Origin of the sequence: Streptomyces sp. NPDC046939, from assembly GCF_040644575.1 — a bacterium.
Taxonomy (GTDB): domain Bacteria; phylum Actinomycetota; class Actinomycetes; order Streptomycetales; family Streptomycetaceae; genus Streptomyces.
Genome location: NZ_JBEYWV010000001.1, coordinates 388719 through 444086 on the forward strand (window position 1 = coordinate 388719; position 55368 = coordinate 444086).

Sequence of the window (55368 nt, forward strand, 5' to 3'; positions counted from 1 at the left end):
GCGGTCCGCGACCGCTGAGCAGGGGCGTCGCCGCAGCCGCCGAACGGCTGCTCGACACCGTGACGGTCGCCGCGGACGGACACGGCGTCGTCTTCGCCCAGCGGACCTCCGCGCAGGGGAGCCCCGACGAGACGGCGGCCGCCTGCCGCCTGGCCCTGCGGACCGTCGACGGCGTCGACCTCGGCGAGGTCCTGCGGCTCCAGAACCGGAACCTCCTCGCGGCGTTGGAGGAGTCCCGCAGCCAGCAGGAGGAACTCACGCGCCTGAACGCCGAGTTGGAGGAGACCAACAGCGGCGTCGTCGCCATGTACTCCGAGCTCGCCCGCGAACTGGAGGAGACCAACAGCGGGGTCGTCGCCCTCTACGCCGAACTGGAGGACAAGTCACGCCAGTTGCGCGAGGCGTCGGAGTCCAAGACGCGGTTCTGGGCCAACGTCAGCCACGAACTGCGCTCCCCGGTCAACTCCGTCATCGCCCTGACCCGGCTGCTGCTCGCCCCCGAATCGGACCGGCTCACCGACGAGCAGCGCCAGCAGATCACGATGATCTCCGCCTCCGGCACGACCATGCTGGCGCTCGTCGAGGAACTCCTCGACGTGGCCAAGGCGGAGTCCGGCCGCCTCGACCCGCACTGGGCACCCGTCGACCTGCGTACGCTGCTGCACCTGCTGCGGGGCACCATGCAGGGCATGACCCGCGCGGGCGTCACCCTGCGCATCGCGGACCCGCACCTGCCCGTGCAGTTGATCAGCGACGAGGTCATCCTCACCCGGGTCCTGCGCAACATCCTGTCCAACGCGCTGAAGTTCACCGAGAACGGCGAGGTGGACCTGGAGGTCGCCGCCGAGCGGCGCGACGACGCGGACTGGTTCGTGCTGAGCGTGCGCGACACCGGGGTGGGCATCCCGCAGGACCAGGTGGAGAGAGTCTTCGAGGAGTTCTACCAGGTGCGGGGGCAGCACCAGCGCGGTCGCGCCGGTACGGGCCTCGGGCTGCCCTACGCCCGACGGCTGACCAGCATCCTCGGCGGCCGGCTCACCCTCACCAGCCGCCCCGGCCACGGCACCCGGGTGACGGTCGAGCTGCCCGCCCGGCCACCCGTCACCGAGCCCGCCGCCGACGCGCCCGCGGCGCCCCGCCCCCGCCACGCCTTCGCCTCCGCCGTCGTCATCGACGACGACCCCGCCTCCCTGACCGCGCTGCGCCCCGTCCTGCGGGAACTCGCCGCACAGCACACCGAGATCAGCGACAGCCGCCACGCCATGGACACCATCAGGCGACTGCGCCCCGACGCCGTCCTCATCGACCTGATGATGCCCGCACCCGACGGCTACGCGCTCCTCGCCGCACTCGACGCCGACCCCGCCACCGCACACCTGCCCGTCGTCGTCCTCACCTCCGCCGACCCGCACGAGATCGACCACACACGGCTGCGCGGCCGGACGATCCTGTCCAAAGCACACCTCACCGCCGCCGCCCTGACCGCCGCCCTCGCCCCCACCGGGGAAGGCAGCGGAGAAGCGCCGTCGCCCGACAAGGACGCCGATCAGCCATGACGCACACCGCACCCGACGGCGGGCCCGCACTCGTCCTGGTCGTCGACGACAACCCCATCGCCCGCTACGTCCTCGGCACCACCCTGCGCCGGGCCGGACACGACATCATCGAGGCCGAGGACGGCACCACCGCGCTCGAACTGCTCCGCACGGCACCCGTCGTCCCGGAAGCCGCCATCATCGACGTACAACTGCCCGACCTGACCGGCTTCGAGGTGTGCGAACGCATCAAGTCGCACCCCCGCACCGCGGGCGTCCCCGTGCTCCACATCTCCGCGACCGCCGTCAGCGCCACCGACCGCACCCAGGGCCTCAACCGCGGCGCCGACGCCTACCTCACCGAACCCATCGCCCCCGACGAACTCATCGCCACCCTCTCGGCCACCCTGCGCTACACCCGCGCCCGCCGCCGCGCCGAGACCCTCGCCGAGCGGCTCCACCAACTCCACGGCACCACCCTCGCCCTCTACAGTGCCCCCGACACACCCGCCCTCGCCCGCGCCGCCGCCGTCGGCGCCGCCACCGTCCTCAGCCGTCCGGCCACCGTGATGCTCACCGCGCCCGACGGCACCGTGCACACCTCGCGACACCCGCTCACCTCCGCCGAGCCGGACGCACACGTGCTCGCCGAGGCGTCGGCGCTGCTGAGCGGAGGCGGCGTCCACGTCGCCCCCCACACCTCTTCCGTCGACGGCCGCCGCTACCTCCTCGCCGCGGCCCGCACCAAAGGCGCACGCCCGCCCACCTGCATCGTCGTCCCACACCCCGCCGCCCCGTCCGACGCCGACACGGTGGAGACACCCGGCACCGAACACTCCTCCCAGGACGACGAGGAACTCCTCGGCCAAGTCACCCACACCACCGCCCTCGCCCTGGAGACCCTGCGCACCTACAGCGAGGAACACACCCTCGCCCTCACCCTCCAGCGCAGCTTCCTGCCCGAGGCGCTCCCCGACACACCCCACGCCCGGCTCGCCGTCCGCTACCTGCCCGCCAGCGAACACACCGAGATCGGCGGCGACTTCTACGAGGTCCTCACCACCCCGGGCGGTCTCATCACCGCCATCGGCGACGTGGCCGGGCACTCACTCGAAGCCGCGATGATCATGGGGCAGCTCCGGCACGCCCTGCGGGCCTACGCCCTCGAAGGGCACCCGCCGCACGTCATCCTGCAACTCCTCGACACCCTCCTCACCACCGTCGCGCCCGGCGTCACCGCCACCCTGTGCATCACGCTGCTGGAGACCGACACCGACTCCGGCACGCGGACCCTCCACATCGCCAACGCCGGACACCTGCCGCCCCTGCACCTCCGCCCGGCCGCCGCACCCGCCTACCACCACGAACACGGCCCGCTCCTCGGCCTCAGACTTCCCCAGCCGCCCGCGAGCACCCTCGCCCTGCACCCCGGCGACCTGCTCATCCTCACCACCGACGGCCTCATCGAGCACCCCAGCGAACACCTCGACGTGTCCCTCGACCGCCTGGCCGCCATCGCCGCCAAGGGCCCCGAAGCCCCCGAGGACATGTGCAACCACCTGCTCACCCACCTGCCGCCGACCGGGCGTGACGACGTCGCGCTCATCACCCTCGCGACCCGCGAACCCCGCGCCGCGAAGTGATCCGCTCAGCCGACGCGCCCGGCCTGGCGGGCGGCGCCGGTCAGCGCAGACGCTGGGCGATGTCCGCCAGGTGACGGCCCTGGTAGCGGGCGGCCTCAAGCGTCGCCTCGTCGGGGGTCTCACCGCCGCCGCTCGCCCAGCTCGTGCCGTACGGGTTGCCGCCCGCGGCGAACAGGAGCGGGTCGGTGTAGCCCGGCGGGACGATGAGGCAACCCCAGTGGTACAGCACGTTGTTCAGCGACAGGATGGTCGACTCCTGGCCGCCGTGCCGGTTCATCGCGGAGGTGAAAGTGGTGGCGGGCTTGTTGTGGAAGACACCCGCCTGCCACTGGCCGCCGGTCAGGTCGATGAACTGCTTGAGCTGCGACGCGACGTTGCCGAACCGGGTGGGGCTGCCGAACGCGTACGCCGTCGCCCACTCCAGGTCCTCCAGGGTCGCCTCCTCCACCTCGTTCTTCGTGGAGTCCACGTGCGCGCGCCACGCGGGGTTGGCGTCGATGGCCGTGTCCGGCGCGAGCTCGTGCACCCGGCGCAGACGGACCTCGGCGTTCGCCGCGGTGGCGCCCTCCGCCACCGCCCGGGCCAACTGATGGACGTTTCCGGTCGCGCTGTAATAGATCACGGCAACGCGCACACTCATGAACGGGCTCCTGACTCGAACGGGGACGGGAACCTCACCTTTGCCGCAATCCAGACAACCCGAAAGCGACACGCCGCCGAACCCCTCACGCATCCGCCGATTCGGCGCTGACCCTGCGGGACACCGGGCGCCTCTCCGCTCTGGGCAGAGCCACTGCACGGCCCCCATGGCAGAGAACATGTCGGTACGCCGACTCGACCTGGGCTACTTCATCCGCCCGGCCCCCGAGACGTGCGGCCCGCGACCGAGGGTCGAACCCGTACTCGCCTACCTGGTCCGACACGAGAAGGGCCTGATCCTCTTCGACACGGGCATCGGCGACGCCGACCCGGCCACGGAGGCGCATTACCGGCCACGACGGCGTCCGCTGCCAGAAGCGCTGGCCGCGGCCGGAGTTACCCTCGGCGACATCTCCCTGGTGGTGAACTGCCACCTCCACTTCGACCATTGCGGCGGGAACCCCCTTCTGGCGGGGAAGCCGATCCTCGTCCAGGAGACGGAGCTGGCTGCCGCCCGCCGCGGCGACTACACCATCGACGAGCTGATCGACTTCCCCGGCGCCTCCTACGACGTGCTCAGGGGTGAGGCCGAGATCCGGCAGGACGTGTGGGTCGTGCCGACGCCAGGGCACACCCCGGGACACCAGTCACTGGTCCTGCGGCGGAGCGACGGCACCGTGGTCCTGGCCGGTCAGGCGTACGACTTCGCCTCGCAGTTCGCGTCGGACCAACTGGCCCACCAGGCGGCGCTCGACGGGGTGGGGCAACCGTTGCCCGGCCACGCCCCCTGGCTGGAGCGACTCCTCGACTTCGACCCGCGGCGCGTGCTCTTCGCTCACGACTGCTCCGTCTGGGAACCCGCTCGGCAGGACTGATGCGCGGGGAGTCGGGCATACGCACGGGACACGTGGAACGACAGGCGGTTCGAGGGCCATGAGGCTGTTGACGGTGACGACGTTCACGGGCCGGGCGCCACTGATGCGCCCGGCGGTGACGTGGTCGCCGTCGCCCTCAACGACAAGAAGAGGCGACTTCATGAGTACGGTCCCGGCGCGGCGCGGCGGTGGTCAGGGCGGCACCAGCGGCCTCTATGACGTCCTGGAGCTGATCCTCGACCGGGGCCTGGTGATCGACGCCTGCATCCGCGTGTCCGTCATCGGCATCGAACTGCTCACGATCGACATCCGGATCGTCGTGGCCAGCGTCGACACGTATCTGCGCTTCGCGGAAGCCTGCAACCGGCTCGACCTGGAATCGGGCCCGCGTCGCAGCGTGGGCCTGCCGGACCTGATCGGCGCGCAGGGCAAGAGCGGGTCCGGTGCGGGGGCGGGCAAGTGATGTGCTGACGAAGGGCCCGCTTAGTGCAGTTCCTCGGCCAGTCCGACGATGATGCCCGCCGGGCCGCGCACGTAGCAGAGCAGGTAGATGTCCTCGAACCGGGCGATCTCGCCGAGGAGTTCGGCGCCGTGGGGGCGCAGGCGGGCGACGGTGTCCTCGATGTCGTCGACGGCGAACATGACGCGGTGGGTGCCGATGATGTTGTGGGGTTTGTCGCGCGGCCCGTCGCCGACCGGCGCGGGGTTGAGGTACCGCGCCAGTTCGAGCCGGCCGTGACCGTCGGGGCTGCGGAGCATCGCGATGTCGCAGCGGACGCCGTCGAGCCCGGTGCATTGGTCGGCGAAGCGGCCCTCGACCTGCGTCCGGCCCTCCAGCTCCAGGCCGAGCTCCGAGAAGAACGCGATGGCGGCGTCCATGTCCTCGACGACGATGCCGACGTTGTCCATCCGCTGAACCGCCATGCCGCTCACTCCTTGATGATGCGTAGCCGCTGCTGCCCCTGGGACGGAACCACCGTCCCGCTTTCGACATCGCGCCGTCCGCTGGTCCGCTGGTCCGCTGAGAACAAGAGCATCCTCCACCGGCACCACCTCCACTCCGCGTCCTGTGTGCGGTCGCGGGCATTAGACTGCCGTTGTGTCCGCCACCGCACAGAGCCCGTCCGCCGCCTTCGACGTGGTCTGCATGACCGCGTCGCTGGGTGGCGTGAGTGCGTACCTCGAAATTCTGTCGGCGCTGCCGGAGTCCTTCCCCGCCGCGCTGGTGCTGGTGCAGCACCGGCCGGTGCGCGAGCGGGACACGCTGGCGAAGGTGCTGGACTACCGCTCCGCGCTGCCGGTGCGGCTGCTGCGGGAGCAGGACCGGCTGGTGCCCGGCTCCGTCCACGTGGTGCCGGCGGGCCGCTGGGCGGCGTTCACCCCGGACGGCGCGGTGACGCTGCACCCGGCGGACGGCCACTGCGCGGGGGACCCGACGTTCACCTCCGCCGCTGCCGCCTTCGGCCCGCGCCTGCTGGCCGCGGTCCTGACCGGCCGCATGCACGACGGAGCCCTGGGCGTACGTCACGTCCGGGGCGCGGGCGGGCGCGCGCTCGCCCAGGACCTGACGACCTCGGAGGCGCCCGGCATGCCGAGCGCGGCGATGGCCACCGGGTGCATAGACTTCGTACTGCCCCTGCCGGTGCTGGCCCACGCGCTGGTCAGCCTGGTGATGGTGCCCGGCGCGGCGAGCATGATGCGGGTGTCGTTGCCGCCCTGGGCCGCGGCGATCCCCCCGGCATACGCCACCTGAGCCAGGACGAGAGGCAGATCTTCATGACGAGCGACGGGGCCGACCCGTACGACCCGCGGGGCAACCGGATCCTCGCCGCCCTACCGAAGAACGCGCGGGACCACCTGCGTCCTCGCCTCGAACCCTTCGATCTGAAGCCCGGGACCATTCTGTACCGGCCGGGCGAGCGCATCGAGGCCGTGTACTTCCCCGTGATCGGGGTCTGCTCCATCGTCACCGATCTGGAGGGCCCCACCGTCGAGGTCGCCACCGTCGGCGACGAGGGGATGGTCGGCCTCCCCGTCTTCCTCGGCGTCGCCACGGCCGCCGAACGCTCGCTCTGCCAGGTCGAGGGCCGCGCCCTGCGCATGGACGCCGATCAGTTCCGCCACGAGATCGCCGTCCTCGACGGCCCGCTGCAACACGTGATGCAGCGCTTCACCCAGTCGATGTTCACCCAGTTGGCGCGCAACGCGGGCTGCATCCGGGGCCACCGTACGCACGAGCGTTGCGCCCGCTGGCTGTTGATGACGGCCGACCGCATGCACAGCGACCGGTTCGACCTCACGCAGAAGTTCCTGGCCCAGATGCTTGCGGTGCGCAGGTCCTCGGTCAGCGAGGTGGCCGGTGCCCTCGCCGCCGACGGCTGCATCCACTACAGCCGGGGCACCATCACCATCCTGGACCGTGACCGCCTCCTGACCCACGCCTGTACCTGCTACCGGGTCATCCGCGAAGCCCTCGACGCCACGCTCCCCCCGCACGGACAGGCACCCTGACGGCATCCCGCGGCCGTCCGAAAACCTCGGTGACCCTCCACGGGCCGGTGCAGACTCCTTGCGACCGAGCGCGAGGTGGGGGTTGCGGGCATGACACAGTCGACGGCGGGACGCGTGGGGGCGACGGACCGGAGCGATGCTCTCGCACAGGCGTTCCGGCGCCTCAGTGAGGCCGAGCCGGAGAATCAGGCCGGGACCGACGACGTATCGTCGCTGTACCCGCTGTACGAAGGAGTCGCCGCCGCTCTGAGCGAGTCGGTGGAGGCGCTGCGCGCTCTCGACACCGTGCCGAGCGGCAAGCGGCACCCCGCCGTCGTCCTCGCCGCGCTGCACTACCTCGCCCTCGCGGGCCGCGCCCCGGTGCTCGCCGCCGCGTACGCCGCCGGGGACGGTGACGCCGCCGCGCGGGCGGCGATCGACACCGTACGGGAGAAGACCGACGAGCTGGCGGCCGTGGCGGTGCGCCACCGGTTGCGGCCCGACGAGACCGGGCGGTGCCCCGTGCTGTATCCGGCCATCGCCGAGGTGGCGCGCCGGGCGGGCGCGGACGCGGTCGGGCTGATCGACGTCAACTGCTCGGCCGGGCTCAACCTCAACGTCGACCGCGTCGCCCTCACGTACGACAACGACGGCCGGACCCTCGGGGACCCTTCGTCGCCCGTACGGATGGCGGCGTCCGTCGTGGGGGAGCGGCCCGTCCCGGCGCGGGCGGTCCCCGAGGTCGTCGCCCGCGTCGGCCTCGACCGCGATCCGCTCGACGTGACCGACGCGGACGACGCCCGATGGCTGCGGGCCTGCCTGCGCCCGGGGCAACGGGAGCGGGCGGCCAGGCTCGAACGGGAGATGGCGCTGGCGGCGACGGCCCCGCCGTTGCTCCTGCGCGGTGACGCCGTGACCGCGCTGCCCGACGCCGTCGCCCCTGTGCCCGATGGCGCGCTGCCGGTGGCCCTGACGACGTGGGCGCTCTCGCGCCACTCCCGGGAGAAGCGGCAGCGCTTCCTGCACCGCCTCCAAGAGGCGGCGGCGCACCGGCCGGTGGCGTGGGTGTCGGTGGAGGGCGTCGGGGTCGCGCCGACGGTACCGACGTTCGGGGACCGGCCGGCCTCCGGGCACAGCGTCATCGGCGTCGCGCTGTTCGACGGCCCTCACCGGCGGGTCGAGGCCGTCGGCCGCTGCTGGTCGCGGGGCCGCCTCCTGTCATGGCTCGCGGAACGCTGAGACGACAGTCCGACAAAGCGCTGCAGAACCGATCAGTCGCTAGCCTGACGGGCCCACAATGCGACTTTGCCGCCACCCGTATGCCGCACATCTTTCGGCCTACAGGATCGGTTGTGCGCAATATGACGACAGTGCGGCGGCAGATCCCTTCGGAACGTCCGGCAACGAATGCACACGTTGACGTGGGTACACAGGTCGATACAACACATGTGATCCGTATGGGCAGTTGGTATTTCACGCCACCGTGCGGGGCCGAGGCGCATGCGACCCTGCGCGACCACTTCCACTCCGTGGACCTGCGGTACTCCGCCGAGCCCGTACAGGATCTCCTGGTCCGGCTCGCACGCATCGAGACCTCTTATATGGCCGCGGTCGGTCTGCGGCCCGATCAGGACACTCCGGTGTACGGCGGCCCCTGGCAGTACCGCCGTGCATGAGATGTCCGGTCGCCACCGCCGCACCCAGCCCTTCATCCCCGGCCCCGCGGGCGACAGCCCCGCGGAGCCTTCCGTCGACTACCAGCAGCAGTGGGAGACGCCGCTGCCTCCGCTCCACTCGGTGGGCCCGCACTGGGATCCGACCGAGGAACTCGCCTATCTGCTGGGCGAGGCCATCGACGAAGAGACCCGGGCGTCGGACCCGGAAGCGGACAGCGTCCCGCCGTTCCTCCAGGACGAGGCCCCGCTCACCCCCGAGCCGGAGGAGCCCGAGGCCCCCACGGCTCCGGCGTCCGAGGAAACGGCCACCGAGGCGGAAGCGGCGCACCCTTCCCCGCCCGTCCGCCGCCACCGCTCCTACTCCCACGCCCGCAAACGGCCCTCCGGCGGTCTGCTCCGTCTGACCAGCATGGTCATCGCGGCGCTCGCCGCCGTCACCGTGTCCGTGGTGTGCGTCTTCGGCGGCATGGTCAGCTACCACCCGCTGCGCCAGCTCGCCGTGCACCGCACCGCCACCTACACGGTCAACGCCTGGCCGCTGTTGATCTACGGGCCCTGGATCGTCGCCTCGCTCTCGGTCCTGCGGGCCGGTCTGCACCGGCGCCGTGCCGCCCACTCCTGGGCGGTCGTCCTGCTCTTCTCGGTCGTCGCCATGGTGCTGTGCGTCGCGCAGGCCGCGCACCGCCCCCTGGACGCGGCCACCGCCGCGCTCCCCGCCCTCGCCGCGCTGGTCTGCTTCCAGCAGCTCATGCGCCAGATCACCCTCAGCCGCCCACCCCGCCAGAGCCACCCACGCCACCGCATCCGCACGAACAAACCCACCCGGAAACGGCCGGACCTGCGGTGAGACGCACACCTGCCGCAACCGGGCACCCCCTCGTCGACGTGTTCCCTTTGGATCATGTCGGGCGGGACTGGGTGGCAAGGTGGGGGCAGTGGGGAGCACACCGGATGACCGGAGCACCGGTGCGGGGGCAGGGGACAGCGGCTCCCTGACAAGCGGCACACTTCAGCGGCCGGTGGCGGCGAAGGGCGCCCCCAGCCTGATGAGGTCCAGCGCCCTGATGGCGGCGGGCACGATCGTGTCGCGCGTCACCGGGTTCCTGCGCACGCTCGTGATGGCCGCCGCGATCGGTGTGGGCGTGCTCAACGACACCTACCAGGTCGCCAACGTCCTGCCCACGATGATTTACGTGCTGGTGGGCGGCGGCGCGCTGAACGCGGTGTTCGTACCGCAGTTGGTGCGCGCCATGCGCAACGACGACGACGGGGGCGAGGCGTACGCCAACCGGCTGCTCACCCTTGTCGTCGTCGCACTGGCCGGTGTCACCGTCGTCTGTGTGCTGGCGGCGCCGCTGCTCGTGCATCTGATGTCGCCGGACATCGCCTCCGACCCCCGGCGGATGGCCGTCACCGTGGCCTTCGCCCGCTACTGCCTGCCGACCATGTTCTTCATGGGCGCACACGTCGTGCTGGGCCAGATCCTCAACGCCCGGGGCCGGTTCGGGGCGATGATGTGGACCCCGGTCCTGAACAACGTCGTGATCATCGCCGCGTTCACCGGCTTCATCTGGGCGTTCGGCGGCTTCACCACGTCCGGGGTGAGCCCCGCGACCATCACCCCCGAAGGCGTGCGGCTGCTCGGTCTCGGCACGCTGCTGGGCCTCGCCGTGCAGGCCCTCGCCATGCTGCCCTCGCTGCGCGCCGCGGGGTTCAGGATCCGCCCGCGCCTCGACTTCCGCGGGCACGGCCTGGGCAGGGCGATGGGGCTGGCCAAGTGGACCCTGCTGTTCGTCCTGGTCAACCAGATCGGCATGGTCGTCGTCACGCAACTCGCCACCAAGGCGGGCGCGCTCGCCGAACGGTCCGGGCACACCGGCTCGGGCATCACCGCGTACAACTACGCGCTCCTGCTGTGGCAGATGCCGCAGGCCATCATCACCGTGTCGGTCATGACCGCCGTCCTTCCCCGGATCTCCCTCTCGGCCCAGAACGGCGACGTCGCCGCCGTCCGCGACGACATCTCCCACGGCCTGCGGACCTCGGCCGTCGCGATCGTCCCCTGCGCCTTCGCCTTCCTCGCCCTGGGGGTGCCGATGGCCATGCTGCTCTACTCCAGCTCGGGGCCCGTCGGTGCCAGGGGCATCGGCCATGTCCTGATGGCGTTCGGGCTCGGTCTCGTCCCGTACTCGGTGCAGTACGTAATCCTGCGGGGCTTCTACGCGTTCGAGGACACCCGGACACCCTTCTACAACACCGTTGTCGTCGCCCTGGTGAACACCGTCGCCGCCTGGCTGTGCTTCACGACGCTTCCGGCGCGCTGGGTCGTGGCGGGGATGGCGGCCTCGTACGGAGTCGCCTTCGCCGTGGGTGTGGGGGTGGCCTGGCGCCGGTTGCGCGGGCGGCTGGGCGGTGACCTGGACGGCGCGCGTGTCCTGCGCACCTATCTGCGCCTGGTGGGCGCGGCGGCCCCCGCGGCGCTCGCCGGAGGAGGCGCCGCCCTCGCCGTGACCGAGCGCGTGGGCGACAGCGCGCCGGGCGCACTGGCGGCGCTGCTCGTCGGCGGCACCATCCTGACTGGCATCTTCCTGGCTCTCGCCCACCTCCTGCGCGTGGAAGAGCTCACCACGCTGCTCAGGGCGGTGCGTCCGGGCCGAGCGGGGCGTTGAGCGCGGGGCCAGGTCGAGGTGGTGCCCAGGGCCGGGTGCCTCCGTCGTCCGGTGTCTCACACCGCACACACACGGCCCACCCGTCCCTGAATTCCCCGCCGCGCCGCGCATGCGGAAATCGAGAAGCCGCTTGGCCGCACTCGAATTCCCGTATCTGCCCTATCGCCGCAATCGAATATCCGTACGCCACTCACAAGCGTTGCCGCCCGGCCCCTTCACCGGCCGATGATTCGGTCTTCATGGCCCTTCCACTGCCGTACTTCCGCCAACTACCCTCGGTGCAGCGTCATGTCACGGCGCTTTCAGGAGGGGCGGGGCGGGGGGATGACCGACTCCGGGAACTATGCGGCGCGTGCTGCCGCGCTTCGCGAAACCGCGAAGTGGGTGGCCGCGATCTTCGCCGGTGCGGGCGTGATCCTCTTCTCGGGGCTTTCCTTCACGAATATCGAGAAGGTCGCCGCTTCCGACTACTGGCCGGTGCCCGTCCTGCTGGCGGCGATTCCCGTGTGCGCGGCGACGGTCGCCGTGCACGCCGCCGCGCGGATGATCAGCAAGGGGCCGCCTGATCTGCGGTCCCTGCTGCCCCGACTGGCGCGGGGCGAAGGTTCCCAGGCCGTCGGCGGCGAGGTTCCGGTGCCGGGCGGCACCGAGACGTACGACGAGCCGTTGCGAAGCAAGGTCGAGAAATACTCGCCGGCCACAGTCGCCACTTTCGGCAGCATAGAAGCCTTCGAAAATCATGTCGTCGAGGCGCGGAAGCGAATCCGGACGGCCCAGAAGGCGTACGACGCCCGGCGTACTCCGGACAATCTACGAGAACTCGATGCCGGGCGCGGAACCCTCGCGGGTTTGCAGGAAGGCGTCCGGGACTTGCTTCTCTGCGCGGAATTCATCCAGACCGAGGAGGAGTACGCACGGATACGGAAGCGGCTGCTCGTGGCGACGATCACCGCTGTTCTCGCGGCAGCGCTCTCCGGAGTGGCCGCCGCGAAGATGACACCGGCGCCGACGGACCGGGCGGGCGCGGCAGCGATCACCCACCCGCTCGGCGTCCGCGTCTATCTCCAGGGCAGTCACGGGCACCCCGTGTGCCCGGTCCAGGACGGGCAGGAGGCGACGGCCATCGGGGGGACCCTGGCCGCGCCGCTGCTCGTACTGCCCGCGACCGCACCGGCGCGTGAGGCGCCTTCCCGCTGCCACCGCCCATGGCGCTGGGAACCCGCGAGCGACGCGGTGGTGATCGTCCCACAGGGCACCGACGGGGGGAACGAATGACCTGCAGGACAATGATCGACGAAGCCATCGCCGCCTACGAGCTGCGCGGCTTTCCGTACGCACGGCGTGAACTCGACCCGATGAAGGACGACCAGGACCTGCGGCTGTGGTGTCCGGTCGACGGATGGCAGACCGCCGAGCACGTGGGCGACTTCGTCGCGGAGCGGGCCGTCGCCAGGCAGCCCGCGCTCGTGGTGATCGCCGGGGGAAGCGGGACGGGACGCACGTCCCTGGCGAACTACCTGATCCACCGGTGGGCCGCGGGCCGCGCGAGCGCACCGGACAACGGCTTCGACCCGGCCAAGCTGATCGTGGCCAACGGCCGGATGGACGACTACTCGGCCGAGGCGCAGCTGTACGACTGGGTCCTCGGGCTCTATCCGCTGGCCTACACGAAGGGCTACGAGCCCAACGAGTCCACCGAGGAAGTCTTCGACATGCTCACGGAGTCGAAGCCCGCCGCGATGGCGGCGGCGCTGCAGAAGGCGCTGCTCAAGCTCACGGGCGATCTGGCCTCGAAGGGCTGGGCGCTCGCGGGGATCCTCGAGGACGTCAAGAAGCAGGAGCTCCTGGCGCTGGCCAACAGGAGTCTGCGGTACGTGGACTCGCTGCTGATCACGACAGTCGAGGACACCGCCGGAAACTTCGACGCGGTCCTGAACAACGTCGGGGCGGCCCTGGACGCCAACGCCTCACAACTCGTACGCCTGGGGGAGCTCGACGGCCCGGAGGCGCGCGAGGTCATCGTCCGGCGCTGGGAGACCTACGCCGAAGGGGCGCTCCCGTTCGACGAACAAGCGGTGGAGGACGCCTTCGGCAAGAAGCGCCGCCCGGTGGCACGCGTCCTCGTCCTGATGGAGCTGCTGCTGACGGGCAAGGTCGACGTGGACCAGCCGGTGCGCTGGCCGGACTCGCGGCTGAAGTTCAGCAACGATGAAGTGATCAGAAGAATCCCGTACCTGGACGAGCTGCTGCTCGCGGGCAGGTGACCCATGCCTCCGGACCGCAACCCCTTCCCGCTGCACGCCACCATGACCCTGGACGCCCTGGCGGCGTACCGGCTCGACGACTTCCCGACCTCGCTGTCCCGGATTCCGCTGGAGCGTCTGCTGTCGATCCAGCGCCGGTACGTGCAGGACCCGGCGGCCGGCCGGGCGGTGGCGCTGCACGGACCGCACGGCAGCGGCAAGACCCACACCCTCCTCGTGGCGCTGGCCACGGCACATGCAGGCGGGCCGCCGGTCAAGCCCTGCATCGTCCTCTACGTCCGCGCCGACGGCCCCGATCCACTCCTGCTGTACCGCAAACTGATGTCCCGTTGGACGCTCTCCGAGCTGACCGAACTCGCCGAACAGGCCTTCGCCGGATACGCCATGGACGAGTTCATCGCCTCCCGCACACCCGAGGGCGGCGAGACGGCGGACACCAGACGGCTGCGCGACAACCCGCACCTGGTCAGGCAGGCCATCAGGGACAACGAGCTGTCCTACACCGCCGTCGCGGACCGCGTGGAGCACGACATCAGGCGCATCCAGGGCCGCTACGGCGCCTTCGAGCGGGTCCTGCGCAGTCTGTCCAACCCGGCGCTGCGGCAGGCGGCCCACCGCTGGCTCCTCGCGGAGGACGTCAGCGACGAGGAGCGGATCCGGCTCGGCGTGCCGGGCGCCATCGACCAGCCGTCCGACATCCGCAAGGCCATTCACGTCCTCGCCACCCTCGCCCGGCGGGCGGGCCGCCCGTTCACCCTGGCGATGGACCAGATGGAGGCGTTCCTGCGGACGAGCGACGGACGCATCGACGGCACCAACGCCGGACTGCTCCGCGGAGTGGTGGAGGACCTGGTCCAGGAGAACGCCTTCATGGTCGCCGCGGTCGCGGAGCAGGTGTGGCAGGAGATGCCCCTCGACCTGCGCCAGCGCTTCGGGCCCTCGGAGATCTGCATGCCGGAGCTGTCCGTGGTCGAGGCGGAGGACGTACTCGCCGCCTACCTCGCCCCCTGGCCACCGGAGCCGGGGCAGCCCCGCACGTTTCCCTTCCTGCCCGACGCCGTGCGGCAGCTCCTCGCCGAGAGCGGCGGCAACATCCGGCGCTTCCTCCAGGCCAGCCAGGTCGTCTTCGGGACATGGCAGCCGGACTCCCCGGCCATCGACGCGACCGCGGTCCGTACGGGACTGAACTCGGCGGGCGGCGACCGGGCCCCCGACGAGTGCGCGGTGCGCCGCGCAGTCGAGGAGACCCTGCAGAAGTTCAACCGGCCCTTCCGCACCGACTACGTCGTCGACGGCCAGGCCATCGAGTTCGCCGTCCTCAGCGGGGACCGCGTCGTCCTGGCCGTCGAGGTCATCGAGGCCGTCTTCGGACAGGACGAGGCGATCCGGGCGGCCCACAAGATGGAGAAGATCCACGCACTGCGCAGGCACCGGCCCGCCATCGTCCTCGTCGTGGTCGGCTACTCCTCACCCGACGTACGCAACAAGCTGCGCGAAGCCGCAGGCCACGTCCTCACCGCCAGCAGCCGGGGGTTCGCCGCCGAGCTGGAGCAGGCGCTGATGGAAGCGGCACCCGAGGCCGAACACCTCGACCTCGACGTCCTCGACGAACGCCTGGAGCGCCTGCGCCAGGAGACGGTGACGCTCATCCAGCAGCGCAGCGTGGACGAACACCTCGTGGCGACCCGCTTCCAGCAGATCACCACTCAGCGCTCGGTGTCCCAGTGGAAGGAGCAGTTGCAGCGCTTCCGCCTGCTGTGGCTGCAAGAACGCGAACACCTCGAACAGGAGGTCAACCGGCGGCAGGCGCAGCGCAGGCAGAACGAAGTGGCGGAGATCGTCCAACTCCACGACGACCACGTCAGGAGGCTGGCCGCACGCTCACGTCTCCGGCGCGATCAAGAACTCGCGATGCTGATCAGCGCCACACTCCTGCTGTTCGCCTTCGCCACGTACATCGCCCTGGTCCTTTCGGTGCCCTCCTCCCTACCGGTCGTCGCGGCGGTCATCGGCATCGTCGTGCTGCCGGTCCCGGTGATCCTGCGCCGCCGCCAGCAGGACGTGCCGGCGGGGGAGCGCGTACGCAGCATGGACGACCTCAACAGACTCGCCCGCCACGAGGCCACACCCGATGTGTTCGGACGCGACGCCTTCGACCGCTTCAGCGCGATCGTGAGCCGCCACATCGGATCGGTCGACGCCGAGGCGCTGCTGCGCGCGGCACACCACGAACCCTCCGCGCTGATCCGGCGCGCGCTCATCACCGAGGCGGTCGTCCGCGCCCCCGAGCTGATGGGTCAGGCCGTCGCGTCGGGCGCGTACCCCGCGGACCTCAGCGGCGCGGTGGAGGCGTGCCCCGACAGCGGAGGGCTGTGGGAGGCGCCGACCAGTCTGCGGGTCCTGGCGCTCCTGCGCCTCAAGAGTCTGCGGGACCACGAACGGCCGCCGAGTCCGCCGCCGTTCGCGCAGCGCACCTGGCTCGAACAGTTCACCGCGGCCATCGCCACGGCGGTCACCCCGGTCCCGCCCTCCATGAGCCGCCTGGTCCTCGCCTATGAGAGGGACGACGACGAACTGCTCGCCGACGCGATCCGCGACGTCACCGAACGGGATCTGCGGCAGGCGACCAGCGTGTTGCTGTCGGCCGGTGACGAAGGGCTCGTCGGCTACTACTGGCTCGACTCCAGGGACACCGTCCACGACCTCTACGTGTTCCTGCGCAAAGCCCTGTACTTCCTGGCGGGAGGCGTCGAGCGCCCGCCGTCGGGTGACGCGCCCGTGAGCTGACCGGTCGGCCGGGCCGGGCCGCGCACGCTCGCCGGCGTGCACGGCCCGGCCCGGCGCCTGTCGGGTCAGTCGTCGGGTCAGTCCTTGCCGAGCAGGGCGGCCATCCGGGACATCTCGGAGGTCTGCGAGGTGATGACGGAGTCCGCCATCTTCCTGGCGTCGGGGGAGGCGCCTCGCGCCTTCTCCGTCCTCGCCATCTCCACCGCGCCCTTGTGGTGCTCGATCATCATCTTGAGGAAAGCGGTGTCGAACGCCTTGCCGGACGCTTTCTTCAGGCTGTCCATGTCCGAGGACGTCATCATGCCGCTCATGTCACCGTGCATGGAGTGGTCCATGGCTCCCTCGGAGGGCACGGGCTCACCCCAGGAGGTGAGCCAGCCGGACAGGGTCCTGATCTCCGGGGCCTGCGCCTTCTTGATCTCGGCGGCCATCTTCTTGACCTCGGTGGACCCGGCCCGCGAGGGGGCCAGGTCGGCCATCTCGACGGCCTGGCGGTGGTGCGGGACCATCCCGGTGGCGAAGGTGACGTCAGCGGCGTTGTGCCGACTCTGGGCGGCCGACGGGGATGCGGACGCCGAGGACGACGAGGACGACGAGCCGTGCCCGGCGTGACCGGTGGAGGCGTCGTCGCCCGATCCGCACGCGGCGAGTACGAGGGCGGCGGCGCCCGCGACGGCGCCGAGGGCCGAGCGGCGGACGAGGTTCTTGCTCATGATGGTGCGACTCCTTGATGCGCGGCCCTGCTGCGGGCCCGCGTCGAGGCGGAAAGGGGGAACGGCCGGAGCGCGGCACCGCGGCCACCCGGCTGTGCCGGGGCGCGGGGTGCCGTGCGGGCCGTCCTATATCCGCAGGAGTTGCAGTTCGGCCAGGTCGGGTGGCGCCCGCCCGCTCGCGGGAGTCCCGGCCGCACCGGCGGACAGCACCGGCACCACGGGCGGGAGACCGGGAGTGGAGGCCGGCGGGGGAGGGGCGTAGGGGCCGACGACCCCGGCCGCCGCACAGGTCGCGTCCGCGTGATGCGCGTGCCCCGACCCGGATCCGTCGGCGCCGTGCGCACAGGGTCCGGCCGCCGCCTGGGCGGCCCGCTCGTGCGGCATCGCCGCGCCATGACCACCGCCGGCCTGCGCGGCACGCATCGGCGTCGGGCCGGGGGCCAGCCCGTGCATCGCCAGCACACCGGCCAGGACCGCGAGCACCAGCAGCACGACACCGCGCCCGGCGGGGCGGTGGCTCGGCGACTGGAGGGCGCGGGACATGCGGCCATCGTACGGTCCGGGATCGCGCGCGACGGAACCCACCCGCCGGGGGCCGCCTGTTTGCCGGACCGGCAACTTCATGTGCTGTTCCGCGCGCATCCATGCATCATCGGCAGCACGCGGTGCACAGCGCGGCGGACCGGGACGGCAGGGTGCGGCACGGCACCCTCGGCAACAGGAGGCGTCGGATGGCGGGACACCACGAACACGGCGGCACGCAGGGAGAACAGGCGGCCAAGGACATGTTCGAACCGGCGGCCTGGGACGAGCGCTACGCCGGTCAGGACCGCTTCTGGAGCGGCGAGCCCAACCCGCAACTGGTCGTCGCCGCCGCCGAACACGCCCCCGGGACCGCGCTGGACGTCGGCTGCGGCGAGGGCGGCGACGTCGTCTGGCTGGCCGGACAGGGATGGCGCGTGACCGGGGCCGACTTCTCCGCCGAGGGGCTCGCCCGAGCCGCCCGCCACGCCGAGCGGGCGGGCGTCGCCGACCGGGTCGACTGGTGGCAGGTCGACGCCCGCACCTTCGACGCCGAGGGCCGCTCCTACGACCTGGTCACCAGCCACTACCTGCACGCGCCCGACGGCGGCATGGTGGAGGTGGTCCGCCGCCTCGCCACGGCCGTCGCGCCCGGCGGGCTGCTCCTCGTCGTCGGCCACGCGCCGTCCCATGCCTTCACCCAGCACAGCGAGAGCCACCGCAAGGCGATGTTCCTGGCCGAGGAGCTGCTGCCCGGCCTGCCCGACGACTTCGAGCCCGTGACGGTCGAACAGCGTCTCCGCACGCTGAAGCGGGACACCGGGCCGGTCGAGGCGGAGGACTCCGTCCTGCTGGCGCGCCGCGTGTAGCACCACGAAGGCGCCTGGCCCGGGCCTCACCCGGCAGGCGCCTTCGCGTCGAGCATGTGTCACTTGTTCTTGAACACCGCCTTCTGGACGTCGTCCGGTCCGTCGAAGCGGTCCGCCGAGACGTCGTCGAGCTTCGACACGACGGAGTCGTCGGCGCCGTTCTTCTGGGCCAGCGAGACCAGGTCGTCCTTGCTGGTGGGGTACTCGGCGCCTTTGAGCGCCTTCTGCAGGTCGATGGGGCTCAGCTCGGCCATGGTGGTCTCCTTGTTTCCGCGGGGTGGGTCGGGTTGTCCGATGGTGGGTGTGCCGGGTGTGAACTAGGGACGGCTCTCGCTCACAGCAGCCGCGATCTCGGTGACGTTCGTGTAGGTGGCGCCGTCCGGCAGGTTTCGCACGGCGTCCAGCACGGTGTCCGGAGCGTGGTTGGCCTGGAGGGCGTCCAGGAGCGTCTGCCGGTCGGCCGGGAAGGTGGCTCGTTCGAGGTGGCGTGCGAGTTCCAGGCGCAGGGACTCCGTGTCGGCTTCCCGCTGGGCCTCCTCGCGCTCACCGCCCGGTGGGGTGACGGGCCCGCCGGGATCGACCTGGATGTCGTCGTCCGCCGGGGGCTCGGGGTCGTTGCCCTCCTCGACATGTGTGTGCTGGCCGGACCGGAGGTAGCCCTCCAGCTCGTGCTTCATCTCGTCGTCCTTGCGGGGGCCGACCTGATTGCTGCCTCGCTCCATGTGTGCACACCTCGGTTCGTCCGAATGGTTCGCTGTTCCGCGCCGGTCGCGGGGGCTCGGGTGGGCTAGTACGTCCAGCGCAGCAGTGCGCCGATGCCGCCGACCGGAATGTCACCGGTGCCCGCGCCTGCCGGGGCTCCCGCCTGCTCCGCGCCGCTCGTGCCGTCCGCGTTCGACCGGCCCGCGTCGTCGGACAGGGAGGGCTCGTCGTCGGGGAGAGGGAGGACGAGTACGTTCGCCCCCGTGACGGCGGCCGAGCGCAGCAGTGCGTCGTCCGCGCGTACCGAGTACGGGTCGCTCTCCCCCAAAGTGTGCGCATCGCTGCGTCGTACCGCCACTTGGTCGGGCCCGGGGCCGACCCAGGTCTCGCGGGCGAGATCAGGGCCGTCGGGCCGGAGCAGCAGCGTGTCGATGCGGTGCTCGCGGGCGGCCTCGACGACGGCCGGGACGCCCTCGACGGCGCCCTCGGGACGGTCGTCCTTGCCCGAGCGTCCGGCGCGGAAGCGGTCGAGGGCCGCCTCGACGCGGCGGTGATTGAACTCGCGGCGGGCACGTTCGACGGCCTCCTCCAGCGCTGAGGAGTCGGAGCCCGGGGCGCGGCCGCCGTGCTCGGTCTCGACCGTCACCTCGCGCACGGCTTCCGGGAGCTTCTCGTGGACCGCGGGGCGCTCGCGCTCGTCGCCCACGAGGACCACCAGCTCGGCGCCGGACTCCTCGAACGCCGCGGCCAGCGCCTCGGCGATCTCGGCGGCGTTCTGCTCCCAGGTGTTCTCCACCTTCAACTGGAAGTGCCGCTCGGACCAGTCGGACGTGGAGGTGCGGTGGACCGGCCACTGCTGCCCCTCGACACCTCCCACGTCCCGCGGTCCGCCAGGGCCGCGCCGCTCGAAGTCGGCGCCGGTGCGGTCGACGTACGCCACGAGGCAGACGGGGTCCTGCCCGCACAGTTCGACCAGTGGCAGCAGCCGGGGCAGCGGGGCCCAGGTGGCGCTCTGGCCCTGCGGGGCGCGGGAGAGGCGGTGGCTCAGCACCACCTCGCCGCCGGTGGCGAAGAGGGCACGGCCCGTCGGGTACTCCGCGACAGGCGTGCCGGTCAGCGTCTCCTCGACCGCCTGGACGGTCACCTGGTCGGCGCCCTGCTCCTGGAGGGTCCGGCAGACCTCGCGCACGGACAGCTCCCGCCGCTTGGCCCCGGACTCGTCGTTCTGGCCGAGGTCGAAGTAGACCGTGGCCCAGGGACCTGAGCGGTCGAAGAGCGGCCCCAAGAATGACAAATGCATGCTTCCTCCTCGGTCATGCCGGTTCAACCCGTTTCATGGTTGTACGGGCCCTGGGTACCCGGGGTGCCGCGAGGGAATCATCGAGAAGCCACCCTCGGAGGAATGCGCGTCGACACCGGTCGGCGTGTGCGTCCGACAAGATGCGGCAGGCACGTCAGTGCGGCAGGCTGGAGCCCTCGCATCCGCGGACCGGGGCACGGCCGGTTACGTTACGCGGATGCTGCATCTGCGTGTGATCACCCCGGAAGAGACGACGGACGCCGTGCTGCGTCTGATCGAGAGCACGGTCGGCACCGCGCACCTGGTGCTGCTGCCGAAGGCGGCCCGGGACCCGGCCGGGGACGTCGTCCTGTGCGACGTGGCCCGGGAGGCGGCCGACGAACTCATCGAGGGGCTCCAGGGGTTGGGGCTCGACCGGACGGGATCGATCGCCGTCGACGACATCGACCTGTCCCTGTCGCACCGCGCGGAAGAGGCGGAGAAGGCCGCGCCCGGCGAGGGCGCCGACGCCGTGCTGTGGGAACACCTGGAAGACACCACCCATGACGAGTCGACGCTCACCGTCACCTACGTGGCGTTCCTCGTCATCGCCACGATGATCGCGGCGTGCGGCGTCGTCCTGGACAACGCCATCCTGATCGTGGGTGCCATGGCCGTCGGACCGGAGTTCGGCCCGCTCGCCGGGGTCTGCACGGCCCTGGTCCAGCGCGCACCGCGCCTCGCCCTGCGCTCGCTGGTCGCGCTCCTCGTGGGCTTCGCGGCGGCGATGGTGCTGACGGTGGGCTTCAGCGCCTTCATGGACGCGGTCGGCCTGTTCACCAAGGAGCAGTTGGAGGCGGAGCGCCCCAACACCGGTTTCGTGTACGCGCCGGACTGGTTCTCGTTCGTGGTCGCCGTGCTCGCGGGCGCGGCCGGCATGTTGTCCCTCACCTCCGCGAAGTCGGGTGCGCTGGTGGGGGTGGCCATCTCCGTGACGACCGTGCCCGCGGCGGCGAACGCCGCGGTGGCGCTCAGCTACGGCGACATGACGCAGACGCGGGGTTCGACGCAACAGCTCCTGCTGAACCTGCTGGGCATCGTCCTGGCGGGCACGCTGACCCTCCTCGTGCAGAAGTTCTTGTGGAGCAGGAAACGAGTCCGCCACGGATGACCTGGGGTTCTCCCCACCCCGTAGAGGCCCGGTGGCCGTACCCCGGACAGGCCCGCTGACCGGATGGATCAGTTCCTCTTCGCGGCGGAGGCTGAGCGTGCAACGAAACGCCCCTCCGATCGGAGAACCAGTGTCGAACCTGAAGTCCTCACGCCGCAGCACCGTGGCGCGTACCGCCGCGGTGGCCCTGGCGGGAGCCGTGTGCGCCGCCATGATGTCCGGCAGCGCCCAAGCCATCGTCAACGGGAAGGACTCCACCGAGCGTTACAGCGCGATGGTGTCGATCCCGGTGACGGGTGCGGACGATCCCACCTTCAAGGGCGTCTGCGGAGGCTCGCTCATCGACGGGAAGTGGGTGCTCACGGCCGCGCACTGCGTGGACCCGACACTGGTCACCGTCGACGGCACCGTCCGCGTCGGCAGCGAGTGGCGGAACTCCGGGGGCACGGTCCGGTCCGTCACCAAGACGATCACCCACCCGGGATACAAGAACGGCGACAACCTCGGCCCGAACCGCAACGACGTCGCGCTGATCCGCCTCGACCGCCCTGTCGCCGAGAAGCCGATCCGCATCGCCGACAAGCCGGGGCGCCCGGGCACCGCGACCCGGCTCCTCGGATTCGGCACCGTCAAGGACGTCCCCGACACCGACGGGTGGGTCTTCCCCGAGCGGCTCCAGGAGCTCGACGCCCGTAGGGGAGCGGTCTCCGCCTGCGCGCCGGGCTACGCGAGCAGCACCCGCCTCTGCACGATCAGCCAGGTGCCCCACGCCATGGCCTGCAACGGCGACTCGGGCGGCCCCCAGCTCCAGCGGGGCCGCGACGGACGCTGGGAACTCATCGGCGTCACCTCGGGCCCCGGCGCTCCTGGCGTACGTTGCAGCGAGGGGCCCGGGCTGTACACCAGCGCGCCCGCCTACGCGGACTGGATCAAGAAGACGATCAAGCGCAACGGTTGATCCGGAGGCAGGACGCCGCCGTACCGGTGCGCGCACATCCCGTGAGGCAGGCCGTGAGAGGGTTCGTGCACACGAGTTCTCAAGAAGGCTGGGTCGGCGGGAAGGGGTGCGGGGATGGGGGAGCGGGCGCAGCAGCCGACCGGTTCGGCGTCCGTCATCTCGGCGAGTGACGCGCTCCGGGACGTCGCCGGACTCGGCGGATTCTTCGCCCTGCCGACCACGGCCGACGCCGGGGCGCTGTCCTTCCCGGACGGCTTCGCCGCGCGGGCTCGCGAGGTGAACCGCCGGTACGCGACGAACGAGGCGCGCGTCGGATGGTCCATCGCCCACCTCGGGCTCGCCGCGCGGCTGTGGTCACCGGTACTGGCCTGCACGGTCATACATGGCATCGTGCTCGATCTGAGCGGCGGCCTGGAGTGGGCCGACGGCACCTCGGGGATCCGGCTACGGGGGCCTGCCGCGGGGCGCCCGGTCGGTCAACTGCCCGATGTTGGCAGGGCGGTGTACGAGCAGGTGTCCGGCCCGCTCGCGGCGCTGGAGGACACGTTCGAGGTGAAGGTCGCAATGCGGCTCCTCGACGGCAACGTAGCCTCCGCGCTCGTGGGATCCGCGGCCGTACTACTGCGAGCGCGCCCCGAGGTGCGCCCGGCGCTGATGCCTCTGACCCACGCCCTGCTGACCACCGGACGCCTCAGCGGCACGGGCGACGTCACCGGCCCCGACCTCACCTTCCGGCGCCGCAGTTGCTGCCTCTTCTACCGGGCGCCCGGCGGCGGGAAGTGCGGCGACTGCTGCCTGCTGGACGACTGACGGGGTGCCGTCACGCACACCGATGGCGTTCGATCGCCCCGCTGACGAACCGTCGCAGGTGGGAGCGGGTCTCGGCAAGACGCTCCAGCCAGGGTTCGTGCCCCGCACCGTCGATCCGGGTCAGCGGAACACCGAGGCGTGAGGCGAGCGAGGCGAGGGCGGACAGGGGGCGGGGGTCGTCGGCGCCGCCGAGGATCTCCGCCTGCGCGGGCAGGCTGGCGCGCAACTCGCCGAGGCGCCGGTCGAGCGGGTCGGCACGCCCTTCCGCACCGAGTTCACGGTTCATCGTCCAATTGACCGGACGCCGACGCCGGGCATCCCGCGCGGCCCACTCCCACGCGCGTCCGGGGTCGGCGTGATCCGTGAACCAGGACAGCGTCAGCAGCTCGACCTCCTGCGCCTCTGTGCGCCACGACAGACCTTCCAACTCGCGCAGCCGGGCTTGCTGAACCGGCGTCATGCGCCGCGCCCGTTCCGTGTGTTGAGCAGGGCGGCGACGTCGGTCAGGTAGTTCGGGAGGCCGGGGCCGCCGTGGAGCAGGATTACGGGCGGGGTGCCTTGCGTTCGGTGCGTGGCGTTCTCCGTCCGTACCCAGTGGATGCGGGCGGTGTCGGTCAAGGTCGCGTGCGCGTGCGTCAGCGAAGGAGCCACCGCGCAGAAGATACCGGCGACGCGCGAGACGCTGCATTATTGCACATATATTGCAACTGGTAAATTAGTGCATTAGGAGGTTGTCGTGGGTGGGCCAGTGGTGCTGGGGATCGAGTCGTCCTGTGACGAGACCGGCGCGGGCATCGTGCGGGACGGGAAGCTCCTGGCCCATGTGGTGGCGTCGAGCATGGACGAGCACGCGCGGTTCGGCGGCGTGGTGCCCGAGATCGCCTCCCGCGCGCACCTCGAAGCGTTCAGGCCGGTCGTGCGGCAGGCGCTCGCCCAAGCCGGGCTGCGCTTGGCGGAGATCGACGCGGTGGCCGTCACCACCGGGCCGGGGCTCTCCGGCGCCCTCCAGGTCGGGCTGGCCGGTGCGAAGTCCCTGGCGTACGCGGCGGGAGTCCCGCTGTACGGGGTCCATCACCTGGCGGGACACGTCGCCGCCGACACCCTGGAGCACGGGCCGCTGCCCGAGCCGTGCATGGTCCTGATCGTCTCGGGCGGCCACACCTCCCTGCTCCTCGTACGCGACCTGGTGCGCGAGCCGATCCTGCACCTGGGCGACACGCTCGACGACGCCGCCGGGGAGTGCTTCGACAAGGTGGCCCGCATCCTGAGCCTGCCCTATCCGGGCGGGCCCGCCATCGACCGGGCCGCCCGGGACGGCGACCCGGCGTCGGTGTCGTTTCCGCGCCCGCTGACAAGGCCGGGTGACGACCCGTACGCGTTCTCCTTCTCGGGCCTGAAGACGGCCGCCGCACGCTGGGCGGAGCGCTACCGGTCGCGCGGAGAGGAGCCGCCGGTCGCCGACGGCGCGGCGGCGCTGCAGGAGGCCGTCGCGGATGTGTTGACCCGCAAGGCGGTGCAGGCGTGCCGGGACCATGACGTGCGGACGCTGATCGTGGTCGGGGGCGTGGCGGCGAACTCGCGCGTGCGGGCGCTCGCCGAGGAGCGCTGCCGGGACGCGGGCATCGAGTTGCGGGTGCCGCCGATGACGTTGTGCACCGACAACGGCGCGATGATCGCGGCCGTCGGCGACCTGCTTCTGCGCGGTGGCGCGGAGCCCGCGCCGCTCGATGTGTCGATCGACCCGTCGGCGCCTCTCACGTACGCCTCGCTCTGCCCGTTGCCGACGGTTGGGGCCCAGGCCGCCTGACGTCGTGTCACCGGAGCCGACACGGGCTCGGCCTGCTTGTTGTCCAGGCCGTGCCGGACCTATACAGGCGACATGTGTGCACACATATCGGCCCCGGACGACGACCTGCACGGCAAGACGGTGCTGCTGACCGGGGCCACACAAGGAATGGGCCGCCATCTCGCCCGCCTGCTGGCGACCCGCGGCGCGACACTGCTGCTCCACGGGCGCGATCGGGCGAGACTTGCCGAGGTCGCCGCCGACATCGAGGCTCGGGCGCCGGACAGCGACGTGCGTACGTACCAGGGTGACCTGGCCGATCTCGAACAAGTGCGTACGCTGGCCGACGCCGTGCTCGCCGCCGAGCCGCGGCTGGACGTCCTCGTCAACAACGCCGCGCTGGGAGGCGGCAGCGACCCGAGCGTGCGCGAGACGAGCCGACAGGGCCACGAACTGCGGTTCGCCGTCAACCACTTGGCGCCGTACGTCCTCACGCGCCGCCTCCTGCCGCTCCTGACGACCTCGGCGCCCTCACGGGTGGTCAATGTGGCATCGGCGGGGCAGGCACCCGTCGACTTCGACGACGTGATGCTGGAGCGCGCCTACGACGGTGTGAACGCCTACTGCCGCAGCAAACTGGCCCTGATCATGGCCACCTTCGACCTGGCGGCCGAGAGCGCACCGCACAAGATCACCGTCAACGCGCTGCACCCCGCCCACCTCATGGACACGCCGATGGTGCGGGGGAGCGGTTTCACGCCTGCCGCGAGTCCGGACGACGGTGCCAGGGCGGTGTCGCGCCTGGTCGCCGACCCCGCGCTGGACGCCGTCACCGGGCGGTACTTCGACCAGTTCGAGGAGGACCGCGCACACGCCCAGGCGTACGACGCGGGGGCTCGCGCGCGGCTCGCGGCGCTGACGGCGGAGCTGACCGCGCCGTTCCTCGGTCAGGAGCCGGTCCGGTGCGGGACGCGGCCGAGGAGTTCGGCGAGGCCCTGACGGGTGGTGGCGACCACGACGCGGTCCTGGGGGCGCAGGACGTACCCGGCGGGCAGGTTCCGGATCAGGCCGGTGGAGCGGGCGCCGGTGTCGTCGCACGCGCGGGCCGCCGCGAGGTCCGGGCGGCGGTGTCCAGCGCGAGGACGCGCCAGTGGCCGGGGCGGAAGGACTCGGCGATGGTGCGGCCCTCCAGATGCGGATGGCCGGCGACCTCCAGCGCGGCGAAGAGCAGGACGCTGCGCTCGACGGGTATGGCGCCGAGGATCTGCCGCCCCATCATCGCCCCCGCGAAAGCGGGCGCCGCGAGGGTGGAGACGCTGCGGCTGCGGGTGAGGGCGCGGGGGTGGGCGGCGCGCAGAGTGCGGTAGACGGCGGCGGCGAACGCGTCGTCGTACAGGCGGAGCACCACACGCAGGTCCGGCTTGAGGACCCGCGCCGACAGGGCCGCCTCGAGGTTGGTGGCGTCGATGCTGGTGAGCGCGAGCAGGGCGTGCGCGCGGTGGATCTTGGCCGCGGCGGACCGGGAGGGCCTGTCCCGTCGCCCTGGTTCCAGGCGGTTGGGCCTCGGCTGCCCGCGCGGTCTGACGCCCTGTTCTGTGGCCACCTGCGGGCCGGGGCGTGCCGGAGGGTGTTGTTTCGCGCCCGCGCCGACACCATGCCGTCCAGCGTGGGCTGGCCCCCAGCTCACCCCCTGCCCCGCCGCACTCAGCCCACCTCGGCCGGGACGGAAATATGGGCGGTCAGGAAGCGGGCCGCTCGGTCGAGGGCCGCGTCTGCTTCGTCGAGGATTCCGTAGTGGTGCTGGTAGACGTGGGGGAGGCCCGGGCCGATCTCCAGGGTGGTGTCGACGTCGGCGGTGCCCGCGCGGGCGGCCAGGCGGATCGCGTCGTCGAGCAGGACCTCGTTCGCGCCGACCTGCACGAGCAGGGGCGGGAGACCGGAGAGGTCGGCGAGGACCGGGCTGGCCAGCGGGTGGCGCCGGTCGCCGGCAGGGACGTAGAGGTCGGCGTAGGCGCGCACGTCGGCCTCGGTGAAGATCGGGTCGGCGTCCTCCTTGGTCCGCATGCTCGCCCCGGAGAGGGTGAGGTCGACCCAGGGGGAGAAGACGACCACAGCGGCGGGCTGCGGCAGCCCGGCCTCGCGGGCGGCGAGGAGCGTGGCGATGCTGAGGCCGCCGCCGGCCGAGTCACCGGCCACGACGAGTTCGCGCGGGTCGGTGCCGTTCGCCAGCAGTTCGCGATAGGCGGCGAGCCCGTCGTCGACCGCTGCGGGGAAGGGGTGTTCGGGCGCCAGCCGGTAGTCCACGGAGGTCGCGCGCAGCCCGGCGCGGGCGGCGAGATCACCGACCAGCCCGACGTGGGTGGCCGGTGAGCCGATGACGTAGCCACCGCCGTGGAGGTAGAGCAGGTGGCCGCGCGCGGCTGCCCCGGCCGGTTCGAGTTCCAGGGCGGGGCGGCCGCCGAGAACGGTGTCGCGGGTGGTGACGCCGTCGGGTGCCGGTCGCGTCATGGCGGCGGCGAAGGCGGCGCGCTGTTCGGCGGGGGTGAGGGGGGTGTCGCTGCGGGGCGCGGAGCGGAGCACGGTGTCGAGGGCTCGGCGCTGCTGACGGGACATGCGGACCTCCATGGGCTCGGGATGCGAAGATGGATTCCCAGGAATCCATCTGCTCGCATTCAACCGCCTTCCGAGGAAGAGGATTCCCAGGAATCTAACGGAGGCTCTGTGATCCACATCACGCCGCTCTTCACCGACCTGGTGCGCGTGGAGACCCGGCTCTACAACGCGGTCAGCGCCCGCTTGCGCGCCGAACGCGGCCTCGGTCTGGGCGAGTTCGAGTTCCTGCAGATCATCGACGCGATCCCGGGCTGCCGCGTCCTCGACATCGTCAACGACGTGGCGATCACGGTGGGGGCCGTCAGCAAGGCGGTGGACCGGCTGGTCGCCGCGGGCTGGTGCACCCGCGTCCCGCACCCGCAGGACCGCCGCTCCTCCGTGCTGGAGCTGACGCCCGAGGGCAGGGAGGCGCTCACCGCCGCCCGGCCCGTGGTGGCGGCCACGCTCACCTCGCTCACCGAGGGCATCCCCGCCGACGACCTCGAACGCCTCGCCTCCACCCTGGCGACGCTCCGCGCGAACCTGGAGGCGGACGGGCAGGGGCAGCAGAAATGACGGACGCGTATCCATCGCCCAGCCCCCTTGAACGCCTCACGCGGCTCGTCCCGCCGCCCGCCACCCGTCAGCCACCGGTCGACTGGGTGCGCGTGGAGGCGACTCTGGGCATCTCTCTCCCCAGCGACTACAAACACCTCACCGCCACCTACGACCCCGGCTGCTTCGCCGGTTACCTGTGGATCCACGACCCCCGCCACACGTCCGTCCACGTCAGCCTCGTGGGCCCCGCCGCCGACCTGCTCCGCGAGCAGGTGAGGGCGGACGAGGCCCAGGGCATCTGCCCGCCTCCCGTCGACGCGGCGCTCCTGCTGCCCTGCGGCGGCACCGACAACGGCGAGCGCCTGTTTTGGGTGACCGATCCGCGGGAGCGGCCGGACGCGTGGACCGTCGCCGTCAACGAAGCGCGCGGCCCCCGCTGGTTCGTCTTCGACGGAAGCCTCACCGCGTTCCTGACCTCCGTACTGAGCGGGGAGACGGCGGTCCCGCAGTTCCCCGGAGACCTCTTGGAGGGCGACATCGGTTTCGAGCCGTCCGACCTCGACCAGTGGAGTCCGCCCATGCCCTCGCCAACACCACCCGTCGACCTGGGCGCCATCCGCGTATGGGGCCGCGCCAACGGCTACGCCGTACCCGCGCGCGGACGGGTCCCGGCCGCGGTACGGCAGGCGTACGAGCAAGCCACCGGGGACAACTGACCCGGCCGGTCCTCAACGCTCGGCGGCGCCCCGCGCGGGCGAGGCCGAGAACGTGCGGGCGCTCGGCACCAGCGCCGCGGCCGCCGGTGCCGCGAAGCAGATCGTCGCGCACCCCACCAGGACTGGAGTGGCGCCGAACGTGTCGATGGCGGGCGCGATGACGGCGAGGCCGACCGGGGCGAGGCCGTAGGAGAGCAGGAAGTCCAGGGAGGAGACCCGGGCCAGTTTGTCGGGGGCGACTTCGCGCTGGGCGGCGGTGAACCAGGGCACGTTGAACAGTTCGATGCCGATGCCCGCGACCGCGTAGGCCGCCATCACGACGACCGGGTGCACGGGCAGGACGAGGCTGAGCGGGGCGAACCCGTAGGCGGCCAGACCGGCCAGGGCGGCCCGGCCCGGGGAGCGGGGGCGCCAGCGGGCGATGAGCAGCGCACCGGCCAGCGCTCCGGCGGTGTAGGCGGTCATCGCGCCCGCGAGGACGACCTCGGTGCCGTACGCGTCGCGGCTGACCAGGGGGAGGGCGACGCCGGTCGCCGAGTAGCCGGTGGCGATGACGGCGGTGAGCGCGCCGAGACCGGCGAGGAACCACGGGTGCCTGCGCGCCTCACGGACGCCCTCGGCGAACTCGCTCACGAAAGACGCCCTGCTCGCCCCGGCAGTGATTGCGGTCGCGGCGGTTCCCGGACGCGCGCCCCGCCCGGGGACGAGAGCCGCGACCAGCCACAGCAGCCCGATGCCCACCAGCAGCGCCCGGGTGTCCAGGACGACGGCGAGCAGCGCCGCGAGGGAAGGGCCCACCAGTGTGGTCACGCGTACCGCGAGGGTCATGGCGGCGTTGGCCTGCTGCCTCCGCCCGGCGTCGACGACCTCGGCGATCAGGGCCTGGTAGGCGGGCCTGCAGGCGCCCTGGCCCGCTCCCGCCACCGCGGCGGCGGCCGCCATCAGGAGGACCGAGCGGTCCAGTCCAGCGGCTATGACCGGCGCCGCGGCTCCGGCGGCGAGCCCCGCCCACAGCACGACGCCCCGGCGGGAGTGCCGGTCGGCCAGGACTCCGGCCACGGGCACCGCGGCCAGGAATCCCACCGTGCGCGCGGCGAGCAGCAGCCCGAGGTCCGTGGCGGCCAGGGCCCGGTCGAAGACGGCGAGGCCGAGGACGAAGGGCAGGGCCCAGGTGGCGAGGCCCGACGCGGTGGCGCCCGTCCAGAGGCGGAGAAAGGCCAGGTCGCGCAGGATCGATCGGTTGGTGCGGGGTGGGGTCTCGGTGGCGAGGGGGGTGGCGGAGGGGGTGGGCACGAGGAGGCACTCCTGTCGTGTCGGGGGGGCAAGGTCCTTGTCCGGCAGCGTGGTTGAGCGGCGGAGCCGGTGCGCTCGCGCTCATGTCGGCGCGGCAGCGGGAGCACACTATCGCAGTGATAATCATTTCCATTAGAGTGCTGTTCGTCGCCGCCCCGCGAGGGGCGTGCGCCCTGTTCCGCATGCCGTTCCGCGCTGCCCGCAGCGCTGAATCCGCATGCCCGAGCCCCGTCCGACGGACATGATCCAGAGAAAGCGAAGGTGCCGCACATGCCCGTGCCCACGACCTCCCCGCCGGCCGCCGACGGGAACGCGGCCGACGGGGACACGGTCGACCCGGCCGAGGCGTCCGCGCCCCGGTCGCCCGCGGCCGGGCGGAGCCGATTCGCGTCCCGGAAGGCGCTGTTGCTCACCTGCGCGGTGCTGACCGCGCTGCTCCTCGTGTCCGTCGTCGTCGCGATCGGGCTCGGCCCCGCCGTCATCGGCCCGGCTGAGACGGCACGCCATCTGTGGGCGGCGCTCAGCGGGGGCCGCATCGACGCGGACGAAGTGACGACGTATCAGATCATCTGGCAGATCCGGACCCCGCGCGTGCTCCTCGCGGCGCTGGTGGGCGCCGGACTGAGCGCGGTCGGCGTCGCGATCCAGGCCATGGTGCGCAACGCGCTGGCCGACCCCTTCGTCCTCGGCGTCTCGTCGGGCGCCTCCGTCGGCGCCGTCGCCGTCACGGTCACCGGAGGGTTCGCCGCACTCGGTGTCTACGCCGTCTCCGCGGGCGCCTTCACCGGTGCGCTCCTAGCCTCCCTCCTGGTCTACGTGGCCGCGTCAAGGCGGGGCGCGCTGTCGCCCCTGCGCCTCGTCCTCACCGGCGTGGCCCTGTCCTTGGGCTTCCAGGCTGTCATGAGCCTGATCATCTACTTCGCGCCGGACAGCGAGGCCACGAGCATGGTCCTGTACTGGACCATGGGCAGCTTCGGCGCCGCGACCTGGGGCGCGCTGCCCGTCGTGTCCTTCGTGGTCCTGTCCGGACTCCTCGTCCTGCACCGGTACGGGCGGGCGCTGGACGTCCTCTCCCTCGGCGACGAGACCGCCGCGAGCCTCGGCCTCGATGCCGACCGGCACCGCAAGGTGCTGCTGGTCATCGTCTCGCTCGTCACCGGCGTCATGGTCGCGGTCAGCGGAGCCGTCGCCTTCGTCGGCCTCGTCATGCCGCACGTGGTGCGGATGGTCGTCGGTGCCCCGCACGCCCGCGTCCTCGCGGTGGCACCCCTGGCCGGAGCGGTCTTCATGGTGTGGGTCGACCTGGCCGCACGGACCCTGGCCGCGCCGCGCGAACTGCCCCTCGGGGTCATCACCGCGCTCGTCGGAGTCCCGGTCTTCCTCACCTTGATGCGCCGCCGCGGCTACACCTTCGGGGGACGCTGACATGCGCCTGGAACTCGACCGGCTCTCCGTGGTGACGGACGGCAAGGCCCTCGTACGCGAACTCTCCCTCGACGTGCCGGACGGCCAGGTCGTGGGGCTCGTCGGCCCCAACGGCAGCGGCAAGTCCACCGCCCTGCGTTGCGTGTACCGGGCGCTGCGCCCCACCTCGGGAACCGTCCGGCTGGACGGAGAGGAGCTGCCCCGCCTTCCGCTGCGGCACACCGCCCGCGCCGTCGCCGCGATGACCCAGGACGGTGGCGTCGACTTCGACTTCACGGTCGAGGAGGTCGTCGCCCTCGGCCGCGCGCCCCACCTCCGGGGCAACCAGGCGCTCGGCGACCGGGAGCGCGACCTGTGCGCGCGGGCGATGGACCGGCTCGACATCGGACACCTCGCCCACCGCGGCGTCCTCACGCTGTCGGGCGGCGAGCGGCAACGCGTCCTGCTGGCCCGCGCTCTCGTGCAGGAGCCGAGCATCCTCGTCCTGGACGAGCCGACCAACCACCTCGACGTCCGCCACCAGGTCGACCTCCTGTCGCTGCTGCGCGGCTCGGGGCTCACCGTCCTCGTCGTCCTGCACGACCTCAACCTCGCCGCGGCCGCCTGCGACCGGCTCGGCGTCCTCTCCCGGGGCCGCCTGGTCGCCTCCGGCGCACCTGCTGACGTGCTCACGCCCCAGCTCGTCGACGACGTCTTCGGCGTCAGGGCCAGCGTCGTACCGCACCCGCTGACCGGCGACCCGCAGCTCCTGTACTCGCTCGACCCGACCCGTTGACCCGACCCGACGCGCTGACCCGATCCGACCTCTCGAAAGGCATCACGCATCCATGCGCACCCCTCATGACCTCACCACGCCCCGCCGGGCCGCCGCCCTCGGCTCCGCTCTCGCGGCGGTCCTGGCGCTCAGCGGCTGCGGCGCCGACGTCACGTCCGACGACGCCAAGGCGGGCGGCAAGGTCACCGTGAACCGCTGCGGCGAACCGGTGCGGTACACCGTGCCCGAGCGGGCCGTCGCCTACGAGGGCGGCAGCGCGGACAAGCTGTTCGCGCTCGGCCTCACCGACCACGTGTACGGCTATGTGATGCCGCCCGCGAACCCTCCGGTGAGCGAGTCGCCCTGGGCGTCGGAGTACGCGAAGGTGAAGATGCTCAGCGACGACCTCCTGAACAAGGAGGTCGTGGTCGAGGCCAAGTCCGACTTCGTCGTGGCCGGCTGGAACTCCGGGTTCAAGGACGAGCGCGGCATCACCCCCGAGATCCTGGACAAGCTCGGCATCCAGAGCTTCATGCACACGGAGAGCTGCTTCAACTACCCGCGCCACCCGGAGCGGAAGACCCCCTTCGAGGCCCTGTACACCGACTTCGAGAGACTGGGCAGGATCTTCCGGGTCGAGAAGAAGGCCGCGCAGGTGGTCGACGGGTTGAAGAAGCGGGTGGCGGCGGTCGAGGCGAAGGCCCCGGCAGGGAAACGGGTGCCCGTCTTCCTCTACGACTCCGGCACCGACCAGCCGTTCACCGCGGGCAACCAGGTGCCGCCCAACGACATGATCAAGGCGGCGGGCGGCCGGAACGTCTTCGACGGCCTCGACGAGCGCTGGACGCAGGTCAACTGGGAGGCCGTCACCGAGGCGGAGCCCGAGGTCGTCGTCATCCTCGACTACGGCGACCTGCCCGCCAAGAAGAAGATCGACTTCCTCAAGAAGTCCCCGCACACCAGGGAACTCCCCGCCGTGAGGAAGAACAACTTCTTCGTCCTCGACTACAACGAGGGCATCAGCGGCCCGCGCAACATCGACGGCCTGGAGAAGCTCGCCACGTACCTCCGCGGACTCGGACGATGAACCACCGCCAGACGTGAACTCCCTTCTCAAGGGCCGCCCTCGCCCCATCCCAAGGACCGCATGAACCGCCCCACGCCCCGCCCGCCCACCGCAATCGACACGAGGACAGCGATGAAGAACACCGACGAACTCCTGGCCGCCGTCCTGGCGGGCGACCACGGACCCCGCCCCGCCGACCTCGTCGCGACCAGCGTGTTCTGGGCGCACCACGGCACACGGCTGGCCGGCGGCGACACCACCTACCTCAACCAGTACCTCCTCGTCCGCCTCGGCCACTCCTTCGGCGGCTGCGCCTTCGAGGCCGGCGAGGTCGACGCGTCGCTGTGCCGTGACGCCTCCGGCGCCCCCGTCGACACGCTGCTGCGCGAAGGGCCCCGGCCGCTGCGGATCGCCGCGCTCGACGCCTACCTCGGCTCCGTCCGCCCGCACCGGGACGCGCCCGGGGCGGAACCGGTCACCCTGCCCGCCGGAACCCCCGAGACCCGCGCACTGGCCCGGGACGCGGCCATCGCCGGACTCCTCGACATCGACGCCGGGGCCAAGGTCGGCCTCATCGGGGTGGTCAACCCGCTCGTCGCGGCCATCCGCGAGCGCGGCGGCGACCCCCTGCTCTGCGACTTCAACCTGCGCACCACCCAGTGGGGCGACCCCGTCACCGACGACATGCACGAGGTCCTCGACACCGCCGACGCGGTCGTCGCCACCGGCATGACCCTCAGCAACGGCAGCTTCGACACCGTCCTGGCACGATGTCGCGAACGCGGCGTACCCCTGGTCGTCTACGCCCAGACCGGCAGCGCCGTGGCGCGTGCCTTCCTCGGCCACGGCGTGACCGCCCTGTCCGCGGAGCCCTTCCCCTTCTCGCAGTTCAGCGCCGAGGCCACCACCCTCTACCGCTACCGTGCGACGGCCCGCGCATGACGGCCGCCACCCGCCCGCCGCGGACCGCCGCCCGTACGAGACAGGGGACCGGACGCGCCGCCTGCCACCACGGCGAGATCCTGCAAGGCGTCTTCCTCGACGAGCGGCGCCGCCCCGTCCACGCGCTCGTCACCCTCCCGGTCGACGGGCCCGGCAGCACCGCCCGCTTCACCCAGCACCCCGGCGCCTCACCGGACGAGGTGACGGTGGTGCCCGCGGGCCGCGACAAGGCGCGGACGGCCGCCGTCCTCGCGCTCCGGGAATGCGCCGCACACCACGGCCCGGAGCCGTACGGCGGCGAGCTGACCCTCACCGGGAACCTCCCCATCGGCCTCGGCATGGGCTCCTCCACCAGCGACGTCATCGCCACCGTACGGGCGGTCGCCGACTCCTGCGGCGTACTGCTGCCACCGGTCACGATCGCCCGCATCGCGGTCCGCGCCGAAGGCGCCAGCGACCCCCTCATGCACGGGGCGCGCCCCCTGCTCTTCGCCCAGCGCGAGGGCCGCGTCCTCGAAACACTGGGCTCCGCGCTGCCGCCCGCCGTCGTGGTCGGGTGTGCGCTCGGCGGCGGCGCACCCGTCGACACCCTCTCCCTCCCCACCCGGCCGTACGACGACGACCTCGCCGCCTACGCACACCTGCGCCGCATGCTGCGCCGCGCGGTCACCGACGCCGACACCGCCCTGCTCGGCCGGGTCAGCACCGCCAGCGCCCGCCTGCGCCAACGCGTCCTGCGCCACGAGGAGTTCCCCGCGCTCACCCGCATCGCCGACCGCACGGGCGCCGCCGGCGTCCAGATCGCCCACAGCGGCAACGTCGCCGGCCTCCTCTACGACCCCCGCACCCCAGGACTGCGCCACAGACTGCGCCGCTGCGCCCGCGCCCTGGCCGCCGAGGGCATCACCCCGACCAGGACCTTCACCACCGCCGCGAGCCCCACGACCGAGGAGTACACGTGGACGAACACATCTCGGAAGCCATCAGCCGCCCGGACCTGATACGCCTCGACGACGGCCTCCTGTGCCTGCGCTTCGAGACGATGAAGGTCGTCTCCGCCCTGGCCGCCGTACGCCACCTGCTCGACACCGGGGCCGTACGGCGCGGCGACACCCTGGTCGACAGCTCCAGCGGCATCTACGCCTACGCCCTCGCCCTGGCCTGCCACCGCTACGGCATGCGCTGCCACATCGTCGGCTCCACCACCGTCGACCACACCCTGCGCACCCAACTCGGCATCCTCGGCGCGCGGCTGGAGCAGATGCCGCCCAGCAGCAGCCTCAAGCTCGACCAGGACCGCCGCGTCGCCCGTGTCCGCGAGATCCTGCGGGACCACCCGGACCACCACTGGATGCGCCAGTACCACGACGCCATCCACTACCTCGGCTACGAAGCCGTGGCCGACCACATCCACACGCTGACCGGCGACGCGCCGCTCACCTTCGCCGGGGGAGTGGGCTCCGGGGCGTCCACCGGCGCCCTCACCCACTACCTGCGCAAACGCTCCGCCGACGTACGACTGGCCGGCGTCCAGCCGTACGGGAGCGTCACCTTCGGCAGCGCGCACGTCGCCGATCCGGAGATCATCATCGCGGGCATCGGCAGCTCGATCCCGTTCGGCAACGTCCGCCACGACCTCTACGACGTCCTGCACTGGCTCTCCTTCGACGCGGCCCTCACCGGCAGCGTCGACCTGCTGCGCCGGCACGCCGTCTTCGCGGGACTGTCCACCGGGGCCGCCTACCTCGCCGCCCGCTGGGAGCGCCGCGAGGACCCGGGACGCACCGCTGTGTTCATCGCCGCCGACACCGGCCACCGCTACGTGGACACGGTCTTCGCCCGCCACCAGGAGGCGTCCCGTATCGAGGACCTGGCCCCGCGACAGGTGCGCGGCACGGACGAACTGGCGCTCCCCTGGTCCCGTATGCGCTGGGACGGCTCACCCGCGCCGGAGGAGGCGGTCCTGAGGTAGCCCGTCGTCGAGGAGGGACGGATTGACGACGCGCACGATCGTCTCGACGTCCCGCGGGTCGGCCGCCGCCCACAACACGGCACGCGCGGCACGGTACTTGGCGGCCAGGCGCTCCTGTTCGTCCCGGGGCAGCCGCGCGGCCCGGTCCTGGCGGGAGTTGTGCGCGTTGTCGGCGATCTTCACGAGGGTGGCGCGCGGGTCGCCGGTGATCCGGCGGACCTTCTCCGCGTACTCCGTCCCGGCTTGATTGGTGACAACCCGCACGATGTCCACGACTCCGGCCGGCACCCCGGCGCCGAGCAGCCCCTCGGCGGTCCAGTCGGTGTCCTCCAGGACGTCGTGCAGGAGACCGGCCATGACGAGCTCCTCGCCGAAGGGCACGAGCCCGGCGGCGACCGCCCGCACATGCTCGATGTAGGGCACGCCGACCTTGTCGACCTGTCCGTGGTGCGCACGCGCGGCCAGCGCGTCGACGTCCTCGACGGAGTTCATGGGGCGCCTTTCGTCCTTCAGCGGGTCCGGGTCCGCGCACGGGCGAGCAGCAGAAGGCCCGCTGTGCCCGCTCCGACCGCCGCCCCCATGGTCAGCGACTTGTGCGAGGAGCGCCAGGACAGCACCGACCAGCGGGACTGCGCCGAGAACAGGGACGCCGTGCTCAGCCACGATCCGGTGGAGATCAGGGACAGCGCGGACCCTATGGAGCCGACCGACAGGGCGCTCCCGATCGAGCCGACCGACAGGGCCGAGCCGACGGACCCGACGGACAGGACCGAGCCCACCGAGCCGATCGACAGCACGGAGTCCTGCGACCACAACGACAGCACGGAATCAGAGGAGGGACGACGAACCGACCGTACCGGCAGCTTTGTCATGCGGTGATTCTGCCTCCTGCGGACGTCGGGGCGTGACCCCTTGTGAGGCCACGCCCCGGCCGACCGCCCGCGCGAGGATCACCGCCGACGTGACAGGGCGACGCCGGCCAGGCAGAGCGCGCCGCCGACAAGGCCGTACGCCGTCGGGATCTCGGCGAGCAGCAGCCACGACAGCAGCACCGACACGGCCGGAACGGCGTACGTGACGGCGGAGAGACGGCCGGCGTCCATGCGGCGCAGCGCGTAGGCCCAGGCGGTGAAGCCGATCGCTGTGGGGAACACGCCAAGGTAGACGGCGCCCAGCACGGCCCCGCCGGACGCCACCCGCAACTCGCCGACGAGCTGCGGCGCCCAGGGCAGCAGGACCGCCGTCGCGACGACGCAGCCCAGCCAGATCGCGGTGAAGCCGTCGACGTGGCGCAGGGTGACCTTCTGCACCATGACGCCCGCGGCGTAGAGGACGGCGGCCAGGAGGCACAGCAGGACGCCCGCCCAGTCGCGCTGCGCGGTCGCCCCGGCCGCGATGATCGCGGTGCCGCCCAGCGCGACGAGCGAACCGGCGATCAGCGAGCGGGAGAAGGGTTCGCCGAGGAACTTCCCGGCGGCGACCGCGACGAGGAGCGGCGCGAGGTTCACCAGGAGGGCCGCGGTCCCGGCGTCGACGTGCTGCTCGCCCGCGTTGAGGGCGACGGTGTACCCGGCGAGCCACAGCACGGCGTAGGCGGCGATCAGCAGGAACGCCGTGCGGGACAGACGGACCCGGACCGACCGCCTGGCCACCGCGAGCACCGTGAGCGTGGCGGCCGCGACGCCGAGGCGCAGCAGCGCCAGCGGCGCGGGGGAGAGGGCGTGCCCGATGCCCCGGATGGCGACGAACGCCGAGGCCCAGAGCGCGACCGCGAGTCCGGCGGCGGCCGCGGTCCTTCCGAGGTGCGTGCTGACGGGGGCGGTGGGCGGGGCTGTCTCGCGAAGATCGGTCACCCGGCCATCGTCGGCCGCACCGTATGTGAAGGACAAGCGACGAGTTCTGTACGTGTGTTAAGCATCGCTGTACAGTGCGCTCATGCTGGACATCCCACGGCTCCGCGTCCTGCGGGCGGTCGTCGCGACGAGTTCGATCCGGGCGAGCGCCGCCGCGCTCGGCTACACGCCCTCCGCCGTCAGCCAGCAACTCGCCACACTCCAGCGGGAGACCGGCCTGCGCCTGTTCGAACGGTCGGGCCGCGGCATCGAGCCCACCGCGGCCGGCCGGATCCTCGCCGCCGAGGCCGACACGCTGTTCGAGGCGTTCGGCCGGGTCGAGCGCGTGGTCGGGGATCTGCGCGCCGGTCGCGTGGGCAGCCTCTCGATCGGCTACTTCAGCTCGGCGGGCTCCGCGCTGCTGGCGCCGGCCGTCGCCGCGCTGCGGGCCGAGTTCCCGGAGCTACGGCTGGACCTGCTGCTCACCGAGTACACGCAGGGCGAGCCGGACGTGGACATCTTCGTGGAAGAGTCCGGCGCCGAGCACCCGGGGGCCGTCCGCGTGCACAGGCTCGCCGAGGACCCCTACGTCGCCGTCGTCCGCGCCGACGATCCGCTCGCCGGTCTGCCGGAGGTACCGCTCGCGGACCTCGCCGAGCGGCACTGGGTCGACAACGACCTCCACGAAGGCACCTGCCGTCAGGTGCTTCTCAACGCCTGCGCGCAGGCCGGGTTCTCCCCGGGCTTCGTGGTGGAGACGCACGACTACCGGACCGCGATGTCCTTCGTGGCGACGGGCATCGGCCTGACGGTGGTACCGGCGCTCGCCATCGGCCAGCTGCCGGACGGCCTGACGACCGTCGCGCTGGTGTCCCCCACCCCGGTCCGCCGCCTCAGCGTCGCGGTGAAGGAGTCGGTGGCGCGGCACCCCGCGGTGCGGCGCACCGTCGAACTGCTGGAGGAGCTGGTCTCCGGTACGAGAACCGGGCGTCGGCCTGGCGGCGCCACGCAGGCAGGCGAACTCCACGCCCGGCCCGAGCGGTTCGGGGCCGACCGACGGTAGCGGTACGGAAGCGAGACGTTAGCGGGACGGGAACGGGCCCTGCGAGGTTGGCGGTACACACAGCCGCCGCGCCCGGCCGGACCCGCGCAGGACCGGTCGGGAGCCGCGTGTGACCCGACGAGACCTGGAGTCGCCGCATGTCCGCAACCCCGCACCACGACGCCGTACCCGCCGGTCCTTCCCGGCGATCGGTGCTGACCGCCGCCGGTCTGACCGCCGCGGGCGTCGCGCTCCACTCCACCGTGGGCAGCACGGGCGCCGCCGCGGCGGCGGCACCCGCGATCTTCTACTCGCCCCACCAGGACGACGAGGCGATCGGCATGGCCGGCACGATCCTGGAGCACAAGGCCGCCGGGAGACCCGTCTATCTGGTCCTGGTCACCAAGGGCGAGAACGGCGGCATCGCGCAGGCCCTCGACAAGAACCCCTGCGACCTCGGTGACAGGTGCTCGGCGCCCGGCCACTACCACAAGCTGGGGTGGCAGGACACGGGCGACACACCCGAGGTGGTCTCCGCCCGCACGTCGGAGTTCATGCTCTCGGCCAAGGCCCTCGGCGTCGACAAGGTCATCAACTTCAAGCTCGGCGACGACGCCTACGGCACGCCGGAGGAGTACACGGCCCTCGTCAACAAGATCCGGGGCAAGGTCCGCCAGCTCATCGAGCAGTACCCGGGCGCCTCGCACAAGTTCACCGCGGGCTGGCTCGACACGACCAAGCCGGGGGAGTGGCCCCCGAACGCCACGCACAAGGCGTGCAGCGACGCCGCCTACTTCCTGAAGAAGAACGGCGAGCTGAAGGACGTCCGCTTCAACCACATCTACACCTACGAGGCGTACAGCCGCGACAAGCGTGACCGCGGCGCGGACTACGTGGTCGACATCCCTGCCTCGCACATGAAGAAGAAGCAGGCGGCGATCCTCGCGTACAACACGTGGGACCCGAACCGGAACCTCTACACGACCGGCTACCACAGCGTGCCGGTGCTGATGGAGCAGGCGTACAGCGACCCGCGCGAGTTCGTCTTCGAGCTGCCGTCCAACTACAAGGCGGGCCGGGGCTATTGACGAGACCCCTGCGCGTAGCGCGGGGCGAGCGTGCTGGTGGCCGAGGCGCGGAGTCCGGTCTCGGCCGCGGTGACGCGGTCCACCGCCGCGCCGTCGACCAGCCCCGGCACACATACGACCTCGCCGGTCTCCAGCGCCCTGAGCGACGCGGTCACCACGTCCTCGACGGGCATGCCCCCGTCGTCGTGCACGCGCGCCTCCGCACCGCCCACCGGCTCCTGACCCTGGGTGAGGTGGAACTCGGTCGCGGTCAGCCCGGGGCACAGCACCTGCACACGGACCGGCGACGGGGTCAGCTCGGCGGCGAGGGTGCGGCTGAAGGTGACCACGTACCCCTTGGTCCCTCCGTAGACCGCCCGGGTCGGCAGCGGGTCCGGCGGCAGCGAGCCCGCGAAGGCGAGGGTGGACGCCACGTTCACGACGGTGCCGCGGCCCCGGGCCAGCATCCCCGGTACGGCCGCGCGCGCGATCCGGGTGACCGCCACGACGTTGACGGCGATCACCTTCTCCAGGAGGGCGGGGTCGGTCTCGGCGAAGGGGCCGTAGCCGTTGATGCCCGCGTTGTTGACCACCATGCCGATGTCGTCACCGGCGGCCCGCGCGACCACCCGGTCCAGGTCGCCGGTGTCGCTCAGGTCCGCGACGAGGGTGTCCACCCGTACGCCGTGCTCCTCGGACACCTGCGCGGCCAGCGTCTTCAGGCGCTCCGCGCGGCGGGCCACCAGCACGAGGTCGTGGCCGCGCGCGGCGAGTCGTCGCGCGTAGGCCGCGCCGATGCCCGAGGAGGCACCGGTCACGAGGGCCGTACCCGTGGCGTACTGAGGGGAGTCTTCATTAATGGTCATGGTGCTCCTTTTTGTGCATGGTAAGCCGCGGGGGCAGGCGCGTCGATTGAGGTCATGTCGCGGGGGTAGTCGGCTCGCATGCTTGAGACACTCGCAGCGGCGCCGACCTCGTTCGCACGCGCGCTTCCCGGGCGCAACGCCTCACGGCACGCCCGGGCGCGCCGACGGCGCGGCAAGCTGCACCGGCGGCTGCTCGCCTACCGCGACGTGGAGATCGTGCACTCGCCCGCGCCTGCCGCCTCCGCCGACAGCCTGCTGCTCGTGTACACGCGCCGCATCGTCGGCCAGCTCACCTACGAGGTGTGCGAACAGTGCGCGAGCGGCGTGATCACGGAGATGTACGTCGCCTCGCCGCTGCAGGACAGCGGTCTGGGGATGCGCGCCGTCGCCCACCTGCGCGCGTGCTACCCCGACGTCTCCTGGCGCAGTCGTCTCACCCGGCGTGCGACGCGTGACCTGGTGCACCGTATGCGCTTGCCCTACGCCGAGACCGGGCGCGCCTGTGCTCATAAAGGCGGCGAGCCCGTGCCCTCGCAGCGGGCCGCCTGAACCTGCGCGAACCGATCGGCGAGAGCGCCGCGCATAACCGGTGATCTTCGGGAAACTCGCAGGCCATGGGCGTGATGACAGAGATTCGTGAGACAGACCGGAGAGTGGCGCAGCGGCTTGCGGACAGCACCCCGCCCGCTTTTCACCGGACGCTGTCGGCGGTGGAGGAAGCGGCGGAGGGCACCAAGCTGTGGTGCGGCGCGGCCGTGGTGATGGCTTCGGCGGGCGGCTGGCGCGGCCGCAAGGCAGCCGCCGCGGGCCTCACCGCCGTTGCCGTGGCACAACTGGCGTCCAACGCGGTGTGCAAGCAGTTGGCCGACCGGCCCCGGCCACCCAAGGAGTGGTTCCCGCACGACGAGGCGGAGGACCGCCCCGACTCCTCGTCCTTCCCGTCGGGGCACACGGCCGCCGCCGTCGGCTTCACGGCCGCGGTCGCCGCCGTGTGGCCCCTCGCCGGTGCTCTGTGCGCCGTACCGGCCGCCCTGGTGGCCGTCGAACGTGTGCAGAGCGGCGCCCACTACCCCAGCGACGTAGCCGCCGGTGCCGTCATCGGCCTGGCAGGCGCCTGGCTCACCCACCGTGCCCCGGGCCTGATCCTGCGCCGCTGGCTCTAGTTGGGTCGGTGGTGCCTCAGCGGGCGATCGAGACGGCGAAGGGCGCGAATCCGTCGGCGCGGATGACATGGGGCACGAACAGGATCGCGGCCTCGGTCGCCCGCGCGGTCTCGATCCCGCCGAGGTCCGTCATCCACCGCTCCTGCCAGCCCAGGTCGGCGAGGAGTCCTCGTACGACCTTCTTGGCCTCCGCGTCCTCGCCGGAGAGGAAGACGGTCGGGGCCTGGACGAGCGAGGCGGGCGCGGTCATCACCGTGAACAGCATCGTGTTGAGCGTCTTGACGACGTAGGTGTCGGGGAGCGCTTCTTGAAGTAGCTCGCCGAGGCTGGAGCCGGGGTGGAGCAGGGCGGTCGGGAGCCCGTCCGGGCCGTCGACGGTGGCGTTGGAGACGTCGACGAGTATCTTGCCGCGCAGTTCCTCGCGGAGCGCGGTGAGCCGTTCCAGCGATCCGGCGCCGGGGGTGGCGTTGACGACGACCTCCGCCGTCCGGGCGGCCTCGGCGGCGGTCCCTGGTGAGCGGTCCGCGACGGTCACCTCGTGTCCGGCCCGGGTGAGGGCTTGGGCGAGGCTGCCGCCGACGCGGCCGTTCCCGAGTACGGCGATCCTGGTCATGCTGATGTTGTCCTTCCGGTGTGTTCGGCTGTCGTAGGGGGAGTCAGCGGGAGAGCGTGGTGACGGCCTCGCCGTGCACGCCGGGCGCGGCGGCCAGGAAGCTCGCGCTCTCCGTCGTCCAGGGGCGGCCCTCGGCGTCGGAGATCCGCCCACCGGCCTCGGCGACGAGCAGCGCGCCGGGGAGCAGGTCCGCGCGGGCGCCGGCGAACTGCCAGAAGGCGTCGATCCGGCCGGCGGCCACGTTCAGCAGGTGCAGGGTGGCGGGTACGGAGGTCCGCACCACCAGCGCGCCGAGGAGCATCGCGGTGATCGAGGAGCCCACGCGGCGCACGACCTCCTCGTCCTCGTCCGGCCTGGCCTGGCTCGTCGCCACGAGGCTCAGGCCGAGGTCCGCGGTGTCGGAGACGCGCAGGGGGCGGCCGTCGAGGTGGGCGCCGCCGCCGGCGAGCGCGGTGTAGGTCTCACCGGTCAGCGGTACGTGCACGGCGGTGAGGACCGGCTGGTTGTCGCGTACGAGCGTGGCCGTCACCGCCCACTCCGGCAGGGCGTGCAAGTGGTTGACGTTGCCCTCGGCCGGGTCGAGGACCCACCACTCGCCGGGCGGCAGGGCGCCACCCGCCAGCTCGTCCTCGACGAACCCGGCGTCCGGGCGCAGGGAGGCGAGGCGCGGGCGCAGGACTTCGAGGGCCGCGTCGTCGTTGACGGCGAGCGCGCGCATCAGCTCGGCGCGGGTCCGGTGGCGGACCACGTCGCCGAACCGCTCCCGCAGCACGGTGCCCGCGTCGCGCACGGCGGTCACGGTCTCGGCCAGCAGGTCGGCGTCGGTCTGGATCAGTTCAGGCATGGCGGTGCTCCCGTCCGAGCAGGGTGAGCAGGGCAGTTGAGGAGGCGGGGGGAGGCATGATCCGCGTGCCTTCCGTGTCCGCACCTCGAAGGTAGAAGGGCGCACCGCTAACCTCAAGTGCATGTAAAGCACGGCTAGGATGACTCCCATGCAACTGGATCTGAACCTGCTCGCCGCGCTCGACGCACTCCTCGAAGAAGGCAGCGTGGCCGGAGCGGCACAGCGTCTGCACGTCACCGCTCCCGCCATGAGCCGCAGCCTCGGCCGGATCCGGCGCACGACGGGCGACCAGATCCTGGTGCGCACCGGACGGACCATGACCCCGACGCCGTACGCGATCGCCGTCCGCGAGCAGGTGCACGAGCTGTTGCAGCAGGTCCAGGGCGTGCTGGCACCCAGCCGCGCGCTCGACCTCACAACGCTCGACCGCACCTTCACGCTCCGCTGGCACGACTCGCTGGTCGCCCTGAGCGGCCCCGCGCTCCTCGCCGCCGTCCGTGAACAGGCGCCGGGCGTACGGCTGCGGTTCCTCGCCGAGTCGAGCGGTGACACGCCCGAGCTGCGGCGCGGCGAGGTCGACCTGGAGGCCAACGCGAACCCTCCGGCCGCGCCCGACCTCCGCGCCGAGCGGGTGGCCGAGACGCGGCACGTCATGGTCGTACGCCAGGAACACCCGCTCGCCCGGGCCGAGGCCGTCACCGCCGAGCAGTACGCCGAGGCCGAGCACCTCACCGTCTCGCGGCGCGGGAAACTGGGCAACGCGCTCGACGACGCCCTCGCGCGGCACGGCCTCACCCGGCGGGTCGTGGCGACCGCGCCCACGGAAGCAACGGCGTTCGCGTTCGCCCGCGACTCCGACCTCGTCGTCACGGCCCCCGAATCGACAGCACGCCCCACGGCGGCACCCCTCGGCCTCACCCTGCTCCCGCTGCCGCTCGACCTCCCCCCGGCCACGATCTACCTGTCCTGGCACCAGCGCTACGACACGGACCCCGCCCACACCTGGCTCCGCGACCTGGCCCGTAAGGCACTGGCTGACGAGGCTTAGCGTGCGGAGGCCCTGCTCAGAGCCTGGTACCGGGGCAGATCGGCTCCCGCAAAACTTGCGTGCCGCACGGGACCGAACTCCCCATACTGATGCGATGAGTACGAGCCCCGCTCCCCGACGCTTCCGGGACCCCCGCAGCACCAAGTACGACTTCCTGGCCTCCGTACTCGTGCGCTGCCCGGCATGCGACAAGATCGCGCACGTCGTGCCGGCGCCAAGTCAGGACCCGGCACCCGGCGACGCACTGTTCGCGCCGAGGCGGCTCGTCTGCCGGTCGTGCGGAACGGCGAAGGAGTGGAGCGGTCGGCGCGTCAGCCTGCACCGCGACTGGTACGCGCCGGCCGGAGACCCGTACTTCCGCACGCGCCTGTGGCTGCAGACCGAGACCCGGCACGGATGGGTGTGGGCCTACAACCTCCAACACCTCGACCTGATCAGGCAGTTCGTGCAGGCGCCGCTGCGTGAAGGGATCCCCTGGCACGACCACGGCCGCAAGATGACCGTGACGGCCCGGCTGCCTGCCTGGATGCAGCAGGCCAGGAACCGGGACGAGGTGCTGCGGGCCATCACCCGTATCCATGCCTCGCTGCTGCGCGCGCCCTGACCCGCGACGACCGCCCCCCTCGTGTCAACCAGCCGCCGGTTCCGCCACCGACGCCGCCTTCCGGGCCCGGCCGTGGTCGAGGCGGTCCCAGAGGGTGAGCAGCGGGGACGTCATCACCGTCGTCACCAGGGCGACGATCACGAGGACGCCGAAGAGCGCCGGGGAGGTGATGCCCGCGGCAAGGCCGACGTTGATGGCGATGAGCTGCATCAGGCCGCGGGCGTTCATCAGCGTGCCGACGCGGACGGCGACGTCCTGCGGCTCGCCCAGCAGCCGCGCCGTCGCCCAGCAGGCACCGAACTTGCTGACGACCGCCACCAGGACGCAGGCCACCGTGAACAGCAGCATCCCGCCGCCGGACAGCAGCGTGAAGTCGGTGTTCAGCCCCGAGTACGTGAAGAACAGCGGCAGGAACACGATGCGGCTGACCGGCTCGATGGCCCGCACCGCGCGCGTCACCACCGGGTCGCGGGGGAAGGCGACGCCGAGGCTGAACGCGCCGAACACCGCGTACAGGCCGATGCGGTCGGTGTACCAGGCGGCGACGAACAGGACGAGGACGGTCACCAGCAGCAGGTGTTCCTCGGTCAGCCGCCGCGCCCAGTCAAGGGCTCGCGGTCGCAGCCGCACGAACACGGCGAGGAGCACCCCGAGTCCGACCGTGCCGGCCGCCGCCAGGACGAAGGTGCTCGTCCCGCCGCCCGCCAGGCTGAGCACCGCCGCCAGCAGAATCCACGCCACGGCGTCGTCAAGGGCGCCGGCGGCCAGCGAGACCGAGCCGAACCGGGTGTGGGTGAGGCCGCGCTCGTTGATGATGCGCGCCAGCATCGGAAAGGCGGTGATGGCGAGGGTGACCCCGATGAACAGCGCGCCGACGAGCGGCGAGATGCCGGGCGGGTAGATGTCCACCCGGTTGTGCGCGAGCGTGGCGAGACCGACGCCGAGGACGAGCGGTGCGGCGATGCCTGCCGCCGACACGGGAACCGCCGTGCGGCCCACCGACGCCAGCCGGTCCGTGCGGAACTCGTAGCCCGCGAGGAACATGAAGGCCACGAGGCCGATCTGCCCGGCCACGTAGAGGATGGGGCGCAGTTCCTGCGGGAAGAGGGCCTCCTCGGCGCCGGGGGAGAGGAGGCCGAGCACGGACGGGCCGAGGGCCACGCCGGCGACCATCTCGCCCACCACGGGCGGCTGTCCGAGGAAGCGCAGCAACCAGCCGACGAGGCGGCAGGTGACGAGGATGACGGCCACGGCGAGGAAGAACGCCGGACCCAGCTCGGTGGTCGACAAGGTGACTCCTCGGTCAGGGAGCGGGCGCGTGCCGCAGCGGGCAGCCTTCGGTGTCGTGCGCGGCGAAGAAGCGTGTGGCGGGTCGGGTGCGGTGGGCGTCGAGGACCATCCAGGTGCCGAGGACGAGTTGGGTCAGGCTGCGTCCGACGTCCTCGGCCCGGTCCCGTACGGCGAGCGCGGTGCGCAGCACACGGCGCCGTCGCGGGTCCGCCGGGCGGTGCCGCGGCAGCAGGAGGCAGGGCGCGCGGTGCGGGATGGACCGGGTGTGGCTGACGGGCGAGTCCAGCTCGAAGCGGGCCAGCACCTCACGGGTCGCGGCCCGCATCGCGATCGGGGCGAGGCGCCAGGCCGGGCAGGGCCGGTTGGCGGCGATGCCGAACGGGATGTGGTGGGCCTCCTTGGCGGACAGCGTCTCCCAGCGGCCGGGGTCGAAGCGTTCGGGGTCGGGGTAGCCGGTGGCGTGGTAGTCGGGGTAGCTGAAGGTGAGCACCGACCCGGACGGGATGCGCGGCATGCCCTCCAGGTCGATGTCCGCGGTGGTGACGCGGTGGGCGACGCCGAACAGCGGGAAGAGGCGGAACGTCTCGTTCATGACATGAGAGAGGTAGCGGTCGTCGCCGGTCCCGGACGCCACTCGCGCCTGCACGTCGGGATGGTGCGCCAGCGCCAGCAGCAGATGCGCCATCGCCTCCGACATCTGGACGACGGCCGTGTTGAAGAAGGTGCCCTGGAGGTAGTACGCGTGCTGACGGCGCGTCAGTCCGGCGGGGAGTTCGTGCGGCACGTCACCGGCGGCCAGCCTGCGCAGCAGATAGCGGGTGAGCCGGTCGCGGCGGCGCATGTGCCGCAGCCGGGTGCACTTGAGGGCGTCGACCACGTCCTCGGCGTTGTCGACGATCAGCTTGCGCGCCTCGGGCGGGCACTCCTCCTGGAACACCAGGGTGTAGAAGAACTCCGCCCACACCGGCATCATCAGGTCCCGCAGCCGCACCGGCCGCACGCCGTCGGCGGGCAGGGCGTCGAGGACGCGCCGGGTGCAGCGGGCGGCCGCGTCGGACAACTCGGCCGAGGTGCCGGACAGGAGGGCGAGGGTGCGCCGGGACACCTCGTCGTAGCGGGGGCCCGGTTCGAGGTGTTCCTGGTGGATGTCGGCGCCGGGTGCGAGCCAGTACCAGAACAGGTCGGACAGGGCCGCGCCCTTGCTGCGGCCGTTCGCGGCGGGGTGGCCGTAGATCTCCTCGAAGCGTTCGGCGCCGCCGTAGGTCTCGTGCGGGAAGGGCAGGCCCTCGTCGCCGTTGATCCGGGCGAAGAGCCTCATCCGCAGGCGGACGACCCGGCCGGGCAGCCAGGCCGGGGAGGAGAGCAGCACCGCGCCGCCCGCGGCCAGGGCTGCCGCCGTGGACTTTCTCAGCATGGGGATTCTCCTGTCGTCGGCGGCTGTGCCGTGCCGCGTGGCACCACCTGGTCGGCCGTGAGGTCGTCGGGGCGGCGGCCACCGCACAGGGCGAGCACATGGTCGAAGTCGGTGCGCAGCGCGGTCAGGTACTCCCGTACGCCGTCCTCCCCACCCGTGGCGAGCGCCCACAGCACGGGCCGGCCGATGCCGACGGCGCGTGCGCCCAGGGCGAGGGCCGTGGCGATGTCGCTGCCCCGGCGCACGCCGCCGTCCATGAGGACCGGTACGCGTCCGGCGACGGCTCCGGCGACGGCGGGCAGCGCCTCCACCGACGCGGGCGCGGCGTCGAGCTGGCGTCCGCCGTGGTTGGAGACGAGCACCGCGTCCATGCCCTGCTCGACGGCGGTCCGCGCGTCCTCGGGGTGCAGGACGCCTTTGAGGACGAGCGGCAGGCGGGTCGCCGCGCGCAGGCGGCCCAGGTCGTCCCAGCCCGCCGGCCACATGGGGATGGGGAGGGGACGGCCGGGCGCGCTGCCGGGCAGGTCGCGCATGTTCTCGGTGGCGAGATGCGGTGGCAGGTCGTGGAAGCCGTTGCGCAGGTCGCGGGTGCGGCGGCCGAAGACGGGGGAGTCGACGGTGACGACGAGCGCGGAGCAGCCCGCCCGCTCGGCCCGGCGGACCAGTTCGGTGGTGACTTCGAAGTCGGGGTGGAGGGAGAGCTGGAACCAGACGACGGCGTCGGCGTCCTTCTCGCGGGCCGCGGCGGCGACGTCGGCCACGGCGGTGGTCGCCGCCACGCCCGTCACCAGCGGGACGCCCGCCGCGGCGGCGGCGCGTGCGGTGGCCGTCTCGCCGTCGGGGTGGGCGAGCCGGTGGAAGGCGGTGGGGGAGACGAAGAGCGGGGCCGGCCACTCCCGCCCGAGGACGGCGACCCGGGTGTCGCGGCCGTCGCCGCCGCGCAGCACCCGGGGAAGCAGGGCCATCCGGCCGAACGCACTCTCGTTCTCCCGCAGCGCGGTCTCCTCACCGGCGCCACCGGCGAAGAAGTCGTAGTGCTCGCGCGGGAGTTGATTGCGCGCCGCCTCCGCCGGGCGGTGTACCGGGCCGGTGTGCTCGCCGGTCATGCCCGGGGCGCGGTGAGCGCGTCACCGGCCGGGGAACCCTCGCCGGCGAGGCGGGCGGTGAGGAAGGAGCGCAGCGGGCCGAGATGCACGTCGGGGTCGTCCCACTCGTTCTCCAGGTTCTCCGTGATGTGGTGCTCGGCGACCGGTTTCCCGCCACCGCCGGGGAGGAACTGCCGGACGACGGGGTGCAGGTAGCGGGCGTCGAGACCGCTGGTGTCCTGCTGGTTCATGCGGTTGACGCGGACGTCGAAGGGGTCGACCTGGTCGTGGTCGGCGCCATACTCCAGGGTGACGCTGAAGTAGGCGGCGGGCTCCCCGAACTCGCCCAGCGCAACAGCCGCGTGCAGATGCTCCACCGGCACCTCCTCGCAGTAGCGCACCTGACCGTCGGCGCCGACCAGGACGGCGTCGCCGAGGAACCCGAACATCTGCCACAGGGCCGAGCTGCGGTTGACGCGCTGGATGATCGCTTCGGCGACGTCGGCACCGGTGGCGGGCACGTCGGTGTGCGGCCAGGGCACACCGTGGTAGCGGCGCTCCAGGATGCGGGACAGCGCCTTCACGCCGTAGCGAAAACCGTGGATGAATCCGCTGGTCGATTTCTTGAAGTCCAGCGACTGGGTGATGGTGCCCGCGAAGTGGAGATCGGGTACGTTGACCGATTCCCAGGCGTCCGTGAGGTGCGGAAAGCGGTCCTTAATGGTCAGCTCCGGACGGCACTCCTCCGCGAAAATGGAGGCGTCGAAGCGGAACCCGGTGGCCAAGATGACCCGGTCGTACGGGATGTCTTTGACGACTTCGTCGACGCGCGAGAAACTGACGCTGACGACATACTTTCCGTCGTCATTCCGTTTGATACGCAGAATATTGCCGTCCAGGATCGCGTTCTGCGACTTCAACTGGTACGTGTCGAGAAAGTTGTTGTTCACGGCGCGCAGATGCCCGACGAAATGCGTGCGCCAGGCCAGCTTCAGCGAACCGGGCCCGGCGACGTGGATGACGGCGGCGGTCTCGATGAGGTTGTCCGCGGTCTCGAACGCCGAATTGCCCCGGCCGATGATGAGAACCCGCTGGTCGGCGAAGTCCTGCGGATCGACCGTCACCTCGTCGTAGCGCTCGGCGTCGGCCGCGCCCTCGATGGGCGGCACATAGGGCCGCGAGACACCGGTGGCGACGATGACGCGCCGCGCGCGGACAACGTTGCCATGGTCGTCCGTGGCGATGAACTCCCCGCCGTCCGGGCGGGATACGCGGCTGATGCGGGTGTTGTAGCGGATGTTGAGCCCGTGGTCCTGCGCGAAGTCGTCGAGGTAGCGGACGATCACGTCGGCGGGCGGGAAGTAGCGGGGGGTGTAATCGGTGAAGCGGGGGCCTTCGGCCGAGAGCAGCGAGTTCCAGTCGACGCGCAGCCGCAGTTCCGGGTCGCTCCAGCCAGTGTGCACCTTGTTGCTGGAGATCAGTGTCCGATGCCTAGGAAAACGAGTGTAGAATGTCCCCGGCGCCTCGCCGCTTTCGACGACGAGATAGTTCCGCCCGGCTTTTTTGAGGAAATAAGCGGCTTGCAGACCCGCGGGCCCGGCACCGATGACGAGATAGTCGACATGGACTGAATCAGACATTCTGGTCCTGCCTTCCATGGGGGTGCCGAAGACGGTACTTGATGGTTAAAGAACGCTGCCACCCCGCCTCGATGTGATCTGGGTCACACAGGAAGTGAATAGGCTACGCTCGTTTTCCGCCCATTCCCGCAGCCTTTACGTCGGCTATTTTCGGCCAAGAGTGGAGATGAAGTGGACGAACAGTCCGGAGGCGTCTTTCCGCAGGTTCTCCTCGACGCGTTCCGCGCCGCCCCCGAGCGGCCCGCCTTCGCGTACGAGGGGCACACCGTCACCAGGGGAGAGGTGCTCGACGCGGTCGCCGCGTGCGTACGAGGGCTGCGCGCGGCGGGCCTGACCGCGGGTTCGACCGTGGCGCTCGACACCGAGGTCTCCCCGGAGGCGTTCGCCGTCCGGATCGCCGCCCATGCCGTCGGCTGCACAGTGGTCGGCCTGCGCCCCGGGCTGACCGACGACCACCTGCGGTCCACCCTGGCCCGCGACGTCGACGCCGTGATCACCGACGACGCCACGGCCACCCCACAACTCCGCGCCGAGACCGCGAGGCAGGGCCTCCCGCTCCTGAACACCGCCACACTCCGGACGACGGACGAGGCGCACCCCGGCCCCGGCGACGAGCTGACCGCGCAGGGCGCCCCCGACACCGTAGCCGTCATCCACCTCACCAGCGGCAGCACCGGGCGCCCCAAGGGAACGATGGTCACCTACGGTGCGCTGTCCCTCAACTGGGCCTTCGAACAGGCCTGTTGGAACGACCGGGTCCGCCGGATCGCCGCACGCTACGCACGCTTCCTGCTGTTCGGCACCTTGAACAGTGCCGTGGTCTTCGAGCACCTGGGCCTGTGCCTGATGGGCGGCGGCACGGCCGTGATCCCCGCCCCGCCGCTGCGCTTCCCCGAGGTGTTCGCCCAGCACCGCGTCACCGCCTGCCTGGTGACCGTGCCACGGCTGTACGCGATCCTCGACGCGGTCCGGGACGGCGGCGCCGACCTCTCCACGGTGCGCAACCTCCTCGTGGCCGGATCACCCCTCCCGCCGCACCGGCTCACCGAGGCCGCCGCGCTGCTCGGCCCGGTCGTCCACCACGGCTACGGCCAGACCGAGACCGGCATGCTCGCCGTCCTCGAACCCGAGGAACTGGCCGGGAACCCGGCCCTGGCCGACAGCGTGGGCCGCCCGCTGGAGACCGTCGAGACGGCGATACGCGACAGCGAGGGCCGCGACCTGCCGACCGGCGACACGGGCGAAGTATGGGTGCGTAGGCCGGACTTCTTCCTCGGCTACTGGGACGACGCCGACGAGACCGCCGACGTACTGCGCGACGGCTGGGTGCGCACCCGCGACCTCGGCAGCCTCGACGCCGACGGCTACCTGCGACTGGCCGGACGCGTCCGCGACATCGTCATCGTCAACGCGATCGTCCACTACGCGGGGCCCATCGAACGCGCCCTCGCCGCCCACCCCGACATCGACCATGCCTACGTCGTGGGCGTCCCCGACGAGCACACCGGCGAGGCCGTCCACGCTTTCGTCGTACCCCGGCCCGGAGCGGCCGTCCCGGACGAGGAGACGCTGCGCAAGCTGGTCAGCCGGGAGCTCGGGCCGGCCGCCGCTCCGGCCGGGATCGTGCACCTCGCCGAGGTCCCGGTGGCCCCGAGCGGTAAACCGGACAAGGTGGCGCTGCGGGCGATGGTGCCGCCGCGCTGAGTGCGGTTCCCGTGCGCGGAGGCCCGCGCACGGGTCACTCGGCGGAGACCTTCTGAACGGTGGTGTCGTCCGGACGCAGGCGGCGCCCGTCCTCGGACAGCACTTCGAGCGGGCGCAGGCGGCGGCCCCGGCGCCGGTCGACCAGTTCGGAGTGCGGCTCGTCAGGGGCGAAGAAGTTCTGTTCGCCCCATTGCCGCAGCGCCACGATGACCGGGAAGAGCGCCTCGCCCTTCGCGGTGAGGACGTACTCGTGGTAGGCGCTGCCGTCCGAGGCGGGCACGGACTCCAGGACACCGCCCGCGACCAGCGCACGTAGACGCGCGGAGAGGATGTTCTTCGCGACGCCGAGGCTGCGCTGGAACTCCCCGAAGCGGCGGCTCCCGTCGAAGGCGTCCCGCACGATCAACAGGGACCACCAGTCGCCGATCGCGTCCACCGACCGGGCGACGGGGCACTCGCTGTCGTCGAAGCGCGTCCTGCTGACCATGCCGGTCCTCGCTCTCTCCGTCCCGCAGTGGTTGCAAGATGCTACCAGTGGCGGCTACGTTCGCATCTGGTAGCAAGTTGAAACCAGGAGAGAGGTGGGTGAGGGCGCTGATGTCCTGCGACAGCGAGGCCGCGACGCCATCGGCAGGCGCGTCGACAAGCGGATCGACGGGCGGATCGACGGGCGGATCGGCGGGCGGATCGACCGGCGCACGGAGCGCGCAAGGTCCCGCGTTCGTCCTGTCCCGCGCAACCGTCGTGCTGTTCGCCGTCGCCGCCGGAGCGGCGGTGGCCAACGTCTACTTCTCCCAGCCGCTCCTGGTGACCATCGGCCACGACCTCGCCATGAGCCCGGCGCTCGTCGGCAGCGTGGTCACCCTCACCCACGTCGGATACGGCCTCGGCCTGTTCCTCCTCGTCCCGCTGGGCGACGTGACCGACCGCAGACGGCTCGTCGTCACGCAACTGCTGCTGCTCGCGGGCGCGTTGGTCGCGGTGGCCACCGCCCGGACGGCGGCGGCCCTGCTCGCGGGCGTGGCCGCGACCGGGTTCCTCGCGGTCGTCACACAGACGCTGGTCGCCTTCGCCGCGTCACTGGCACCTCCCGCCCGGCGCGGGCAGGTCGTCGGCCTCGTCACCAGCGGCGTGGTCATCGGCATTCTGCTCGCCCGCACCGCGTCCGGCCTCATCGCCGATGCCGCCGGCTGGCGCTGGGTGTACCTCGCCTCGGCGTCGCTCACCGCCGTGCTCGCCGCGGTCCTGCACCGGGCGCTGCCGAGCGGGACGGTGGCTCGTTCGACCCCCTTGTCCTACGGGCGACTCCTGCGCTCCACACCGGCCTGGTTCGCACGGGAACGACTGCTGCGCACCCGGGCGCTGTTCGGCCTGCTGATCTTCGCCGCTTTCAGCACGCTGTGGAGCAGCGTCGCGCTGCCGCTCAGCGAGGCGCCGTATTTCCTGTCACACGGGGCGATCGGGGCGCTCGGGCTCGTCGGTGTCGCGGGCGCGCTCGCCGCGAACGTCGCGGGCCGCCTGAACGACCGCGGTCTCTCCCGGCGCACCACCGGCATCGCCCTGGCGCTGCTCGCCGTCTCCTGGCTGCCGCTGGCCCTGACCCGCAGCTCACTGTGGGCGCTGATCATCGGCGTACTCCTGCTCGACCTCGCCGTGCAGGCCGTCCACGTCACCAATCAGACGTTGATCCACGCCCTGCGTCCGGAGGCGGGCAGCCGGCTGATCGGCGGATACATGATCTTCTACGCGATCGGCAGCGGGAGCGGTGCCATCGCCGCGACCGCGTTGTACTCGACGGGCGGCTGGACGGCGGTCTGCGCCCTGGGCGCCGTCTTCAGCGGCCTCGGGCTCGCCCTGTGGATCCGGGACGCGCGGACATGGAGAAGCCCTGGTCGGACGGGGGAGGCCGACCAGGGCCGATAAGGGTGTGGCGCGCGGAGGGCGGTCGCCTCGCGGCGAAAGGCTCCATGGGGCTTCAGCCGAACGATCTTCCCCATGGGCTGTAGGTAGGGCCCGGGGACACTGTCCCCTCCGCAGCCACACTCCTTCCAACGGGGGACCGGACCGGAATGTTCCTGACGCGGCCGGACCGGGGAGTGAACCGCGCCACAGTCCACCACCGCGGCACGTACGCACAAGTGCGCCCCCGGCCGGGCGGCCGGGGGCGCGGGGAACACGGGACCTCAGTGCTCGGTCGTGCCACCGCCATAGCTTCGGCGGGCGGCGTCGGCGGCCTTGTCGGTCTGCGCGTCGTACTTGTTGCCCGTACGTTCGTCGATGACACGCTCGGCGCTCTCGACGCCCTTGTCGGCCTGGTCGGGGTGGCCCTTGGCCAGCTCCTTGGCCTTGTTCGCCATATCGCCCAGCTTGCCCATGGTGCATACCTCCCACGTTCGTACGTGCGTCGTGCCTGACGACAGGTACCCAGGAAGTCGCGAGCAACCCTCCCT

General features: G+C 71.9%; 57 protein-coding genes and 2 pseudogenes (1 of these 59 cut by a window edge). 35 read left to right on the forward strand and 24 right to left on the reverse strand.

Translation table 11 applies throughout. The features are described from left to right. On the forward strand, positions 1–1556 hold the 3' portion of the coding sequence (locus ABZ877_RS01940; RefSeq protein WP_361062643.1) for a hybrid sensor histidine kinase/response regulator. Its footprint begins 250 nt before the window's first position; only the last 1556 of its 1806 coding nucleotides appear in the window; its start codon lies beyond the left edge, outside the window; it ends in the stop codon at positions 1554–1556. Further along, positions 1553–3178 (forward strand): fused response regulator/phosphatase, encoded by a 1626-nt coding sequence (locus ABZ877_RS01945; protein WP_361062646.1) that lies wholly within the window; start codon positions 1553–1555, stop codon positions 3176–3178. The genes ABZ877_RS01940 and ABZ877_RS01945 overlap by 4 nt, the downstream gene beginning before the upstream one ends. Before the next feature lie 40 nt (positions 3179–3218). Here the strand turns inward: ABZ877_RS01945 and wrbA are convergent, their stop codons facing one another. After that, the gene (wrbA, locus tag ABZ877_RS01950; protein ID WP_361062649.1) at positions 3219–3818 is read right to left on the reverse strand and encodes an NAD(P)H:quinone oxidoreductase; all 600 of its coding nucleotides are present in this window, start codon (positions 3816–3818) and stop codon (positions 3219–3221) included. A gap of 166 nt (positions 3819–3984) precedes the next feature. Between wrbA and ABZ877_RS01955 the strand changes: the two genes are divergently transcribed. Both ABZ877_RS01955 and gvpJ read left to right on the forward strand, forming a co-directional pair. Beyond that, positions 3985–4692: an N-acyl homoserine lactonase family protein gene (locus ABZ877_RS01955; protein WP_361062652.1), complete on the forward strand. Its 708-nt coding sequence runs from the start codon at positions 3985–3987 to the stop codon at positions 4690–4692. Positions 4693–4852: 160 nt separating this feature from the next. Next, positions 4853–5155, forward strand: coding sequence for a gas vesicle protein GvpJ (gvpJ, locus tag ABZ877_RS01960; RefSeq protein ID WP_361062655.1), 303 nt, complete (start codon positions 4853–4855; stop codon positions 5153–5155). Between the two features lie 20 nt (positions 5156–5175). Here the strand turns inward: gvpJ and ABZ877_RS01965 are convergent, their stop codons facing one another. After that, on the reverse strand, positions 5176–5616 hold the full coding sequence (locus tag ABZ877_RS01965; RefSeq protein WP_361062658.1) for a VOC family protein: 441 nt from the start codon (positions 5614–5616) through the stop codon (positions 5176–5178). A gap of 175 nt (positions 5617–5791) precedes the next feature. Here ABZ877_RS01965 and ABZ877_RS01970 point away from each other — a divergent pair, with 175 nt between their 5' ends. From ABZ877_RS01970 to ABZ877_RS02010, 9 genes and pseudogenes are all read left to right on the forward strand, one after another. Further along, positions 5792–6445: a chemotaxis protein CheB gene (locus tag ABZ877_RS01970; RefSeq protein WP_361062661.1), complete on the forward strand. Its 654-nt coding sequence runs from the start codon at positions 5792–5794 to the stop codon at positions 6443–6445. 23 nt (positions 6446–6468) lie between these two features. Further along, positions 6469–7203 (forward strand): Crp/Fnr family transcriptional regulator, encoded by a 735-nt coding sequence (locus ABZ877_RS01975; protein ID WP_361062664.1) that lies wholly within the window; start codon positions 6469–6471, stop codon positions 7201–7203. 90 nt (positions 7204–7293) lie between these two features. Then, positions 7294–8421: a DUF2332 domain-containing protein gene (locus ABZ877_RS01980; RefSeq protein ID WP_361062666.1), complete on the forward strand. Its 1128-nt coding sequence runs from the start codon at positions 7294–7296 to the stop codon at positions 8419–8421. 113 nt (positions 8422–8534) lie between these two features. Then, the gene (locus tag ABZ877_RS01985) at positions 8535–8858 is read left to right on the forward strand and encodes a hypothetical protein (protein WP_361062669.1); all 324 of its coding nucleotides are present in this window, start codon (positions 8535–8537) and stop codon (positions 8856–8858) included. Between the two features lies 1 nt (position 8859). Next, positions 8860–9705: a DUF2637 domain-containing protein gene (locus ABZ877_RS01990; protein WP_361062672.1), complete on the forward strand. Its 846-nt coding sequence runs from the start codon at positions 8860–8862 to the stop codon at positions 9703–9705. A gap of 193 nt (positions 9706–9898) precedes the next feature. Beyond that, positions 9899–11527 (forward strand): annotated as a pseudogene (murJ, locus tag ABZ877_RS01995) (murein biosynthesis integral membrane protein MurJ); the annotation flags it as partial. 324 nt (positions 11528–11851) lie between these two features. Then, complete coding sequence (locus ABZ877_RS02000) at positions 11852–12802, forward strand: hypothetical protein (RefSeq protein WP_361062675.1); 951 nt, start codon at positions 11852–11854, stop codon at positions 12800–12802. An 11-nt stretch (positions 12803–12813) separates the two neighbouring features. Then, positions 12814–13791: a hypothetical protein gene (locus ABZ877_RS02005; RefSeq protein WP_361062678.1), complete on the forward strand. Its 978-nt coding sequence runs from the start codon at positions 12814–12816 to the stop codon at positions 13789–13791. 3 nt (positions 13792–13794) lie between these two features. Continuing rightward, positions 13795–16578: a hypothetical protein gene (locus ABZ877_RS02010; RefSeq protein WP_361062681.1), complete on the forward strand. Its 2784-nt coding sequence runs from the start codon at positions 13795–13797 to the stop codon at positions 16576–16578. 77 nt (positions 16579–16655) lie between these two features. Here ABZ877_RS02010 and ABZ877_RS02015 read toward each other — a convergent pair whose 3' ends face one another. Next, a complete protein-coding gene (locus ABZ877_RS02015) occupies positions 16656–17291 on the reverse strand; it encodes a DUF305 domain-containing protein (RefSeq protein ID WP_361062684.1) in 636 nt (211 codons plus the stop codon). Positions 17292–17417: 126 nt separating this feature from the next. Further along, entirely contained in the window at positions 17418–17834 is a 417-nt protein-coding gene (locus ABZ877_RS02020; protein ID WP_361062687.1) for a DUF6153 family protein, read from the reverse strand. 188 nt (positions 17835–18022) lie between these two features. Here ABZ877_RS02020 and ABZ877_RS02025 point away from each other — a divergent pair, with 188 nt between their 5' ends. Next, on the forward strand, positions 18023–18682 hold the full coding sequence (locus tag ABZ877_RS02025; protein ID WP_361062690.1) for a class I SAM-dependent methyltransferase: 660 nt from the start codon (positions 18023–18025) through the stop codon (positions 18680–18682). 59 nt (positions 18683–18741) lie between these two features. Here ABZ877_RS02025 and ABZ877_RS02030 read toward each other — a convergent pair whose 3' ends face one another. The 3 genes from ABZ877_RS02030 to ABZ877_RS02040 all read right to left on the reverse strand — a co-directional run bounded on the left by ABZ877_RS02030 (position 18742) and on the right by ABZ877_RS02040 (position 20684). After that, entirely contained in the window at positions 18742–18936 is a 195-nt protein-coding gene (locus ABZ877_RS02030; RefSeq protein ID WP_361062692.1) for a DUF2795 domain-containing protein, read from the reverse strand. 63 nt (positions 18937–18999) lie between these two features. Next, complete coding sequence (locus ABZ877_RS02035) at positions 19000–19404, reverse strand: DUF2795 domain-containing protein (protein WP_361062695.1); 405 nt, start codon at positions 19402–19404, stop codon at positions 19000–19002. 65 nt (positions 19405–19469) lie between these two features. Then, positions 19470–20684 carry a Vms1/Ankzf1 family peptidyl-tRNA hydrolase gene (locus ABZ877_RS02040; RefSeq protein ID WP_361062698.1) on the reverse strand — a complete coding sequence of 405 codons (1215 nt, stop codon included), beginning with the start codon at positions 20682–20684 and terminating at the stop codon, positions 19470–19472. Between the two features lie 217 nt (positions 20685–20901). Between ABZ877_RS02040 and ABZ877_RS02045 the strand changes: the two genes are divergently transcribed. The 3 genes from ABZ877_RS02045 (at position 20902) to ABZ877_RS02055 (ending at position 23602) form a co-directional block, all read left to right on the forward strand. Further along, positions 20902–21834: a DUF389 domain-containing protein gene (locus ABZ877_RS02045; protein ID WP_361062701.1), complete on the forward strand. Its 933-nt coding sequence runs from the start codon at positions 20902–20904 to the stop codon at positions 21832–21834. A 130-nt stretch (positions 21835–21964) separates the two neighbouring features. After that, entirely contained in the window at positions 21965–22792 is an 828-nt protein-coding gene (locus tag ABZ877_RS02050) for a serine protease (RefSeq protein ID WP_361062703.1), read from the forward strand. Between the two features lie 114 nt (positions 22793–22906). Beyond that, a complete protein-coding gene (locus ABZ877_RS02055; RefSeq protein ID WP_361062706.1) occupies positions 22907–23602 on the forward strand; it encodes a (2Fe-2S)-binding protein in 696 nt (231 codons plus the stop codon). Between the two features lie 10 nt (positions 23603–23612). Here ABZ877_RS02055 and ABZ877_RS02060 read toward each other — a convergent pair whose 3' ends face one another. Both ABZ877_RS02060 and ABZ877_RS02065 read right to left on the reverse strand, forming a co-directional pair. Further along, positions 23613–24062, reverse strand: coding sequence for a hypothetical protein (locus ABZ877_RS02060; protein WP_361062709.1), 450 nt, complete (start codon positions 24060–24062; stop codon positions 23613–23615). Then, positions 24059–24253 (reverse strand): hypothetical protein, encoded by a 195-nt coding sequence (locus ABZ877_RS02065; protein ID WP_361062712.1) that lies wholly within the window; start codon positions 24251–24253, stop codon positions 24059–24061. Before ABZ877_RS02065 ends, ABZ877_RS02060 begins: the two co-directional genes overlap by 4 nt. Before the next feature lie 85 nt (positions 24254–24338). Between ABZ877_RS02065 and tsaD the strand changes: the two genes are divergently transcribed. Both tsaD and ABZ877_RS02075 read left to right on the forward strand, forming a co-directional pair. Next, positions 24339–25409 (forward strand): tRNA (adenosine(37)-N6)-threonylcarbamoyltransferase complex transferase subunit TsaD, encoded by a 1071-nt coding sequence (gene tsaD / locus ABZ877_RS02070; protein WP_361062715.1) that lies wholly within the window; start codon positions 24339–24341, stop codon positions 25407–25409. Between the two features lie 72 nt (positions 25410–25481). Continuing rightward, positions 25482–26387, forward strand: a complete 906-nt coding sequence (locus ABZ877_RS02075) for an SDR family NAD(P)-dependent oxidoreductase (RefSeq protein WP_361062718.1) — start codon at positions 25482–25484, stop codon at positions 26385–26387. Here the strand turns inward: ABZ877_RS02075 and ABZ877_RS02080 are convergent. Together ABZ877_RS02080 and ABZ877_RS02085 are read right to left on the reverse strand one after the other, a co-directional pair. Next, positions 26336–26901, reverse strand: a pseudogene (locus ABZ877_RS02080) (NAD-binding protein); the annotation flags it as partial. The gene ABZ877_RS02075 and the pseudogene ABZ877_RS02080 overlap by 52 nt on opposite strands. Positions 26902–27092: 191 nt before the next feature. Then, entirely contained in the window at positions 27093–28001 is a 909-nt protein-coding gene (locus ABZ877_RS02085; RefSeq protein WP_361062721.1) for an alpha/beta hydrolase, read from the reverse strand. A gap of 108 nt (positions 28002–28109) precedes the next feature. Between ABZ877_RS02085 and ABZ877_RS02090 the strand changes: the two genes are divergently transcribed. Both ABZ877_RS02090 and ABZ877_RS02095 read left to right on the forward strand, forming a co-directional pair. Then, complete coding sequence (locus ABZ877_RS02090) at positions 28110–28556, forward strand: MarR family winged helix-turn-helix transcriptional regulator (RefSeq protein ID WP_361062724.1); 447 nt, start codon at positions 28110–28112, stop codon at positions 28554–28556. Next, complete coding sequence (locus tag ABZ877_RS02095; protein ID WP_361062727.1) at positions 28553–29254, forward strand: histone-like nucleoid-structuring protein Lsr2; 702 nt, start codon at positions 28553–28555, stop codon at positions 29252–29254. Before ABZ877_RS02090 ends, ABZ877_RS02095 begins: the two co-directional genes overlap by 4 nt. Positions 29255–29266: 12 nt before the next feature. Here the strand turns inward: ABZ877_RS02095 and ABZ877_RS02100 are convergent, their stop codons facing one another. Then, on the reverse strand, positions 29267–30547 hold the full coding sequence (locus ABZ877_RS02100) for an MFS transporter (protein WP_361062730.1): 1281 nt from the start codon (positions 30545–30547) through the stop codon (positions 29267–29269). Positions 30548–30952: 405 nt separating this feature from the next. On the opposite strand from ABZ877_RS02100, the gene ABZ877_RS02105 reads away from it, so the two are divergent. From ABZ877_RS02105 to ABZ877_RS02130, 6 genes are all read left to right on the forward strand, one after another. Further along, entirely contained in the window at positions 30953–31972 is a 1020-nt protein-coding gene (locus ABZ877_RS02105; protein WP_361062900.1) for an iron ABC transporter permease, read from the forward strand. A gap of 1 nt (position 31973) precedes the next feature. Next, positions 31974–32747, forward strand: a complete 774-nt coding sequence (locus tag ABZ877_RS02110; RefSeq protein WP_361062733.1) for an ABC transporter ATP-binding protein — start codon at positions 31974–31976, stop codon at positions 32745–32747. A 52-nt stretch (positions 32748–32799) separates the two neighbouring features. After that, a complete protein-coding gene (locus ABZ877_RS02115; protein ID WP_361062736.1) occupies positions 32800–33813 on the forward strand; it encodes an ABC transporter substrate-binding protein in 1014 nt (337 codons plus the stop codon). Between the two features lie 111 nt (positions 33814–33924). Then, complete coding sequence (locus tag ABZ877_RS02120) at positions 33925–34734, forward strand: DUF364 domain-containing protein (RefSeq protein WP_361062739.1); 810 nt, start codon at positions 33925–33927, stop codon at positions 34732–34734. Further along, positions 34731–35735, forward strand: coding sequence for a GHMP kinase (locus ABZ877_RS02125; RefSeq protein WP_361062742.1), 1005 nt, complete (start codon positions 34731–34733; stop codon positions 35733–35735). Before ABZ877_RS02120 ends, ABZ877_RS02125 begins: the two co-directional genes overlap by 4 nt. Next, on the forward strand, positions 35693–36706 hold the full coding sequence (locus ABZ877_RS02130; RefSeq protein ID WP_361062745.1) for a pyridoxal-phosphate dependent enzyme: 1014 nt from the start codon (positions 35693–35695) through the stop codon (positions 36704–36706). Before ABZ877_RS02125 ends, ABZ877_RS02130 begins: the two co-directional genes overlap by 43 nt. Here ABZ877_RS02130 and ABZ877_RS02135 read toward each other — a convergent pair. The 3 genes from ABZ877_RS02135 to ABZ877_RS02145 form a co-directional block, all read right to left on the reverse strand. Continuing rightward, positions 36674–37198, reverse strand: a complete 525-nt coding sequence (locus ABZ877_RS02135) for an HD domain-containing protein (RefSeq protein ID WP_361062748.1) — start codon at positions 37196–37198, stop codon at positions 36674–36676. The genes ABZ877_RS02130 and ABZ877_RS02135 overlap by 33 nt on opposite strands. Before the next feature lie 17 nt (positions 37199–37215). Continuing rightward, the gene (locus tag ABZ877_RS02140; protein ID WP_361062750.1) at positions 37216–37578 is read right to left on the reverse strand and encodes a hypothetical protein; all 363 of its coding nucleotides are present in this window, start codon (positions 37576–37578) and stop codon (positions 37216–37218) included. Between the two features lie 78 nt (positions 37579–37656). Beyond that, a complete protein-coding gene (locus ABZ877_RS02145; protein ID WP_361062753.1) occupies positions 37657–38559 on the reverse strand; it encodes a DMT family transporter in 903 nt (300 codons plus the stop codon). A gap of 82 nt (positions 38560–38641) precedes the next feature. Between ABZ877_RS02145 and ABZ877_RS02150 the strand changes: the two genes are divergently transcribed. Next, a complete protein-coding gene (locus tag ABZ877_RS02150) occupies positions 38642–39601 on the forward strand; it encodes a LysR family transcriptional regulator (protein ID WP_361062756.1) in 960 nt (319 codons plus the stop codon). A 137-nt stretch (positions 39602–39738) separates the two neighbouring features. Continuing rightward, positions 39739–40668 (forward strand): PIG-L family deacetylase, encoded by a 930-nt coding sequence (locus ABZ877_RS02155; protein ID WP_361062759.1) that lies wholly within the window; start codon positions 39739–39741, stop codon positions 40666–40668. Here the strand turns inward: ABZ877_RS02155 and ABZ877_RS02160 are convergent. Next, entirely contained in the window at positions 40662–41513 is an 852-nt protein-coding gene (locus tag ABZ877_RS02160; RefSeq protein ID WP_361062762.1) for an SDR family oxidoreductase, read from the reverse strand. The two genes, ABZ877_RS02155 and ABZ877_RS02160, sit on opposite strands and share 7 nt — an antisense overlap. A gap of 78 nt (positions 41514–41591) precedes the next feature. Between ABZ877_RS02160 and ABZ877_RS02165 the strand changes: the two genes are divergently transcribed. Beyond that, the gene (locus ABZ877_RS02165; protein WP_361062765.1) at positions 41592–42062 is read left to right on the forward strand and encodes a hypothetical protein; all 471 of its coding nucleotides are present in this window, start codon (positions 41592–41594) and stop codon (positions 42060–42062) included. A gap of 104 nt (positions 42063–42166) precedes the next feature. Next, positions 42167–42676, forward strand: coding sequence for a phosphatase PAP2 family protein (locus tag ABZ877_RS02170; protein ID WP_361062768.1), 510 nt, complete (start codon positions 42167–42169; stop codon positions 42674–42676). A 16-nt stretch (positions 42677–42692) separates the two neighbouring features. Here the strand turns inward: ABZ877_RS02170 and ABZ877_RS02175 are convergent, their stop codons facing one another. Together ABZ877_RS02175 and ABZ877_RS02180 are read right to left on the reverse strand one after the other, a co-directional pair. Further along, complete coding sequence (locus ABZ877_RS02175) at positions 42693–43289, reverse strand: NAD(P)-binding domain-containing protein (protein ID WP_361062771.1); 597 nt, start codon at positions 43287–43289, stop codon at positions 42693–42695. A 43-nt stretch (positions 43290–43332) separates the two neighbouring features. After that, positions 43333–44133 carry an inositol monophosphatase family protein gene (locus tag ABZ877_RS02180; RefSeq protein WP_361062774.1) on the reverse strand — a complete coding sequence of 267 codons (801 nt, stop codon included), beginning with the start codon at positions 44131–44133 and terminating at the stop codon, positions 43333–43335. A 148-nt stretch (positions 44134–44281) separates the two neighbouring features. Here ABZ877_RS02180 and ABZ877_RS02185 point away from each other — a divergent pair, with 148 nt between their 5' ends. Next, complete coding sequence (locus ABZ877_RS02185) at positions 44282–45181, forward strand: LysR family transcriptional regulator (protein WP_361062777.1); 900 nt, start codon at positions 44282–44284, stop codon at positions 45179–45181. Positions 45182–45275: 94 nt separating this feature from the next. After that, positions 45276–45785 carry a hypothetical protein gene (locus ABZ877_RS02190; RefSeq protein WP_361062780.1) on the forward strand — a complete coding sequence of 170 codons (510 nt, stop codon included), beginning with the start codon at positions 45276–45278 and terminating at the stop codon, positions 45783–45785. 24 nt (positions 45786–45809) lie between these two features. Here ABZ877_RS02190 and ABZ877_RS02195 read toward each other — a convergent pair whose 3' ends face one another. From ABZ877_RS02195 to ABZ877_RS02210, 4 genes are read right to left on the reverse strand one after another with little or no spacing between them, the layout of a single operon-like run. Continuing rightward, on the reverse strand, positions 45810–47075 hold the full coding sequence (locus ABZ877_RS02195) for a cation:proton antiporter (RefSeq protein WP_361062783.1): 1266 nt from the start codon (positions 47073–47075) through the stop codon (positions 45810–45812). A 13-nt stretch (positions 47076–47088) separates the two neighbouring features. Next, entirely contained in the window at positions 47089–48489 is a 1401-nt protein-coding gene (locus ABZ877_RS02200; RefSeq protein ID WP_361062786.1) for a cytochrome P450, read from the reverse strand. After that, the gene (locus ABZ877_RS02205; RefSeq protein ID WP_361062789.1) at positions 48483–49595 is read right to left on the reverse strand and encodes an alpha-hydroxy acid oxidase; all 1113 of its coding nucleotides are present in this window, start codon (positions 49593–49595) and stop codon (positions 48483–48485) included. The genes ABZ877_RS02200 and ABZ877_RS02205 overlap by 7 nt, the downstream gene beginning before the upstream one ends. Further along, positions 49592–51214 (reverse strand): NAD(P)-binding domain-containing protein, encoded by a 1623-nt coding sequence (locus ABZ877_RS02210; protein ID WP_361062793.1) that lies wholly within the window; start codon positions 51212–51214, stop codon positions 49592–49594. Before ABZ877_RS02210 ends, ABZ877_RS02205 begins: the two co-directional genes overlap by 4 nt. A gap of 171 nt (positions 51215–51385) precedes the next feature. Here ABZ877_RS02210 and ABZ877_RS02215 point away from each other — a divergent pair, with 171 nt between their 5' ends. Beyond that, on the forward strand, positions 51386–52918 hold the full coding sequence (locus tag ABZ877_RS02215) for a fatty acid--CoA ligase family protein (protein ID WP_361062796.1): 1533 nt from the start codon (positions 51386–51388) through the stop codon (positions 52916–52918). 34 nt (positions 52919–52952) lie between these two features. Here the strand turns inward: ABZ877_RS02215 and ABZ877_RS02220 are convergent, their stop codons facing one another. Further along, positions 52953–53405: a helix-turn-helix domain-containing protein gene (locus ABZ877_RS02220; protein ID WP_361062799.1), complete on the reverse strand. Its 453-nt coding sequence runs from the start codon at positions 53403–53405 to the stop codon at positions 52953–52955. A gap of 98 nt (positions 53406–53503) precedes the next feature. On the opposite strand from ABZ877_RS02220, the gene ABZ877_RS02225 reads away from it, so the two are divergent. Next, positions 53504–54841: an MFS transporter gene (locus ABZ877_RS02225; RefSeq protein WP_361062802.1), complete on the forward strand. Its 1338-nt coding sequence runs from the start codon at positions 53504–53506 to the stop codon at positions 54839–54841. A 260-nt stretch (positions 54842–55101) separates the two neighbouring features. Here the strand turns inward: ABZ877_RS02225 and ABZ877_RS02230 are convergent, their stop codons facing one another. After that, on the reverse strand, positions 55102–55293 hold the full coding sequence (locus tag ABZ877_RS02230) for an antitoxin (RefSeq protein ID WP_361062902.1): 192 nt from the start codon (positions 55291–55293) through the stop codon (positions 55102–55104). Positions 55294–55368 lie beyond the last annotated feature (75 nt).

Coding starts and splice junctions, on each gene's coding strand:
- ABZ877_RS01980 (WP_361062666.1), top strand. CDS start 7,294: ATGACACAGTCGACGGCGGGACGCGTGGGGGCGACGGACCGGAGCGAT.
- ABZ877_RS02190 (WP_361062780.1), top strand. CDS start 45,276: ATGAGTACGAGCCCCGCTCCCCGACGCTTCCGGGACCCCCGCAGCACC.
- ABZ877_RS02000 (WP_361062675.1), top strand. CDS start 11,852: ATGACCGACTCCGGGAACTATGCGGCGCGTGCTGCCGCGCTTCGCGAA.
- ABZ877_RS02035 (WP_361062695.1), bottom strand. CDS start 19,404: ATGGAGCGAGGCAGCAATCAGGTCGGCCCCCGCAAGGACGACGAGATG.
- gvpJ (WP_361062655.1), top strand. CDS start 4,853: ATGAGTACGGTCCCGGCGCGGCGCGGCGGTGGTCAGGGCGGCACCAGC.
- ABZ877_RS02005 (WP_361062678.1), top strand. CDS start 12,814: ATGATCGACGAAGCCATCGCCGCCTACGAGCTGCGCGGCTTTCCGTAC.
- ABZ877_RS02140 (WP_361062750.1), bottom strand. CDS start 37,578: ATGACAAAGCTGCCGGTACGGTCGGTTCGTCGTCCCTCCTCTGATTCC.
- ABZ877_RS02045 (WP_361062701.1), top strand. CDS start 20,902: ATGCTGCATCTGCGTGTGATCACCCCGGAAGAGACGACGGACGCCGTG.
- ABZ877_RS02075 (WP_361062718.1), top strand. CDS start 25,482: ATGTGTGCACACATATCGGCCCCGGACGACGACCTGCACGGCAAGACG.
- ABZ877_RS02185 (WP_361062777.1), top strand. CDS start 44,282: ATGCAACTGGATCTGAACCTGCTCGCCGCGCTCGACGCACTCCTCGAA.
- ABZ877_RS02060 (WP_361062709.1), bottom strand. CDS start 24,062: ATGACGCCGGTTCAGCAAGCCCGGCTGCGCGAGTTGGAAGGTCTGTCG.
- ABZ877_RS02010 (WP_361062681.1), top strand. CDS start 13,795: ATGCCTCCGGACCGCAACCCCTTCCCGCTGCACGCCACCATGACCCTG.
- ABZ877_RS02095 (WP_361062727.1), top strand. CDS start 28,553: ATGACGGACGCGTATCCATCGCCCAGCCCCCTTGAACGCCTCACGCGG.
- ABZ877_RS02015 (WP_361062684.1), bottom strand. CDS start 17,291: ATGAGCAAGAACCTCGTCCGCCGCTCGGCCCTCGGCGCCGTCGCGGGC.
- ABZ877_RS01955 (WP_361062652.1), top strand. CDS start 3,985: ATGGCAGAGAACATGTCGGTACGCCGACTCGACCTGGGCTACTTCATC.
- ABZ877_RS02055 (WP_361062706.1), top strand. CDS start 22,907: ATGGGGGAGCGGGCGCAGCAGCCGACCGGTTCGGCGTCCGTCATCTCG.
- ABZ877_RS01945 (WP_361062646.1), top strand. CDS start 1,553: ATGACGCACACCGCACCCGACGGCGGGCCCGCACTCGTCCTGGTCGTC.
- ABZ877_RS02230 (WP_361062902.1), bottom strand. CDS start 55,293: ATGGGCAAGCTGGGCGATATGGCGAACAAGGCCAAGGAGCTGGCCAAG.
- wrbA (WP_361062649.1), bottom strand. CDS start 3,818: ATGAGTGTGCGCGTTGCCGTGATCTATTACAGCGCGACCGGAAACGTC.
- ABZ877_RS02040 (WP_361062698.1), bottom strand. CDS start 20,684: ATGCATTTGTCATTCTTGGGGCCGCTCTTCGACCGCTCAGGTCCCTGG.
- ABZ877_RS02150 (WP_361062756.1), top strand. CDS start 38,642: ATGCTGGACATCCCACGGCTCCGCGTCCTGCGGGCGGTCGTCGCGACG.
- ABZ877_RS02155 (WP_361062759.1), top strand. CDS start 39,739: ATGTCCGCAACCCCGCACCACGACGCCGTACCCGCCGGTCCTTCCCGG.
- ABZ877_RS02030 (WP_361062692.1), bottom strand. CDS start 18,936: ATGGCCGAGCTGAGCCCCATCGACCTGCAGAAGGCGCTCAAAGGCGCC.
- ABZ877_RS02220 (WP_361062799.1), bottom strand. CDS start 53,405: ATGGTCAGCAGGACGCGCTTCGACGACAGCGAGTGCCCCGTCGCCCGG.
- ABZ877_RS01975 (WP_361062664.1), top strand. CDS start 6,469: ATGACGAGCGACGGGGCCGACCCGTACGACCCGCGGGGCAACCGGATC.
- ABZ877_RS01965 (WP_361062658.1), bottom strand. CDS start 5,616: ATGGCGGTTCAGCGGATGGACAACGTCGGCATCGTCGTCGAGGACATG.
- ABZ877_RS02020 (WP_361062687.1), bottom strand. CDS start 17,834: ATGTCCCGCGCCCTCCAGTCGCCGAGCCACCGCCCCGCCGGGCGCGGT.
- ABZ877_RS02175 (WP_361062771.1), bottom strand. CDS start 43,289: ATGACCAGGATCGCCGTACTCGGGAACGGCCGCGTCGGCGGCAGCCTC.
- ABZ877_RS02160 (WP_361062762.1), bottom strand. CDS start 41,513: ATGACCATTAATGAAGACTCCCCTCAGTACGCCACGGGTACGGCCCTC.
- ABZ877_RS02120 (WP_361062739.1), top strand. CDS start 33,925: ATGAAGAACACCGACGAACTCCTGGCCGCCGTCCTGGCGGGCGACCAC.
- ABZ877_RS02135 (WP_361062748.1), bottom strand. CDS start 37,198: ATGAACTCCGTCGAGGACGTCGACGCGCTGGCCGCGCGTGCGCACCAC.
- ABZ877_RS02125 (WP_361062742.1), top strand. CDS start 34,731: ATGACGGCCGCCACCCGCCCGCCGCGGACCGCCGCCCGTACGAGACAG.
- ABZ877_RS02210 (WP_361062793.1), bottom strand. CDS start 51,214: ATGTCTGATTCAGTCCATGTCGACTATCTCGTCATCGGTGCCGGGCCC.
- ABZ877_RS02085 (WP_361062721.1), bottom strand. CDS start 28,001: ATGTCCCGTCAGCAGCGCCGAGCCCTCGACACCGTGCTCCGCTCCGCG.
- ABZ877_RS02115 (WP_361062736.1), top strand. CDS start 32,800: ATGCGCACCCCTCATGACCTCACCACGCCCCGCCGGGCCGCCGCCCTC.
- ABZ877_RS02110 (WP_361062733.1), top strand. CDS start 31,974: ATGCGCCTGGAACTCGACCGGCTCTCCGTGGTGACGGACGGCAAGGCC.
- ABZ877_RS02205 (WP_361062789.1), bottom strand. CDS start 49,595: ATGACCGGCGAGCACACCGGCCCGGTACACCGCCCGGCGGAGGCGGCG.
- ABZ877_RS02200 (WP_361062786.1), bottom strand. CDS start 48,489: ATGCTGAGAAAGTCCACGGCGGCAGCCCTGGCCGCGGGCGGCGCGGTG.
- ABZ877_RS01990 (WP_361062672.1), top strand. CDS start 8,860: ATGTCCGGTCGCCACCGCCGCACCCAGCCCTTCATCCCCGGCCCCGCG.
- ABZ877_RS02025 (WP_361062690.1), top strand. CDS start 18,023: ATGGCGGGACACCACGAACACGGCGGCACGCAGGGAGAACAGGCGGCC.
- ABZ877_RS02165 (WP_361062765.1), top strand. CDS start 41,592: ATGCTTGAGACACTCGCAGCGGCGCCGACCTCGTTCGCACGCGCGCTT.
- ABZ877_RS02180 (WP_361062774.1), bottom strand. CDS start 44,133: ATGCCTGAACTGATCCAGACCGACGCCGACCTGCTGGCCGAGACCGTG.